The sequence below is a fragment of the Micromonospora lutea genome, assembly GCF_016863535.1.
Lineage (GTDB): Bacteria > Actinomycetota > Actinomycetes > Mycobacteriales > Micromonosporaceae > Micromonospora > Micromonospora lutea.
The window spans coordinates 1-57,084 of sequence record NZ_BOPB01000001.1 but is presented as its reverse complement, the minus strand read 5'-3'; the positions used below and the strand labels follow the sequence as shown (position 1 = coordinate 57,084).

Below are 57,084 nucleotides of genomic sequence, written 5' to 3'. Positions count from 1 at the left end.
GGTGACCCGGGCGCGCTCTCCCAACGCGGTGTACACCGCCGCGAAGAGGCCACCGGCCAGCGCCAGCAGGTCGCCGGTGAAGGCCTGGCCGGAGACCGTGAAGTCGGCCCCGGTCGCCAGCACCGCCCCGGCCACCGCCACCCCGATGCCGATCCAGACACCCGTCGGTAGCCGGCGGCCCTGGCCCCGGGCGATCAGCCCCTGCCAGACCGGCTGGGTGGCCACCAGCGCCGTTGCCGCCGCCACGGAGGTGAGCTTCGCACTCGGCATCCAGGCGGCGAAGTGCGCCGCCAGCGCCACCCCGGAAAGGACGCAGAACATGCCTTCGCGGCGGCCGACGCCGGTGGTCAGGGAACGGAACTCGGACCGTCTGCGGACCAGCGCGAACGGACTCAGCACGGCCACCGCCAGCACGTTGCGCCAGAACGCGATCGCCAGGGCCGGCGCGGCGGCGAAAGCGATCAGTGGCGCGGATGACGAGACGGCGAAGACGGCCACGGCCAGCGCCGCGCCCGTCATCAGGTCAAGCGGCGGACGATGAGGTTCGGGGACCACGAGGTGCAATCTTCACACGTCACACAGACGCCACTTTCCGTCAGCGTTCGGTTACGATCATGCGCGTCCTCATCAGGGCTCCCCTCATCCGCCCGGAGGCAGTTCCCATGCCCAGGTTCCGAGCGGTGCTGTTCGACTTCTTCGGCACGTTGACCTGTCCGGTCCGGCGTGGCAAGGGTCACCTCAGCACCGCCGAGCTGCTCGGTTGTCCACCGGACACCTTCCTGGAGGTGCTCGACAGCAGCTTCTACGAACGTGCCAGCGGACGCTTCGGCAGCGTCGAGGCGACCCTGCGCTGGGTGTGCGAACAGGCTGGCGTACACCCTTCGACGGAGGCGATACGAGCTGCTGCCACCGCCCGACACCAGGCCGTACGCGCCGACACCCGGTTACGGGACGAGGCCGTGCCGACCCTGCGGGCGCTGCGGCGACGAGGCGTACGGACCGGCGTGATCAGTGACTGCACCCACGAGTTGCCCACGTTCCTGCCGGAGTTGGCGATCGCCCCGCTGCTCGACGTCCGGGTGTTCTCCGTCCAGGCGGGGCGGTGCAAGCCGGACGCGGCCCTCTACCTGGCCGCCTGTGCGCGACTGGGCCTGTCGCCACAGGACTGCCTCTACGTGGGTGACGGCGGCAGCCAGGAGCTGACCGGCGCGCAGCGCGCCGGCATGAGCGCCGCCCGGTTGGCCTCGCCCGACCTCGTCGACCACCTGGTGTTCAACCCCGACGCCGACTGGGCCGGCCGGACGCTGGAGTCCCTCTGCGAGGTGGTCGACCTGGTCGACTCGGCAGCCAGCCCGGTCGGCGCGCCGGTGTAACCACGCGCTGGTCCAGGTGAGGGCGGTCAGCGGCGTCGGACGCGGTGCAGCCGGAACGGCCGGCGGGTGGCGCGGACGGCCGGCGTCGGTCGGGGCGTCTCGGCCAGCGAACCGGCCGGCAGTTCGGCGCCGTGCACCGGCTCGCCGGCCGGAGCGAGCCGTAGCAGGGCACAACCGTCGGTGGCCCAGCGGGCGACGAGTTCCGTGGTCGGTCCGGGTGCGTTCAGCCGTTTGGCCCCCACCAACGGGGCGAGTGTGTCCCACTGCTCCGTGCCGGGTGACACCCGGCTGACCCGCGCCGGCCAGGTGATGATCCGACCACCGTGGTCGCCGCGCAGTGTCACCTGGGCCTCGTCGGCCTCGGCCAGGCCGGGCGCGGACTGCTCGCCGGGGCCGCTGACCACGAACAGCGCCGCTTCCAGAGGCACGCACCACAGCGCCAGCGGCGGTCCGCCGGCCACCGCTACCCAGGCCACCGAGGCCTTCTTCATCGCCTCGTCGACCAGAGGGTGGTTCTCGCGCTCGTCGGTCACCGCGGCATCCTCTCGCATCCGGGGCCAGTCCGCGCCGTCGGTCAGCCGACGAATGGCGGGACGAGGATCTCCCCCCGTGCCACCGGCATCACCTGGCCTGCGACGCTCGTGCCCACCGCCACGCCACCGGCGGCGGTCACGGTGCAGGCCAGCGAGGACGGTCGGCCCATCTCGACGCCCTGCCGGACGAGGTACGACGATCGTCCCTCGTTCGGCAGCAGACCGCTGGCGACCAGCCACACCCCGAGGCCGAGCGCGGCCGAGCCGGTCGCCGGGTCCTCGGGTACGCCGAGACCGGGGACGAAGACCCGGGCGTGCGCGGTTTGGGTTTCGGCGTTCCAGGAGAAGACGCTGACATGCTCAATGCCGTACCGCCCGGCCGCCACCGGGTTCACCTGGGCCCGGGCGAGGGCGTCGGGGCGTACCGGCAGGAACGGGAACTCCAGCCCGCAGCCGGCGACCCGGGGTGCTGGGCCGAGGTGGTCCTCAGCGCCGAGCCCCACCATTTCCAGCAGCGGTTCCGGCTCCAGTTCGGGCCCGAGGGTGGGGCTGCCGCCGGTGAGGGTGGCGGCACCGTCGCTGACCTCGATCGGCAGCACCCCGGCACCGCACTCCTGAGTGACCTGCCCCATCGGGAACAGGCCCCGACGAGCGGCGGTGACCGCAGCGCCGACGCTGGGGTGACCGGCGAACGGCAATTCGTCGACCGGCGTGAAGATCCGGGCCCGGTAGGTGGCGCCGGCCTGGGTGGCGGGCAGCACGAAGATCGTCTCCGAGAGGTTGAACTCGCTCGCCAGCGCCTGCATCTGGTCGGTCGCCAGCCCTTCGGCGCCGAAGACCACCGCGAGCGGGTTCCCGGCGTACGGACGGTCGGTGAAGACGTCCACGATCTCGTAAGCCAAGGTCGACATGTTGATAGACACTAGGCCCTCAGGGCGGGTGCCGGGGTCACTGCCCGACAGTGCCGCACCTGGACCATGGCGGGTCGGGTTGCCGGTCGACGCGGACGAGGTGACGACGGTCCCCGCTTCACCCAGCCGTCCCCGGGGCCTCGCCACGACTCGGGCCGGCGCGTCGACCTACCCCCTAGGCTGGTGCCCGTGAGCACGCCGACCCGGGTCTACATCGCCCGCCTCGCCGGAGTCGCCGTCTTCGACCCGAACGGCGACCAGGTCGGCCGGGTACGCGACGCGGTGGCCCGGCTGCGCGCGAGCCAACGGCCGCCCGAGGTCGTGGGGCTGGTGGCCGAGATGCCGATGCGCCGACGGATCTTTCTCTCCATCAACCGGGTCACCTCGATCGACGCCGACGCCATCGTGCTGGGCAGCGGAACGTTGAACCTGCGCCGGTTCGAGAAGCGCCCGAACGAGTTGCTCGTCCTCCAAGAACTGCTGGACCGTCGGGTGCAGGTCGCCCCGGAGGGCCGGGCCGCGTCGGTGGTCGACGTGGCGATGGAGTGCAGTCGAGGTGGCGAGTGGTCGTTGACCCGGGTGGCGGTTCGTGAACAGACCAGCCGGTTGGCGCGCCGGGGCCATCTGCACCAGGTCGAGTGGAACCAGGTACGCGGGCTCAGTGGCGTGGCGGAGACCCGGGGCACCGCCAACCTGCTGGCCGTCCTCGAGGAGATGCGCCCCGCCGACCTGGCCAACGCGCTCCAGGACCTGCCCGACGCCCGGCGCAACGAGGTCGCGGCGGCCCTCGACGACGAGCGGCTGGCCGACGTGCTCAGCGAGCTGCCCGAGCACGACCAGGTGGAGATCCTCGCTGCGCTGGGCCGCGAGCGGGCCGCCGACGTCCTGGAGGAGATGGAGCCGGACGACGCCGCCGACCTGCTCGGCGAGCTGCCGCCGCCGGAACAGGACGTGCTGCTCGACCTGATGGAGCCGGACGAGGCCGATTCGGTGCGGCAACTGCTGAAGTACACCCCGGGCACCGCGGGCAGCGTGATGACCTCCGAACCGGTCATCCTGCCCCCGGACGCGACCGTGGCGGAGGCGCTGGCCCGGATCCGGGAGCCCCAGCTCTCCCCGGCGGTGGCCGCGCAGGTGTTCGTGGCCCGGGCACCGATGGCCACGCCCACCGGCCGCTACCTGGGCATGGTGCACTTCCAGCGGCTGCTCCGCGAGCCTCCGGCCGATCTGCTGGGCGGGGTGGTGGTGAACGACATCGATCCGCTGCGCCCGACCACCCGGCTGCCGGAGATCACCCGGCGCATGGCCACCTACGATCTGGTGGCCATGCCGGTGATCGACCGGAACAACCGGCTGGTGGGCGCGGTCACCGTCGACGACGTGCTGGATCACCTGCTGCCACGGGACTGGCGGGACCGGAACGCGATGACGAGTGGCCAGCAGAACGGGGCGACGACATCGGCCGTTCCGGACTCGGCGATGGACGGTGACCATGACTGAGCAACGACGCGCGGAGCGGCTGGACCTGCCGCGGGAGCCCCGAGGGCTGAAGCTGCCCCGGGTGGATCAGGAAACGTTCGGCCGCTGGGCCGAGGGCATCGCGCGTGGGATGGGTACGGCGAACTTCATCGTCTACATGACGTTGGTGATCACCGCCTGGTTCCTCTGGAACACCCTCGCTCCGGCCGGGATGCGCTTCGACCCGTACACCTTCACGTTCCTCACCCTGGTGCTCTCCATCCAGGCGTCCTACGCCGCGCCACTGATCCTGCTGGCGCAGAACCGCCAGGCCGACCGCGACCGGGTGGCGTTCGACGAGGACCGACGGCGGGCGACCATGCAGAAGGCCGACACGGAGTACCTGGCCCGGGAGATCGCGGCGTTGCGGATCGCGTTGGGCGAGGTGGCCACCCGCGACTTCGTCCGCTCGGAGCTGTCCCGGCTGGCCGAGGAGCTGGACGAGTCGGCGCAGCGGCGACAGCGGCTGGAACGCCGGCACCGGGACGACCCGGCCGTCCGGACCGGCGGTGACGGGTTGGACGAGCCCCGCGACGAGCTGGACGGCGACCCGCCGGGTGACGGTCGTCACGACACCATGCCCGCCCGCCGCCCGGAGAGCTGATCGACTGGCTCACACCGCCGCGACCGACACCGGTTGCGGCACCCTGCCGACGTAGCATTGCGGGCATGTCAGCTCCCGTCAGCACCGTCAACGACGCCGTCATGGCCGCCCTGGCCACCGTCAACGACCCGGAGATCCGCCGGCCGATCACCGAACTCGGCATGGTGCGCTCCGCCGAGATCGGCGAGGACGGTGTGGTCCGGGTCGAGTTGCTGCTGACCGTCGCCGGGTGCCCGCTGAAGGACAAGCTGCGTTCGGACATCACCGCGGCCGTGGCCGCGGTGAGCGGGGTGAGTGGCGTCGAGATCGAGTTCGGTGTGATGAGCACCGAGCAGCGCCAGCAGCTCCAGGCGAAGCTGCGCGGTGGCGGTGCGACGGCAGAGCCGGTGATCCCGTTCGCCCAGCCCGGCTCCCGCACCCGGGTGTACGCGGTGGCCAGCGGCAAGGGCGGCGTCGGCAAGTCCAGCGTGACGGTCAACCTGGCTGCCGCACTGGCCGCCCGGGGCCTGTCCGTCGGCGTGGTGGACGCGGACATCTACGGACACTCCGTGCCTCGGATGCTCGGTGCGGACGGCCTGCCGACCCGGGTCGAAGACATGATCATGCCGCCACAGGCGCACGGAGTGAAGGTCATCTCGATCGGGATGTTCACCGCCGGCAACGCCGCCGTGGTGTGGCGCGGTCCGATGCTGCACCGCGCGTTGCAGCAGTTCCTCGCCGACGTCTACTGGGGCGACCTCGACGTCCTCCTGCTCGACCTGCCCCCGGGCACCGGCGACGTGGCGATCTCCCTGGCCCAGCTGCTGCCGAACGCCGAGATCCTGGTGGTCACCACCCCTCAGGCCGCCGCCGCCGAGGTGGCCGAGCGGGCCGGCGCGATCGCCCTGCAGACCCACCAGCGGGTGGTTGGCGTGATCGAGAACATGTCGTGGCTGGAGCTGCCCGACGGCTCCCGGATGGAGATCTTCGGGGCCGGTGGTGGTCAGACGGTGGCGGATTCGCTGACGCAGACCATCGGCGCGCAGGTGCCGCTGCTGGGTCAGGTGCCGCTGGACACCCGGGTCCGGGAGTCGGGCGACGAGGGCAACCCGATCGTGCTCGCCGCGCCGGACTCCCCGGCGGCCAAGGCGCTGGGCCAGGTGGCCGATCGGCTCGCGCTGCGCCGTGAGTCACTGCTCGGTAAGCCGCTGGGCCTCAAGCCGTCCGGGCGCTGACGTCCGGCGGACGGCGTCAGGTGACGTCGTCGTAGCTGACCGCGCGGGGAGCCGGTGCTGAGGTGCTCGCCGGGGCCGGATCTGGCCGGCGGGGGTCCGCCGCGTTCGCGACGTCCTTGAGTTCGTCGTGCACGCCGCTGATGTCGGCTCGAAGGCCGTCGTAGACGCCCTGCAGCGGTTTCCGGATCGCCTGCTCGTCCTCCTCGCTGAGCAGGTGCTTGCGGATGAACGCCTTGGGGTGCAGGTCCTCCAACTGGATGTCGGTGCCCAGTTCCTTGCTCAGGTCGCTGGTGGCGCTACGCGCCATGGTGCGCAGGTTGCGCACCATGCGCAGCCCGTCACTGATCACCACCGGCAGCCGGTCGCCGAAGATCAGCAGCGCCAGCAGCAGCAGCGCGCCGACCTCCCACACGTTCAGGTTCTCGAACACCTCGGCCCCCTTCCCCCGGCTACCGCAGCCAGCGTACGCAGGTCGGTGCCGTCGCCAGAAGAGGGTGCGACGTCACTTCGCGTCCGCCGCGAGGGTGACCGAGGCGTTCTGCCGGCTCGAACCCCGGCGGTACTCGACGGTGACCACCGATCCGGGCGCGTACTTGCGGACCAGAGCGATCAGATCCGTCGGCTCGGTCATCGGACGGCCGTTGAGCTTCAGGATCACGTCACCGGCGCGCAGTCCCGCACCGGCGGCCGGACCGGACGGCTCGACCGTCGCGAGGCGGACCCCGTTGCCGTTGGTGCCCGAGCCGGGCCCACCGACCTGGGCACCGATGACCGTACGGCGGGCCTTTCCGGTGCCGATGATGTCCTGGGTGATCCGTTTCGCCTGGTTGATCGGAATGGCGAAGGCGAGGCCGATGTTGCCGGCCTCCTGGCCATCCGCGACCAGGGACTTGATCGTGGAGTTGACGCCGATGACCCGTCCGGCCGCGTCCACCAGCGGTCCACCGGAGTTGCCGTGGTTCACCGCGGCGTCGGTCTGGATCGCGGCGTAGTAGCGGGTCGGCCCGCCGGGCTCGCCGGCGTGCATCGTCCGGTCCAGGGCACTGACAATGCCCGCGGTCACCGTGTTCGCCAGCGACAGCGGGGAGCCCATCGCCAGCACCGGGTCACCCACCGCCAGGGAGTCGGAGTCGCCGAACTCGACCGGACGCAGCCCGGTGCGAGAGACCTTGATCACGGCGATGTCGGACTCCGCGTCCTGCCCCACCACCGTCGCGGAGGCCGAGCTGCCGTCGTTGAAGATGACCGACGCCTTTCCGGTGCCGCCGGCCACCACGTGATCGTTCGTGATCACATGCCCGTCGGCACTGGCGATGAAACCCGAGCCCTCGCTGGTGCCGCCCAGGCCGGCGACCCGGACGGTGACCACGCTCGGCAGCACGCGTTCGGCGACGCCAGCCAGCGACTCCGGCGGACGTTGGGCGAGTGTGGGCGCCGCACCGGGGACCGCCCCGAGCACCGCCGCACCGGCACCGCCACGGAGCGCGAACGCGTAGCCGAGTGCACCGCCGAGCGTGCCGGCGAGCAGGGCGGTCACCAGCGGAATGAGCAGGAGTTGCTTAAGCCTCGGTCGGCCGGGCGCATCGGGATCGGTGACCGGCTCCGGCTCGCTGCCGGCCACCGGAGCCGCGGGCAGCACCACCGCCGCCGGTGCGTACGGATCCCGCCACGGATCGGCGAGCGCGTCGGACCACCACGGCGACGTCGGATGACCGCCGCCCTGTGGTGTCGCCGGCACACCGGCTGGCGGAGGTCCGGCCGCCGGCTGCCCGGCCGGTGCTCCGCTCACGCCGGGCTGGCGCCAGTCCCAGCCGTCGGTCACTCGGTGCCTCCCACTCCCGTCCCCCGGTATCCACGCATCCGCGTCCGACGCGCCGGGTGCGTGCGACGGATACCGCTTCCAGGATTGCACGGATGCGCGGTACGGGGTCAGCGGTTGTCACTGCGGGTGGATGCCCCGCTGCGCTCGGAGCGGGTCGGCTCTAGAGTCACAGTGCCCATCCGCCCTGCGCATCATGCTCGTCGCCCGGAGGTGCCCCATCGCCACGGTCGCCGGTTCCGGCAGTTCGACGAACCCGGCCCTGCAGTTCGCCGAGTCGTACGTCACCGAGGACCTCGTCCTGCGGACCGCCCGCAGCCTCGCCCATGAGGTTGGCCTAGCCGCGGTCACACCCGGCGCGGGTGCCGCGTTGCGCCTGCTCGCCGCCGCCGGCAACGCCCGCGCGGTCGTCGAGATCGGCACCGGCACCGGCGTCAGCGGGGTGTGGCTGCTGCGCGGCATGCGGGCCGACGGGGTACTCACCACCATCGACGTCGAGGTGGAGCATCAGCGGATCGCCCGACGCATCTTCGCCGAGGCCGGCTTCGTGTCCGGCCGCACCCGGATCATCACCGGTCGGGCGCTCGACGTGCTGCCCCGGCTCGCCGACGGCGCGTACGACCTGGTCTTCGTCGACGCCGAGGTGACCGGCTTCACCGCCTACGTGGACGCCGCGCTGCGGCTGCTGCGCCCGGGCGGAGTGCTGGTGCTCAACGGTGCGCTGGCCGGCGGCCGGATCGGCGACCCGGCCGCCCGCGACCCGGAGACGGTGACGGTACGCGAGACGGTGAAGGCCATCCGCGAGTCGGAGCACTGGATCCCGGCACTGCTGCCGGTCGGCCACGGGCTGCTGGCCGCGGTGCGCTGCTGAACCGGCCCCGCCATGCGCACCGTCAGTTCAGCGTCGCCAACCAGCGCAGCAGCCCGCGTACGCCCCAACCGGTCGCGCCCCGGGTCAGCTCCGCGTCGGCGCGTTCGCACCAGGACGGCGCGGACATGTCGATGTGCAGCCAACGGTCGCGCAGCTCGCCGGTGAACTCCCGCAGGTAGAGAGCGGCCAGCACCGAACCGCCGCCCTGTGTCGGCGCGCTGTGCAGGTCGGCCAGGTCGCTGCCGAGGTGCTCGACGTAGTCGCTGGGCAGCGGCATCCGCCAGGCTGACTCACCGGCCGCCCTGATCGCCGCGAGCAGATCCTCGGCGAGCTGATCGTTGTCGCTGTAGAGGGCACCCGTGCGGGTGCCGAGCGCCACCGCGTTGGCACCGGTCAGGGTGGCCAGGTCGACCAGCAGGTCCGGCTTGAGCTCCTGCACGGCGTACGCCAGCGCGTCGGCGAGGACCAGCCGTCCCTCGGCGTCGGAGTTCGTCGTCTCGCTGGTCATCCCGCCGTAGTGTCGGACGATGTCGCCGGGCCGGAACGCGGCTCCGCTGACCATGTTCTCGGCGAGCGGCGCAAGCGTGGTCACCCGGACCGGCAGCCGCAGGGCCGCGGCCCCGAGGGTGGCTGCCACAACGGCGGCGGCACCGGCCATGTCCTTGCGCATCAGCTTCATCGCCGGCACGGGCTTGATCGAGATGCCCCCGGTGTCGAAGGTGATGCCCTTGCCCACCAGGACCACGTGGGTGCGGGCCTCCGAGGGATGCCAGTCCAGCTCGACCAGCCGTGGACCGCTTGCCGATCCCCCACCCACCGCGAGGATGCCGCCGAAGCCCTCGGCGGTCAGTTGCTCCGGCTCGCGGACCCGCAACGTGAGGCCGGGCAGATCGGCCACGGCCTCGGCGACCTGCTCGGCGAACCACTGCGGGTTCTTCACGGAGGAGGGCATGTTGGTGAGGTCGCGCGCCAGTCGGGTCATCCGGGCGGTGGTCCGCGCCACCGAGACAGCCTGCTCGTACGCCTCGGGGTCGGTGACCGCCAGGTCGACGTCGGTCAGCGCGGGGGCGTCGGCGTCCGCGCCCAGCCGGAACCGGTACGACCCCAGCAGCAACCCTTCGACCAGACCTCGCACCGCCTCCGCCGAGACGCCCTCGGGAAGGGCTAGTGTGACATGAGTCTCATTTTTGACGGCGCGGGTCAGCGCCGCGCCAGCCGTCCGCCAGGCCGCCTCGTCCGCCTCACCGATGCCCAGCAGCACCAGGCGTTGGGGGGTGCCTCCGGGGCGCAGTTGCGTGTGCACGTCGCCGGCTCGACCCGTGAACCGCGCCACCGGAATCAGTGCGGTCGCCTCGTCGGCGACCCCGTCGGGTGCGGTCACTCCGGTCGGCACCGGCTCGGCCGGCGCGTCGTCGGCGGCGGGCCGCACGGGCAGGACCAGGGTGTCGAGCCGTTCCGGCTCGGCGGTCAGACGGATGGCGAGCACGCGGAGCCATACCTCCAGGAGACGGACGCGCGGTGGATCGGTCGCGCGAGGGTGTGACGGCTCTGAGCCACCGGTGTCACCGGTGGCTCAGAGCCAGGGACCAGACGAACCGTCCGCGGCGGCGAGCGTCGCCGACGAACCGTCGCTCCTAGCCGACGGCCGCCTTCAACGCGTCACCGAGAGCAGTTGCCTCGTCGGGAGTCATCTCGACGACGAGCCGGCCACCGCCCTCCAGCGGGACCCGCATGACGATGCCCCGGCCCTCCTTGGTGACTTCCAGCGGACCGTCGCCCGTCCGCGGCTTCATCGCCGCCATGTTGTCTCCCCTCAGACCTACACCAGGGTCGGTGGGTTGCCCCACAGCCACTTCGCCATGACCACCCGCAACGTGCACGTGGGTGTCGACCGACGATTTTCCCTGATGAACACCGCCGGACCCAAACCGAAGCAGCATTGATGTAACAGCATCTAGCTTATCGTTAGATGGCCTGTCACAATGTGCGGTCATGCAGGCACGGTCGGCACTATTCGACCTGTACGGCGACCACCTCCGGCCGCGGGGTGGGCGCGCACCCGTTGCCGCGCTGGTCAAGCTGCTGGCACCGCTCGGGATAGCGCCACCCGCCGTGCGTACGGCGGTATCCCGGATGGTCCGCCAGGGCTGGCTCGAACCGGTCAGACTGACGTCCGGTCCGGGATATTCGATCACACCGAAGGCGGCCCGCCGACTGGACGAGGCCGCTTCCCGGATCTACCGCACCAGCCGGGTCACCTGGGACGGACGCTTCGATCTGCTGGTGCTGGACGCGCCGAACGCCCGGCGGGACCGCCAGCGACTCGCCGCCAATCTGCGCTACCTCGGCTACGGCACGTTGGACGAGCAGACCTGGGTGGCCACCCGCCCGGCCGAGGACGTCGACCTGCTGCTCAGCGAGGCAGGCGTACGCTTCGAACGGTTCAGCGCCGCGCACACCGCGGGCACGCCGGGCTCGATGGGTCTGGTCCGCCGGGCCTGGGACCTGGCCGAGATCGGTCGGGCGTACGAGCAGTTCGTGGCCGAGCAGCGAACGCTGCTGACCGGCGTCACGGCCCGCAGCGGCGACGAGGAGGCGTACGCGGCCAGGTTCCGGCTGGTGCACGCGTGGCGTACGTTCCTCTTCCGGGACCCGCAGCTGCCACCGGCGCTGCTGCCCGAACGCTGGCCCGGCATCTCCGCGGCCAGTTTCTTCGACCGCCACGCGGCCCGGCTCCGGCCGGCCGCCGACCGGTACGTCGAGCAGTGCCTCGACGGTGGACACCGGATAGTCCGACAGAAGGGCCGCCAGACGTGACCGAGCCGCTGCTCGTCGACCGCACCGACGGGGTCGTCACCCTCACCCTGAACCGCCCGAAGGCGATGAACTCGCTCGACGTGGCGCTCAAGGAGGCACTGCGGGACACCCTCGCCGAGTTGGAGTCCGACCGTGGCTGCCGGGCGGTGGTGCTGGCCGGGGCCGGCGGGTCGTTCTGCGCCGGCCAGGACCTACGCGAGCACGTCAGCACCCTCCAGGCGGGCGACGGCAACCCACTGGACACCGTCCAGGCGCACTACAACCCGATCGCCGCCCGGCTGGCCAGCCTGCCGAAGCCGGTGGTGGCCGCGGTCCGGGGCATGGCCGCCGGGGCGGGCGCCTCCCTGGCCTTCCTCGCCGACATCCGCATCGGTGGCCCGTCCACCAGCTTCCTGATGGCGTTCGCCAAGGTCGGGTTGGCCGCCGACACCGGCGCCTCGTGGACGCTGCCCCGGCTCGTCGGCCACGCCAAGGCCGTCGAGCTGCTGATGCTGGCCGAACCGGTACGCGCCGAGGAAGCCTGCCGGCTGGGGCTGCTCAACCGGATGACGGACGACGACGAGCAGGTGCTGCCCGCCGCGCGGGAACTGGCCGCCCGGCTCGCCGCCGGACCGACCGTGGCCTACGGGGCGATCAAGCGTCAGCTCTCCGTCGCCGACGCCGGCACCCTGGCCGACGCGCTGGCCGCCGAGGCGCAGGCGCAGGCGATCTGTGGCGCGACGACGGACCACCGCGCGGCCACCATGGCTTTCGTCAACAAGCAGCAGCCGGTCTTCGAGGGCCGGTGAGCCGCCCCCGGTCCGCCTGCGGCTGAGCAGGGCCGGTCAGTCGTCCTCTTCCGGGTCCTGGTTCGCCTCCGCGCCGAGCACGAACGCCTGCATGGCCAGCTCGTCGCCGGAGGGTGAGACGAAGGCGGGCAGCTCCCGAGGACCGAGTTCCTGCACGTACGCCCAGAACAGCCGGACCGCCTCAGCCGGCGAGTCGGCCTCGATGGGCAGGTCCAGGCTGACCAGCCAGGTGCGGCGCTGCGGCGCCGGGCCGAGCCGGTCGACCAGTTCGCGGAACGTGGCCGGAGCGAGCGCGGTGACCGGTCCGCTGAGGGTGAGCGCGTCGGCCGGTACCGGCTCGTCGAAGGCTCGCCGGGTGTACGCGACGACCAGCGCGTTCGGCGCGTGGTCGGACTGCGGGTCGTCCGGGTCCTCCGGACGTCGGGCGGCCGGGCCGGCGACCCGGCCCACCGCGACCAGCCGCGGCGGCTCGTCGGTCAGCACCGCGACCTGGTCACCGAGGCGTGGCCGGGTGGTCTCGTCCAGCCCCGTCAATTCGAGTGTGTCGTGGTGGACGAGCCGTTCGGCGTCGTACCGTCCGGCGGGCAGAAGCACGGCCCAGGTGCCCGTGCCGTCCGCCTGGCTCGTCCCGTTCACCCGGTGTGCGGTGTCGGTCGTCATGCCCTCATCCCATCACGCCGGTCCGGGATGTCACGACATGGCAGCCCGCTACGTGGTCGTCCACCATCCCGGTCGCCTGCATCAGCGCGTACGCCGTGGTCGGGCCGACGAACCGGAAGCCACGTTTCTTGAGCGTCTTGGCCATGGCGGTGGAGGCGTCGGTCAGCGCGGGCACGTCGGCAGCGGAGCCCGGTCGGGCCCGGCCGGGCGGCGGGGCGAAGGACCACAGCAGCTCCGACAGGCCCTCGGGAAGCTCCTGCGCGGCGCGGGCGTTCGCGATCGCAGCTTCGATCTTGGCCCGGTTTCGGACGATGCCGGCGTCGGCGAGCAGCCTGGCCACGTCGGCCTCGCCGTAGCCGGCCACCGTGTCGATCCGGAAACCGTCGAAGGCCGCCCGGAAGGCCGGCCGTTTGCGCAGGATGGTCAGCCAGGACAAGCCGGACTGGAACGCCTCCAGCGTCATCCGCTCGTAGAGGGCGTCGTCACCGCGCAACGGACGCCCCCACTCGGTGTCGTGGTAGTCCGCGTAGTCGGGGGTGCTGGCTCCCCACCCGCACCGGGCCAACCCGTCGGCACCGATCACCAGTTCCGTCACGGCGTCAAGGTTAGTGCGGCGTTCAGGAACGTCAGGGCAGGCGTCCCTGCTCGACCTGGCGGGCGAAGCGGCGCAGCGCCTGGGTGAGGCTGAACTTGGAACCGGGCCAGAGCACCGGCCAGGCCACCCGCCCGGCCGGACCACCCGGCAGGTGGAACCACTCGTGCCAGACCACCTGGGTGCGCCCGCTCTCCAGTGGGGTGCAACGCAGCGCCCCGGGGCCACGCAGCAGGGTGCCGCAGTGCACCACGCCGATCTCGTACGGCGCGTCCACCCGGACCACCCGCATCCTGTCCCGGAGCACCGCCGGGCCGAGCGAGGTGACCGCCTCGACCAGGCTCCCCTCACCGCCGTCGCCCTCCACCACCCGGACGGTGGTGAAGGGAATCCACTCGGACTGTCGTTCCCAGGCCAGCAGGGCGGCGAAGACCTTCTCGGCGGGAGCGTTGACGATCACGGTGGCAGTGACCTCACCGGCACCGGGTTGAGCCACCTCACGAAGATCGTCAGCGCCGTCCGCCTCGGTCACGTCGACTCCGACCGGACCACCGAATCGCGCACCTCGGATGCCGGCGCCTTACCGTCGACCGGCTCCTCGCCGATGGCCGGGTCGGCGGCAGCGACCGGCTCCCCGCCTTTGGCCGGGTCGGCGGCAGCGGGGGACGCGGTCTCCGGCTCGGTGGCCGCGGTGGCCTCCGTCGCCGGGGCGGGTGCGTCGTCGGCCTCGACCGTCACCGGAGTCACCGAAAGATCGATCACCGATCCGTCGACCACCGGGGCGTCCGACGGCGAAGCAGCCGCCTCGGGTCGGTTGGCCGCCTGCTCGCGGGCCCGGCGGAGCGCGTCCGCGTCGGCGGTTCGTCCGTCCCGCAACGCCGCCACCTCCGCCTCCAGAACGCCGATCAGCTCGGCCTTGTAGCCGATGTCGTAGGCCGCCCGGCGCATCGCCTGATCCACCTGGGTCATCCGATACCCACGCAGGGCGGTGTCGAAGCGCACCTCACCCACGTCCGACTCGCGCAGCGGACGGTCACCGGGCAGCGGCACCGCCCGCCCGTCCGCCTCGACCGGGGTCAGGCCGGGATCCCGACCGTTCACCAGCGCCGTCACGCCGAACACGACCGCCGCGACGGTGACCGCCACGACCAGCAGGAGCAGAAGCTGATCCATGCACTGATCGTGGCACGCCGAAGGGAACGGGGCGACCCCACCCGGCGCGGCGTACCGGACAAGGCACCGCAGCAGCGACCGGATAGCGTCACCGTGACGCCGGCGTGATCACCCGGCGGCGTACGGCGATGTGGGAGGTGGCGTGACCGGGGTGCTGCGGCTCGGGGCTCGACGGTTCGGCCCCGACGAGCTGGTGGTGATGGCGATCGTCAACCGCACCCCGGACTCGTTCTTCGACCGGGGCGCGACCTTCCAGGCCGACAGCGCGCTGCGGGCGGTGGAACGGGCGGTGGACGAGGGCGCGGACATCGTCGACATCGGCGGGGTGAAGGCCGGACCGGGCACCGAGGTCGACGTGGCCGAGGAGATCCGTCGCACGGTGGGCACCATCGCCGCCGTACGGGCCGCCTTCCCGGAGGTCGTCATCTCGATCGACACCTGGCGCGCCGAGGTCGCCGTGGAGGCGGTGGCGGCCGGCGCGGACCTGCTCAACGACACCTGGTCGGGAGCGGATCCGGCACTGGCCCAGGTGGCGGCGCGGGCCGGGGTCGGGCTGGTCTGCTCGCACGCGGGAGGGCTCAGCCCGCGCACCAGGCCGCACCGTGCGGCCTTCGACGACGTGGTGGCGGACGTGGTCACGACGGTGACCGGGCTCGCCGAGCGCGCGGTGGCCCTGGGCGTACGCCCCGACGGGATCCTCATCGACCCGGCACACGACTTCGGCAAGAACACCCGCCATTCGTTGGAGATCACCAGGCGGTTGGGCGAGTTGGTCGCGACCGGTTGGCCGGTGCTGGTCGCCCTGTCGAACAAGGACTTCGTCGGCGAGACGCTGGATCTGCCGGTCACCGAACGGCTGGAGGGAACGCTCGCCGCGACAGCGGTCTCCGCGTGGTTGGGTGCCCGGGTCTTCCGGGCCCACCAGGTCCGTCCGACCCGCCGGCTGCTGGACATGGTCGCGGCCGTCCGGGGCGACCGCTCACCGGCGGTCAGCCGCCGCGGCCTGGCCTGAGCGGTGGTCGGCCCCGCCGGGGTCAGGTCCAGCGGAGGATGTTGCGCCGCCAGGCGTAGAAGAGGCCGAGCGCGAGGACACCCACGAAGATCGCCATCTCCACCACGGTGACCAGCCCGAACCCGGGCCGGTCGAAGACCACCGCCCAGGGGAAGAGGAACACCGCCTCGACCGCGAACAGCACGTAGAGATAGGCGTAGACGAAGTAGCGGATCTGCATCTGCGCCCAGTCGCCGCCCACCGGGTCGAGGCCGCATTCGTAGCTTGCGCGCTTGCCGGGCGGATCGGCCGGGCGGGCGGGCCGCAGCACCCGGTTGGCGGTGAACGCGACGACGAGGAAGAGCACGCCAGCGAGCAGCAGCAGCCCGAGCGTCGCGTACGAGCCCAGGTAACCGGTCACGGTCGGTCAGCCTACCGCCCCGCGACGGACCACGCCGCGTCGCGAACTTCTTTCATCTGGGACTAGTGTCCCAGGACAACTTCTGACTCGCCGTGGGGACACCACCAGCACCGGAGGACCAATGGGCCACCTGCCCGGACGACGCGCCTGGCGTCGTACCTTCGCGTTCGCCTGCGTCCTCGGTCTGCTGGTGGCCGCCGGAGCCGCCGTGACACCCGGGGTGGTGACGGCCGCGCCAGCGGCGAACCGGGCCGCCGAGCCGGGGTCCCACAGTCCGTCAGCCGAGCCGACCGATGAGCCCGAGCCCACCTCTCCCCCGCCCACGATGGAGCCGCCGGTCGAGACGACCGCCCCCACGTCACCGTCGACGACGCCCACACCGGCTGTCACCACCGACGCACCGGTGCCGAGCAGCGGTCCGCCGGCCGCGACCGGCGCACCGCCCCGGCCCACGTACTCGCCACCGCCCCGGCCCACCGCTCCCACCATCGCACCGCCCGTCTCGGCCGGAGTGACGGTCACCACCGGCGACATCACCCTGCCGGCCGGCTACTGGAACACCGCCAGCACGGTGACCACGCTGAGCGTGACCGTCACCAACACCGGCACCGCGAGCGCCGGTGTCCGCCTCGCCTACACCCTGCCGGCCGGGCTCACCGACGCCGGCACGGACGGCTGCGTCACCGCCGGGAGCCGGGAGTACCGCTGCGGAGAGTGGACCACGGCACCCGGAGCGCGGTTCAGCACCCGACTGCGGATCCGGGTCGACGGCGACGCCTGGCGCCGGATGCCGCTGGCCGGCTCGGTACGGGTGACGGCCACCGGCGCGGCCGGTACCGCACGCGACGACGAGGGCTTCGCCGTGCTCTTCCCACCCGGCCCGCCGGCCCCCGGGATCACCATGTCTGCCGGTGAGGTCACCTTCGACGCCGACGGCGCCAGCGAGAGCCTCCTCGTCCGGCTCGGCAACACCGGTCGGGCCGACGCAACCGGCCGGATCGACGTGCTGCTGCCGGAAGGAGTGACGGTGGCGGCACCACCGGCCGGCTGCATAGCCGTGGCGGCGACGCGGGCCCGCTGCGACCTTGGGACGGTCCGGTCGGGGCGTACCGAGGAAGTGCGCTTGCCGGTGACAGCGACCCCGCAGGCGCTGCGTGCCGCGCCGCTCTCCGGGGCGGTGGTCGGCCGGCTCGACCCGCGCCACGGCGCCGACCGGCGGATGCAGGTCAGCTTCCGGATCACCGCGACGGCACCGGAGGTGCCCGCCGTGGCACCGGTGCCGTCGTCGAGCCTGCTCCCGGCCGGGGCGGCGACCGGCGGCACCGAGGGGTCGACGTCGGGACAATCCACGGCGCTGCTGCCGATCACGCTTTCGGTGCTGGTGTTGCTGCTCATCGTGGGACTGGTCACGGTGTCGCTGCGGCGTCGGGCCGCCTCGTCGAGGACCGGGGGCGAGGAGACGGCCGAGGCGACGAACCGGATCGGGGCGGAGGACCGGCTCGGCGGTTCGCCGGAACCGGATGGCGGGATCTGGTTCCGCGCCCGGCGGCCGGCCCGGAACCATGACCGGCCGGGCTGGGACGTACGGTGATTTGGATTACGGCGGCCCCGACGAAACGCCGCAAGTGACCACATAATCCCCCACGTTTCGATCCCAGTCGGCGGACCTCCGGGCCGGGCGGGCCCCCAATCCGACGTAGGCTCACGGTGAGGGAAGACAGGCGGGCCGGACGTTCACGGACGGCCGGTGCAGCGGCGCGTCAAGGAGGTCTCGTGGCCGGGCAAGGCGAGGTCACCATCCAATTCAGCCGGCCGCGCCACGGCGCGCAACGAAGCGAGGTGCGGCCGTGAGCAAGCAGATCCGCCAGTTGGAACGGGTGGTCATCCGGTTCGCCGGCGACTCCGGTGACGGCATGCAGCTGACCGGAGACCGATTCACCTCCGAGACCGCGCAGCTGGGCAACGACATCTCCACCCTGCCCAACTTCCCCGCCGAGATCCGGGCGCCCGCCGGCACCCTGCCGGGCGTGTCGAGCTTCCAGGTGCACTTCGCCGACTACGACATCCTCACCCCCGGCGACGCGCCGAACGTGCTGGTCGCGATGAACCCGGCGGCGCTCAAGGCGAATCTTGTCGACCTGCCCCGGGGCGCCGACATCATCGTCAACACCGACGAGTTCACCAAGCGCAACCTGGCGAAGGTCGGCTACGCGAGCAGCCCGCTCGACGACGACACGCTCGCCGGGTACGCGGTGCACCCCGTCGCGCTGACCTCGATGACGATCGGCGCGCTGGCCGAGCTGGACGTGTCCAAGAAAGACGCCGAACGGGCCAAGAACATGTTCGCCCTCGGCCTGCTGAGCTGGATGTACTCTCGGCCGTACGAGTCGACCCTGCGGTTTCTGGAGCGCAAGTTCGCCAAGCGGCCCGAGCTGGTCGCGGCGAACATCGCGGCGTTCAAGGCCGGTTGGAACTTCGGCGAGACCACCGAGGACTTCGCCGTCCGCTACGAGGTGAAGCCGGCCAAGATGCCGCCGGGCACCTACCGCAACATCACCGGCAACGCCGCGCTGTCACTCGGCATCGTCGCCGCGGGTGTCCGCTCCGGTCTCCCGGTCTTCCTCGGCGCCTACCCGATCACGCCAGCGTCGGACATCCTGCACGAGTTGAGCAAGCACAAGCGGCTCGGTGTCACCACCATGCAGGCCGAGGACGAGATCGCCGCGGTCGGTGCGGCACTGGGCGCCTCGTACGGCGGCGCGCTCGGCGTGACCACCACCAGTGGCCCGGGTGTGGCCCTCAAGAGCGAGACCATCTCCCTCGCGGTGGCGCTGGAACTGCCGCTGGTGATCGTGGACGTGCAGCGGGCCGGGCCGTCCACCGGCATGCCGACCAAGACCGAGCAGGCCGACCTGAACATCGCGCTGTTCGGCCGGCACGGCGAAGCGCCGGTGGCGGTGATCGCGCCGAAGTCCCCGTCCGACTGCTTCCACGCGGCACTGGAGGCGGCCCGGATCGCGCTCACCTACCGCACCCCGGTCATCCTGCTGTCCGACAACTACGTCGCCAACGGCTCCGAGCCGTGGCTGCTGCCGGACGTGGCGTCTCTGCCGGACCTGCGGGTCGAGTTCGCCACCGCACCCAACAGCGAGGACGGCAGCACCTTCCTGCCGTACCTGCGCGATCCGCAGACCCTGGCCCGGCCGTGGGCGGTGCCGGGCACCCCCGGTCTCGAACACCGCATCGGCGGTCTGGAGAAGGCCGACAAGACCGGTGACATCTCGTACGACCCGGCGAACCACGACTACATGGTCCGTACCCGGGCGGCCCGGATCGAGACCATCCCGGTGCCGGATGTCGAGGTGGAGGATCCGGACGGCGACGCCCGGGTGCTGGTGCTCGGCTGGGGCTCGACGTACGGCCCGATCGGTGCCGCCTGCCGCGCCCTACGCCAGCGCGGCCTACCGGTCGCGCAGGCACACCTGCGGCACCTGGCCCCGATGCCGGCCAACCTCGGTGCGGTGCTGCGCTCCTACGACCGGGTGATCATCCCCGAGATGAACCTCGGCCAGCTCGCGCACGTGATCCGGGCCCGTTATCTGGTCGACGCCATCGGCTACAACCAGGTCCGCGGCCTGCCGTTCACCGCCACCGAGCTGGAGACGATGCTGGAAGAGGTCCTGAAGAATGTCTGAGCCCGTCGCCCTCAAGCTCACCGCCAAGGACTTCAAGTCCGACCAGGAGGTGCGCTGGTGCCCCGGCTGCGGCGACTACGCGATCCTCGCCGCCGTCCAACAGTTCATGCCGGAGCTGAACATTCCCCGGGAGAACATCGTCTTCGTCTCCGGGATCGGCTGCTCGTCACGCTTCCCGTACTACATGAACACCTACGGGATGCACTCGATCCACGGGCGGGCCCCAGCGATCGCCACCGGCCTGTCGGTCTCCCGGCCGGACCTGTCGGTCTGGGTGGTCACCGGTGACGGCGACGCCCTCTCCATCGGCGGCAACCACCTGATCCACGCTCTGCGCCGCAACGTCAACCTCAAGATCCTGCTGTTCAACAACCGGATCTACGGGCTGACCAAGGGGCAGTACTCGCCCACCTCAGAGGTCGGCAAGATCACCAAGTCGACGCCGGTCGGTTCGGCCGACGCGCCGTTCAACCCGCTCTCGTTGGCGCTCGGCGCGGAGGCGACCTTCGTCGGCCGGACCATCGACTCCGACCGCAAGCACCTGCAGTCGGTGCTGCGCGCCGCCGCCGAGCACTCCGGCTCCGCCTTCGTGGAGATCTACCAGAACTGCAACATCTTCAACGACGGGGCGTTCGAGCAGCTCAAGGAGCCGGGCATCCGCGACGACCACCTGATCCGGCTGGAACACGGCCAGCCGATCACGTTCGGCAAGGACGGGCAGTTCTGCGTCGTTCACCCACCCGCCGGCTTCGGCCTGGAGGTACGCGAGACCGCGTCGACCCCGGCGGATGAGATCGTCGTGCACGACGCCACGGTCGCCGACCCGGCGTACGCGTTCGCGTTGTCCCGGCTGCCCGGCTTCGACCTGCGGAACACCCCGATCGGCGTGTTCCGCTCAGTGCACCGGCCGTCGTACGACAGCGTGGTGCAGGGGCAGTTGGCCGAGGCCAAGGCCGCCGTCAGCGAGACCCCGGAGCAGCAGTTGGCCGGGCTGTTGGGCAGCGGCGACACCTGGACCATCGCTGGCTGACCCGTGCCGTGACGTCGCGACGGCGGGGCCGTCCCCTCGGGGGCGGCCCCGCCGATCTTTCGGACTCGGCGGTTGCCGGCAGCCCTCAGGGCAGCGTGTTCGCGGTGGGCCGGTCGTCGCGGACGTGCACCAGCATGTCCCCGGTCTCGATCACCGCACCGGCCCGGTCCGCCAGGGTGACCACCTTGCCCCGCCGGACCAACGCGATCACCAACGTGTCCAACTCGCGGGGTGACCTGCCGACCTCGCTGCGTTCCGCGGAGCGCATCGCCAGCGCCATGCCCTGACCCGGGGTGAGCAGGTCCTCCACCACGTCGATCAGCGGTGGCGCCGACGTCGACAGGCCCAGCAGCCGGCCCGCGGTCGCCGAGGAGACGATCACGTGGTGCGCGCCGCTCTGCTTGAGCAGCGGCGCGTTCTCCGCCTCCCGCGCCGCGGCGATGATCCTGACCTGGCCGGCGGTGAGCTGGCGTACGGTCAACGCCACCAGCACCGACGCGTCGTCGCTGTCGGTCGCGATGATCACCGCCTTGGCGGTCCGTACGTGGGCCTGATTGAGCACCGAGGATCGGGTCGCCGAACCCTCGATGGCGACCAACCCGTTCGACGTGGCCTGACGCAGCGCCGGGCCGGCCCGCTCCACCACCACGATCCGGGACTTGTCCAGCCCGTTCTCCAGCAACGCCGAGATCGCGCTACGCCCCTTGGTGCCGTAGCCGCAGATGATGACGTGGTCCTTCACTTTTCTCTCCCACCGGTGCAGGCGACGGCCGGTCCGGTACTGCTCGGTCAGGACCTCAAGGGTGGTGCCGACCAGGATGATCAGGAACAGCACCCGGGCCGGGGTGATGAACAGGACGTTGACCAGCCGGGCTTCCTGGGTCACCGGCACGATGTCGCCGTAGCCGGTGGTCGAGAGGGAAACCACCGCGTAGTAGAAACAGTCCAGCAGCGTCAGACCGTCACCGTTGTTGTCGCGGTACTGCTCCCGTTCGAGGTAGACCACCGCCACCACGGCGAGCACCAGCCCGACGGCGGCGGCCAACCGGATGCTCAGCGCGCTGAGCGGGCCTCGCCGCTGCGCGGGAAAGTGGATCACCGGGGGACCCGCCCCACCTCGGTCGCCTGCACGTCCACAACATAGCCGCTGATCCGGGAACCGCACGGCGGGGTCGCGTTCCATGGATACGGTACGGCGAACGAGGCGACGGACGGGCATGATGGGACGGTCAGCGCAGAAGCGGTGAAAGTGAGGCCCGTATGTCGTTGCTGAGACGGGTGATCGGCGCGGTGCTGCGCCGCAAGCGCCAGCACCAGGGCCGCACGCTGCGGGAGGTCGCCCTGGCCGCCGGGGTCTCCGTGCCGTACCTGTCCGAGGTGGAGCGTGGCCGCAAGGAGGCCTCCTCCGAGGTGCTCGCGGCGATCTGCCGGGCGCTCGGCCTGCACCTCTCGGATCTGCTGGAGGAGGTCCGCGACGAGCTTCGACGGGTCGAACGTCGGCTGCCCGCCACCGGCCCGGCCGGCCGGGTTCCCACCACCCGACCCGGCGACCCCACGACCGCCGTCGTCGGCCGCGGCACGGACGGATCCACCCAGCCCGTCGCCCGCCTCAACACCCTCGGCTTCGGCTCCGACCTGACCGCAGTGCTCGGCGGCAACGGCGTGGTCGACGGTGCATTCCACGGCGGCTGGGCCCGCCCGGTCGGGCGGCTCGACACCATCGGGACGCAGAGCACCGTGACCGGCGGAATCAGAATCATCGCCTTCGCCGATCCGACCGGTCCGGTCCACGTCGTCGCTCGGCGGCCGATCCTGCGCCGCACGATGCCCGGCCGATCGCCCGCCGCCGCGCCGCTCCGGACCAGCGCACGGAGAAGACCAACCCGGCGGACCTCCACCATGCACGCCGCCGTCGGCAGTCGCCCGGACTAGTGCGGTGTCGCCGCCGTTCTGCCGTGGGCGGATCTGCCCGGGGCAGAACGGATAGCCACAGACCGCTCACGTCCCGCAGGCTCAAGGAGCCGGTTTCCGAGCGCTCGACGTCGCCGCCGGCAGGTGGAGGTCAACCATGATCACGATGCTCGACGACGGCCAGCGGACCTTTGGCGACCAGGTGTTCGAGCGGCTGCTGCGGGAACGGATCGTCTTCCTCGGCAGCGAGGTGGACGACGAGATCGCCAACCGGATCTGCGCCCAGATTCTGCTGCTCGCCGCCGAGGACCCGGAGCGGGAGATCACCCTCTACATCAACTCACCCGGCGGCTCGGTGAGCGCGGGCATGGCGGTCTACGACACGATGCGCTTCGTACGCAACGACGTGGCGACCCTGGCCATGGGGCTCGCCGGCTCGATGGGTCAGTTCCTCCTCTGCGCCGGCACGGCTGGCAAGCGGTACGCCCTGCCACACACCCGCATCCTGATGCACCAGCCCTCCGGCGGCATGGGCGGCACCGCGTCCGACATCACCATCCAGGCCGAGAACATGCTGCACGTGAAGCGGACGATGCAGGAGTTGATCGCCGAGCACAGCGGGCGGACCCTGGGCGAGATCCAGCGTGACTGGGACCGGGACCGCTGGTTCACCGCCGAGGAAGCCCGTGACTACGGCCTGATCGACCAGGTCGTCACCGCCGCCACCCAACTGCCCGCCCGCTGATCCCGCTGCCGGCGTCACCCGGTAGTGAATGATCACCGGATCTACTCGGACGCCTCGCTGCGCGCCGGACCGGCGATCGAGTAGCCGATCAACCCGACGAGGGCGAAGGCCGCCGCCATCAGCATGGCGGCATCGCTCTCGGCTGGCTGACCCTGCCACGTCGCCACCGCGCCCCAGACACCCTCCTGGGGATACATCGCCGCGACGGTGGTCCAGCCCAGCGGGAGAAACCATGATCTGGCGGCACCCACCACTGTCGCGCACAGGGCGGTGAGCCCCAGCAGACCGGCGGCGTCGCGGACCACCAGCGCGACCGGCCCGAACCGGGCATCGGTGTGCCGGGTGGCGAGCAGCACCGCGAGAACCACCACCAGTGCGACGAGCAGGTGCACCGCCCGCCGCCAGGGCCAGCGCATCGACGCCGTCCGTTCCAGGTTCTCGTCGGGGCCGGCGAGGGTGAGTGACAGCACCGCGACCATCAACAGGACGGTCATGACGACCACCATCGCCGTGACGTCGCGTTCCTCGGCGAAGGCCAGGCACAGCGCCCACACCACACCCGCGCCGCCGCCGGCTGCGGCCAGGGCCAGCGGTACGCGCCGCGAACGCAGATACAGCAGCGCCCAGGTCACCGGGCACTCTCCGACAGGATGCCGGTGACGTCCGCGCAGGTCAGCAGGGCATCTCGGACCGCCGTGACCCGGGCCAGCGCCTCGTCGTCGGACAGTTCGCGCAGTCCCTGCCACAGAGTGACCGCCTCAGCGTTGATCACCGGCTCCTCGTAGAAGACCTCGGGCACCACGGCGACATCTGACTGCGGCTCACGGTTCAGGAGCCAGTAGGCCGCCGCACGTTCGACCACCTCGTTGCGGTGCTGGCACCGCTCGTCGTACGGGACACCCAGCCCTCGGACCACCTCGGGAACGACGGTGGCCGGGTGGGCGAGCCCGCCCCGTTTGTCGATCCGAACCGGGATCCTGACGATGCCGTCCCCAGGCGAGCTGTCCTCGTCGAGCATGAACCCACGGGTGTCCTCGTGCACGGCGGTCGGCGCGTCCGGCAGTTTCGCCAACGCCGTCAGGCCCTCCCGAGCCAGCGGCGTCAGCGCCTCAAGCACGTTGGCGTGCAGCCGGCTGACGCACACCGTCGGCGTGTCGTCGGTGCACACCAGTTCCCGCGCGACCGGATCGACCGGCCAGTTGAGCACGTCCTCGTCCCGGGGAACGACCGCAACAGCCACGGTGAACCCGAGCAGCACCGGCACCAGCGCGGCCGTACGGGCGCGCCAGCCGCCGGCCACGAACAGCAGCAGACCGGTGGCAGCGAGCGCGACCATCGAGATCGCGAGCGCACCGCTGACCCGGTTGTCGATGGTCTGGAAGTCGTGGAAGGGAGCCGTGCCGTGGACCGGTGAGATCGCCGCCGCCAGCCAGTCCGGGGTACGCACGATGCTGAGGAAGACCAGCAGGACGCCGGCCACCGCCAGCACCGGGGCGGTCACCAGCGCGGGGAGCATGCGGCCGATGCCCAGTCCGAGCCACACCGCGCCGATCAGGGACAACGCACCGACAATGGTGACGACGGTGAAGTTCAGCGCCGGCACGTGCTGCGCGGTGGTGACGATCCAGCCGAGGCCCGCCACGGTCACCAGCAGATAGGCGACCGCGAGCGTGACGGCCATCGCGCCGAGCACCGGCAGCATCCGCTGCGCGCGCGGCCGGGCGGTGGTGGCGAACAACTCACCCACCTTCGCCCGGTGTTCCCGGCGGCCCTGCCAGGCACCGGCGGCCAGGGCCAACGGCCACAACAGGAGCAGGTACTCCCGGATGGTCATCGCCAACGGCATCCAGCCACTCGCCCACCGACCGGTCGCCACATAGAGCGCTCCGGCCCCGACCGCCACGGTGATCAGGCCGGCACCGAGCGCGGCGGAGCGGCGCAGTTCGATCCCCAGGATGTTCATCGGGCAACCCCCGCCCGGTGCCGACGGAGGACGGCGGAATAACCGCGCTCGGCCGGGCTGTCACCGGCGTCGCCCTGGTCACCCTGCGTGGTCAGGCCCTCGGGCGTGCCCTGCCACACCAGTCGCCCCTCATCCAGCACGATCACGTCGGTGCAGGCCGCCACCACGTCCTCCACCAGGTGGGTGGAGACCAGCACACAACTGTCGGTGCCCAGGTCACGCAGCAGCTCGCGGAAGTCGAGTCGCTGTTCCGGGTCCAGGCCCACGGTCGGCTCGTCGAGCAGCAGGAGCTGCGGATCGTTGACGATGGCCTGCGCGATGCCGGCCCGGCGCAGCATGCCGCCGGAGAGGGTCTTCAGCCGGGCGTCGGCCTTGGCGGTCAGCCCGACCCGGTCGATGGACCGTTGCACCGCCGCCGGGATACCGGCCTTCGGCATCTCCTTGAGCCAGGCCATGTATCCGACGAACTCGCGGACCGTGAACCGCGGGTAGAAGCCGAACTGCTGCGGCAGGTAACCCAGGGTGCGCCGTACCGGTCGCAGGTCGGATCGGTTGTCGACCGAACGTCCGAGCAACGTCAACCGCCCACCGGCGGGAGTCAGGACGGTCGCCAGCGACCGCATCAGGGTGGTCTTCCCGGCACCGTTCGGGCCGAGCAACCCGTGCACACCGGTGGGCAGGGTCAGATCAAGACCGTTGACGGCCAGGTGACGCCCGGCCCGGACCTGCAAGCCTTCCGCGTGGACCGCCCAGGGATGGGTGGTGGCGGCCGTCTCGGCCGCGCTCACGGCACGCATAGTCATCGTCTCCTTCGACAATTCGGGCGACGCGGCACAGGCGTCGTATCGCGAGTTCAGCGGCGGACGTTGCCCAAGCCCTAGTCGTACTGGGAGATTCGCCGGAATCCGTCGACCCGGAAAACGGCCATGACGGTCAGCAGCACCGTGGCCAGCGCCCAGACGCCAGCAGTTTCCGTTTCCAGGACCACCGGCACCCGGGCTGCTGCGACGCTGGGAGCGATCACGACGAGCGACCAGATCGCGATCAGTCCGATCGCGGCCCGGCGTACGCCGACCAGAGTCCCCAGCAACAGCGTGGCGGCGGTGAAGGCCAGGCACGGCAGCAGCATCAGGGCCAACGACGCCCCGCTGCGGGCCCCCGTCAGGGCGAGCGCGGGAATGACGAAGGCCAGCACCGCCGCGGTACGCCGCAGCAGCGTCGTCAGGCCGGCGGCGGGAGTGGCGGCGATCAGTTCCCAGGCCGGATCGGCACGGCGGTGCCAGGAAACCGCCACGCCCGGCAGCGGTGCCAACGGTGCGACCAGCAGCACCAGCCACTGCTGCCCATCCCACAGTTCACCCAGCAGCGCCGCGGAAGCGAGCACTGCGGCGGTCATGGCCAGCCACGGCAACAGCGTGCCGACGAACCAGCGATGCCGCAGCAGAGACCAGGACCGGCTGTGGCCGGCGGAAACCGGCACAGCGGCGATTTCCCGGTCCAGATTCATCGCGACCCGTTCGATCAGGGCCCGAGTTTCGACAGTGGTGCCACCGGCCAGCCGGGCACGACAGTCGTTGCAGTCCTCCAGGTGCACCTCGATCGCCCAGACGCTGGGCTCGTCGAGGCCGGGGTCCCCTGCGGCATACCGTTCAATCTGCGCCATGGTCGGATGGGTGGTCGTCATGACAGTGCCTCCCGCAGGGCGATCCGGGCGCGGCGGACACGGGACTTGACGGTGTTCTCCGGTACGCCCAGCAACACCGACGCCTCCCGCATGCTGAGCCCGTCGAGGACCGTGGCCCGCAGCGCGGCACGGACCTCGGGCGGTAGGACCAGCAGCGCCTGCTCCAACTCCTGGCCGACCCGCGCGGCCATCACCTCGTCCTCGGCCGCCGGGGCCATGCTCGGCATGAGCTGCACCTGCGGCACCCGGTCCCGGCGCGCCCGGCGACGGAAGGCGTCCACCAGACGGTGTGCGGCGATGGTCCACAACCAGCCGACCGCGCTCCCCTGCGCCCCACCCCTGCTCGCCGCCGGGACACCGGCGAAACTGCCCGCAGCCCGCCACACCGTCAGGTACGTGTCCTGCAACACTTCGGCGACCATGTCCGGATCGGCGCACCGCCGACGCAGCCGCACCTCCAGCCACGGCGCCGTACGCCGGTAAAGCTCGTCGAACGCCGGCCGATCTCCACGGGCGACTCGACGTACGAGTTCTCCCTCGTCGGCGGTGTCCATGCCTGTCCTCACACCCGGTAAGACGACCGGCCCCGCCCGATCGGGTCCAGACACACTGTGATTGCCGTCACCTCTGACCCTCGCTCACCTCAGCGCTGCCCGACCGCCGACAACGACCGGGGCTAGCATCCCAGGTCATGCGTAGGTTCTTCGCGGTCGAGGGTCGACAGCTTTCCTACCTGGACTTCGGTGGATCGGGCGCGCCGCTCCTGGCTCTTCACGGGCACTACAACGAAGCGTCGGCATTCGCACCGCTGGCCGAGGCGTTGGCACCCCACTGGCGGGTGATCGCACTCGATCAGCGCGGGCACGGAGCGTCGGACCGCGCCGAGAGCTACGAGCGTGACGACTACGTATCCGACGTCGCCGCGTTCCACCAGCGACTGGAAGTCGGCCCTGCGGCGGTGCTGGGCCACTCGCTCGGCGGAGTGAACGCCTACCAGTACGCCGGGCGGCACCCCGACCGGGTCACCGCGCTCATCGTCGAGGATGCCGGCGCGGTCGTAGACGTTGACTGGTCGTTCACGACCAGCCTCCCCCGCCACGCGCCAACCCGCGATGCGCTGGCCGCCGCCCTGGGCGCGGCGGCACCCTACCTGGAATGTTCCTTTCGCCAGTCCAACGACGGCTGGGGCTTCTCATTCGACATCGACGACACGGTGGCCTCCCAGAAGGCACTCAGCGGTGACCACTGGAAAGACTGGGTTTCGGTGAGCTGCCCGACCCTCCTGATCCGTGGAACGCGTAGCGATGAACTGGCGGCCGCCGATCCGGATAGACACACGGACAGTTGCCGGCATCTAGCAGGGCCAATCCACATAGATGGACATTTTGCACCGTGGCCAGCTTGTTACTGGTCGGGGCCTCGCGCTGGCGCCCCCGGCAGGATTCGAACCTGCGACACACGGTTTAGGAAGGCGACTGAGGCAAGCCACCCACTGCGGCCGCCACCTGCACGTCCGGGATTCTTGTCGGGCTGCGACCCAAGCATTCTGCACGGCGCTGCGGACGCCCGAGGACGGCCGGAGGCCGCCCGCAGGGCGGGCCGCAAGCGCGCTACCCCTGCCTTGCAGAGATCAAGACTTCTGTCGGTCGACGTCGGTGACTGCCGCTGACCTGCTCGCCGGGTCGACTACCGTCGACGCCGGACCGTGTCCGTCGGCGGGCTTGGCTGTACGGATGGCTGTACAGCCGGAGGGCCTATACACCTAGGAGATCACGGAGGTCGGCCGCCAGTCTGGTCATCTCCTCGCCGGCCTCCACCACGAAGACCGTCCGGGCCGACCAAGCATCGTCGGCATACGCCTGCCGGGCACGCTTCAACGTCACGCCGATGGCTACGTGGCCTCGCCCGTCGTGGCGCGCATCGATCTCCATCTCACCTTCAAGCGAGCTCCACTCTCGTCCGCCTTCCCATCCCTGCCAGTCGTTTGCCAGAGACTGAAAGAACCACCCAAGAGTCTCGTTCTCGGGTGCCCAGCGACCCGCCAGCGTGGCGCTGGTCTCCGCCGTCATGCCCTCGTCAGAGATCTTTGACCGCACAGCCCAGATGTAGCCGTCGCCGTACGGGTCGGTTGGAGGGTGCAGTACCCAACTGCAGCTCGTTCCGAGCGATCGCAGCTCGAAGGGCTCTTCCATGGTCAACATGATGGTCGAAAGCTGGTAGGTGTCGACCGCAATACTGCACCGTCAGTTCGGAAGATCGTTCCCGGCTGGCATGATCCGTCCGGATTGCATGGTCGGCGAGGTTGTGGTGGGTGCCCGATCATGGCCGCTGTTAGCCGCTTGGGACACCGGCTACTGGCACGTGGCCGGCACAACGGCGCGGCTGTCCGGTGGCGTGCGGCTCACCGCCCCCGGCCTTCGGGCCCGGTGGCGGCTTGCCGTGCCGCCGGCTTTCCGCGCAGCCGAGTGACGGTGGTGCCGGTGCTGATCGTGCGACAATGAGTGGCGGTGTGTGATGGAGGAGGTGGGTCGTGATGTCGAGCAGCGCTGAGCGGATGCCCGAGTGGCCGACCGCTGAGCATGTGCCGGCGGAGGAGTTGGCCCGTCGTCAGGGTGTACGGCCGGTCGCCTCCGTCGATGATCTGGCCCGGCCGGGCCTGTTCGAGTCCGACGACGAGTTGGACGACTTCCTCGCCGACCTGTACGCCTCTCGGCGGGCCAGCGCCGCGTGAGTCTGGTCGTCCTGGACACCGACGTCGCGTCGGCGATCCTGAGGGGCCGCCTACACAACAGGCTTCGTGCCCGACTGGCCGGTAAGACCCTGTGCATCACGTTCGTCACGCTCGGAGAGTTGGCCAAGTGGACTGCACTGCGGAGCTGGGGGCCACGCAAGCTGGCTGACCTCGCGCAGTGGCGATCGGGCGTGGTCCTGCTGCCATTCGACGAGGCGGTGGCGACGACCTGGGGTCAACTCCAGGCGCGGGCGCAGCATCGGGGGCGTCCCCGTCCGACGAACGACTCCTGGATTGCGGCCTGCTGCCTGGTCGACCGGCTCCCGCTGGCGACCTTCAACGGCAAGGACTACGCCGACTTCGCCGAATACGACGGCCTACGTCTGTTCGACGTCTCGTAGCTTCACCGCCTCGGCGCCCGCCGTGACCGAACGGCGGTGACTGGTCCTGGTGGCCAGCAGCCAGCCGAACCCACTACCCGGTGGCAAGCCGCGCAGCGGCGCGGCAGCCGATCGCCCCGACCTCGGCGGTGGACGACCATCGCGCGTTCGTCCCTGGCCAAGACATCGACAGCCTGGAGGGCGAAGCGATGCAAGTGGGCCGGGGTCAGGGACGGCTTGGGGACAGTGGGGACGGCCGCTCCGAACTATCGTGCCGCCCATGCATTTGGATGTTTTCCCATTCCCACAGATGTTCTTCGCGCTGGCCTTGTGGCTGGCTGGGCAGGCCGTCCTGTACTTCGTGATCCGGATGGCTGTGCGCCACGCCATCGAGGACGCGGATCGTCGGCGAGCATCACAGCAACGCGGGTAAGCCGAAGAGCCCTCCCCCGGCGGCCGATGCCGGCCACAGGCTGTCAGCAGGCCGGGTGGGGCGGCGTTGCACCGCGCTTGCGCGGTGCCTTGATCCTATCGAGAACGTTTCGGCAGTGGCATCGGTCTGGACGGCCTCGACTTGGCCTGCGTCAATCCGTTCGGAGCCGGGAAAGTCCGGCCCGATGACTACTCGCCTGTAAGTCCTGGCGCTTCTTCGGACGCGTCTGCTCACGTCTCTGACGTCGGGCGCTGATCCATAGCCCTTCGTGCTCGGCTGTTTGGGGCCGGCCGGACCTGGCCCGCTGGAACACCGGCGAACTCGCCGCGGTGGCGGCAACATTGAACAGCCGGCCACGCAAAGCACTCGGGTGGAGAACGCCGGGCGAACCCTCAACGACCTGTCATCGTCCACAGTCCACGCAGGACAGTGGTATTGCAAGGACTGGTTGAAACCGGTATGAGATCAAGATGCCTGCCCCGCCGACCTGGATTGATGGGCGTCTAGCAGCGGAAACACCTCTCGGCGTCTCTCACAACTCCCCCACCGTCCGCCGACCTCTTGCGGACTGGATGCGGACTGCTCGCTGGCACGGGATGGTCAGATGGCCGGCCACTGCCTTGCAGGTCGCTGGTCAGCGCCAGTGGCAGCACCCCTGGCAGTCTGGGGGCATGGTGTTCTCCGACGATCAAGAACTGGGCAAAGCGATCAGGAATGCCGACTCGCCTACCTGGTCAGTTCGCGCTGAAGCCGGGCGGCATCTTGCGAGATCTCGCGAAATCGACGAGGTAGCCGGCACTCTCTTGCCGTCTTCTCTTGGATCCCCAAGACACTGCGGTGACTTGGGAAACGGCCAAGGCGATGCTGGAACGCCAAGACGCCATGGGTCTACGCCTTGTGTTGTTAGCCGGTAGCTATGCCGCCGACGAAGCCACCGCCGACGAGATCCAGGCTGCTCTGGACTGCAACCCTGACTGGTGACGCCCGCGGGCGCAGACCGCCTGACCAAGCACCTTCGGGGGGACCTAGTAATGGATGAAGACGCCGGGGTGCGCGACGAGGCCCGAAGAATTCTCGGGTGCCTACGACCTGAATAGAAGGGCTACGGCGTGCTCGGTCAGGCACATGAGCCAGTTTCTGCTGCCATCCCGTCTGGGTCCTGGTGGCGCCTCGCCGGCTCGGAATTCCAACGCAGTGTCACGACTCGTCACTACGTCCGTGCGGTGGACTGGCGAGACGTTGAGGTCGCTGAGGACGCGAGCCGGTTGAAGATCGCAAGGCGATCGGGCACGCAGCGGGCACGTAAGCCCCGAAAGGCGGATCAGTGATTGGTGATCAAGGCTGTGACCTGGTGCCCCCGGCAGGATTCGAACCTGCGACACACGGTTTAGGAAACCGATGCTCTATCCCCTGAGCTACGAGGGCGCGAGTGGCCAGTGTAACGACCTGCGGGTCGACCCGCGTTGGCAGGGAGTGACCCACGTTGACCTGCGTTGACCCAGCCAGCCGCCCCGACCGACGACCACACGCCGACCACACCAGGCAGGCCTAGCCACCATGATCGTTAACCCCGATTGACCTGAAGTAGCACGGATTGGCACGCGGCGACCTCGGCTGGAGAGCACACGGCGTACACATCAGCAAGATCGGTAAGGACTTGTCGCCGGACCCTCACCTCGCACCCCACGCCTGATCGGGATCCTCGTTGAAACCTCGCCACCCGCGACGCGGTCGCGAGCAGGGCGGGTTGAAGCGCTACGCCGGGACCACCGGAGCGACGCGAGCGAAGCACCCGGATCGACCTTGTGAAGCATCTGATCCGTAGTGCAAAGCCATGAGCGCATATCCTCTACGACCAACACTCGACCCAACTCGTACGACCGCAAGCCCGACCGTCCGCCCCGATCCGGTTGCGTTCATACAGGTCTACGTGGTGGCGACGCCAGCAATTCGCACTCGTCGATGACAAGGTGGGTGCCGCGTCTCTGGTCTGGTCCGCGCGGGTAGCGGCTCGTCCGCGTCAGTCCCCTGACGCCCGAGCAGCCACCGAGCAACCACGATCGCCACAGCTCGCGATTTGGGCATCAGATCGATCGGGCACCTACTTTCGACTACGGCAAGCTAAATGTAGTCAAGCGTCCATAAAGCGGCAGGTCAGATTTTTGACAACCTTCTGGCTGGCATCGGGCTCACGAGATAGACAGGGTGATGCGTATTGCTGTAAGACGGTGGGCGATCAGGGAAAACCTAAGACAAGATTCATCCATCATGGACGCACCGCTCCGTGTCAGCCTGTGCCGAGTTCGGGTGCACCTGATCACGACACACGGACGCACCACGTCGGCGGCTACTCGCATAACGGGGTCTGCTAGCGTTCCTACGCCCCGTCATCAATCGCTCACACTTTGCGATCACGCCTAAGGGTGCCGAGCCGCGCAGACACCACCGCCATGGGAGCGCGATGTCAGACAGGAAGCCGTTACCCCTGGAACAACGCGGCGCCCTACCCCTCGTTCCCGATCAGAGAACACGCGAGGACACACCGCCTACAAGGTCCTGGACCGCGCCGCCTGAACTCGCTGGCAGCACATCGCCCATGCGGGTGGCCTTGAGCGTCTTGACTGGGGGAGAACAGAGGTGCGCGATGCACCTTGCGGTTAAGTCGAGACCGGGGCTTAAGCCTGCCGCTTGGCCGAGTCGTGACAAGCCGCCGGTGCCGGTGCGGCTGGTCATGGACGTATGCGACGCTGTCGAGTTCGACCGCCGACCGGTTGATGAGGCACTGAGGTCTGTACTGGCAAAGCAGCCGCTTCACGACGGTCTCGCAACCTTCATTAAGCATGCCGCACGCAGCTACCTGTCGATCCGTGAGCCAGAGCCATCAATGCTGCCAGTCGCCCACTGGTGGGTGGTCCAGCATGTCGATCAAGGTGTTCGCGAGCTGTGGGCTTGGGGCCGACGCTACCGTTCGGCCGACGGTGCGGTGCGTGAACTGCGGCTGATTCGCCTCGCGAACATGCTAGAGCGCCAGCGCAGCGAGGCCGAGGTGGCGGTCGCGGCCTACACGGCCGCGTACGGCCGTCCCGCGCCGTGGCCGGATGAGTGGGAGAAGAAGTTCTTTGTCCGGGCACGCGAAGAGGTCTCTCGCGTCGTGGTCGCCGACATCGACCTCACCGAAGGCTTGAGAAGGGTCCTGTTCGACGGAACCATCGAGGATGCCGCCGCTCTTTACGAGAGGCATGGACGCCGCGCTGCCGGTCAGGTCCTTCATGGCCAGAAGCGCCGCCCAGGCGGCGATTGTCTCAAATGCCGTCTCGTGCTGGCCTGTGACGAGGTGATGCGAGCTCCGGGACTGCTGGGGCTGCGGTCGGACCGGCGAACGAAGCTGCGTCAGGTGTCGATCACCGACTTACGTTATTACGCCAGTTGCCCGGCCCAGCATTACCTGCAGACGTTGCGCCTGCCGAAGGTCAACGAGTACGCCACTCCGGCCCGGATCGGTCAGGCAGTTCACTGCTATTTGGAGATGCTGCACGCGAAAGCAAGGGGACCGTGCCAGCACGCGGACATGCCAGGTGACATCAGATGGGCCGACCCGCGCTGGGAGCTCGACGCTGATGCAGCCGAGGCGGGCATGCGGATGCTCGCGCATCATCCGTCCGTGTGCCCTCTTGAAGAGAGCACCTCAGACCTCAGGATCGAAGAGACTTTCGCCTTTCATGACACAGCTGCGCAGACTCTGGTGATCGCCAAGCCCGACCTCGTCTACCGCGACGACGGCGCCTGGGTGTGGCGCGAGATCAAGACCACCCGGCGCCGCCAGCGTGGTGGCGAGGATGTCGTCACAGAGTTCCCGCAGGTTGCACTCGCGACGGCCATCCTCGGGCGAGGCCTGCTCGGCGGACCCGTCGACGGTTCCCGAGTGGAGCTGGAAATTCTCCGGCCGGCCGGAGCGGATCTCATCATGGTCGACCCGTCAGATCCGCAGGAGCTCGATAAGGCGTACGCAGTCCTGCGGAGGAGGGCGCAGCCGTGGCGCGAGGACAACACCTTCGCCGCAGCACCTGGCGAGAACTGTCGTACCTGTCCGGTAAGTAGGTGGTGTCCCAGCGCGGCGGAAACAGACCCGCCGCCGTTCTCTCAGGAGACCGCTCGTGGTGCTGACCGTGAACAGCCCGCCTGATCTGTCCACCTTCGCCGGGGTGACGCTGCTGCGCATGGTCGCGACGGCTCTGGTCGACCTGTCGCGTCACGACAGGTCTCCGGATCCGATCTACTCGGACAAGGTGCAGAAGGCCTACAACCACCTGGTCCTGCAATGCCTGCTGCGCGAGATGGAGCCGCCGGCGAGCGTCGCAGGCATGGCGCGCTGGGCGGCTACCAGGCCGATCGGACAATGGCCGTTTGACCTGCCGGCGGAAGCCGAGAGCTTGGACGAGTTCCTGGTCGACGCGCAAACCGGGGTCCCCACCCAGCGATGCTATGAGTGGGAGGTCTCAGGACCCGATGCCGCCGCCGAGCTCTTCGAAAACGAGATCATCCGTACGGTCTTCGCGCAGTGCGAGGCGGCACGATCGCCGCAGTCCTACACCGCGTTCCGGCGTCTTTTGATTGACAAGCCGGTGCTGACCGGTATCGACAAGGCGACGCTGATCGGTGAGCATCCCGAGCTGGGCACCGTTTTGGAGACGGTGAACCGGTGCTACGAGCCGGCCCCGGCCGCCTACCGAGGCACCGACGGACGCTTCGCTACGTGCGCACGTTGCCACTGTCTGCTCAAACCCGATGGTCGGTCCTGGCGGTGCGAGCTGGACCGCTGCCGCCGCGAAGCTCACGCCACCCCGAAAGACTTCATCGACGATCGCTCGACCGGCGGGCTGCATTTGCTGCGAGCGCCGCTGCGCATGTTCATCACCGGCCCGGGGTTGGCCGAGGTCGAGCTGGAACGGAAGCTCATCGGCAAGGGCCTCGTCCCGGAGATGTGGCCGGGCTGCGACGCCTACGACCTGAGAATCACTCTACCGAACCAGCAGGTGTGGGCCATCGACGTGAAAGACCGCGCGAACCCTGCCCTGCTCGGACACAGCGCCACCCGGTTCCGGCCGGAACCGCCGTACAACCGGGCCTTCCTGGTGGTGCCGCAGTACCGGTTCGACGACCGCGAGGACTACAAGATCGTCTTTGAGCATTTCTGCCCGCCGGAGGTCAAGGAGCAGGTGACCCTGCTCAGCGACAAGGCGTTTCTCCGCATGTTGACAACTACCTTGACCCGGCTGCGTAGGAACGGCTTTGCGGGAGGCGACGATGCGTGATCGCAGTAGCTGGCACGGCGACCTCGCCGGCGAATTCCGTGGCGCGTGGAAGGCACCTGCCGGGTTCGGCATCGGTGACCTGCTCGACGTTGAGCTGGCGATCTACCTCGGCACGCAGGTCATGCCGACCCGGCCGGTGCGCGACATCTGGACCCTGCTCAGCGGCTATCCGTATGAAAAAGCGTTCGGCGACGTACGTACCAACGAAGCACGGCTGATGATCCGGCGCGCTCGGCATTTCCTGTGGGACCGCAGCCGCCGCTACACCTGGCACAACTCGCTACACATGTATCTCGACGTCGACATCACGCTGCGCGGCTACACGTTCGAGACCATCGACGATCTGGCCAAGGCGCTCGAGCCCACCCGCGCGCACGACCGCAGGGAGGTCTATGAGCGGTTGCTGACCCAGCCGCCTCCTCTGGAGCGGCGCGAGCTGCCCATCGCCGGCGCCGGAGACCAGCTGTTCTACGTCCGCGATCAGCGCCACTCCGTGAACATCCCCGTCGAGCTGATCGGCCTCAAGCCCTGGATCGGGCATGACATCAGGGCGGCGCCGCCAGGCAACGGCCAGCCGATCACCGTCACCATGACCGAACTGGAAGCCGCAGCTGATGCTATGGACGCCCTGGAGGTCGCCGCCAACGCCGCGGATCTGGCGGAGAACCGCACGCCTCGCAAGCTCAACGATTGGAAGAAGCGTCTACGGCGGGTCGAGTTGCTGCTGCGCGACGAAGCCGCCGGGGCGTTCCAGACCCATCCCCGGCTGCGCATCGACAGGCTGATGAACCTGGTTGGCATGGTCGGCGCCGGCAAGTCCACGATTCGCGACATTCTGGCCTTCCAGCTCGCCACCCGCGAGCGCCCGGCTGACCGACGCCGGACCACGATCGTCGTGGGTGACGTCGCCGAAGTGCTGACCATCGCCGAGCAGTTTCGTCGCCTCGGTGTGCACGCCGCGCCGATCCTGGGAAAGTCCACCCTCGAACGCAATATTCAGCGGTTGCATCGGCGCAGCGAGTCTGCCACACAGAGCATGCTGAATCATGACAACCCGGGTTTCGCGCACCTGTCGAGCGCCTGCCCGCTCGACGCCTTACGGGGGTTCGAGGCACGTCGGGCGCTGGCGATCGCCGCCGCACCATGCACCGGTTTGTACAACGCTGACGATGTCGAGAAGGCCGAGCTCGAGCACGACGATCCCGACTCCGCCAGCACGGGGTTCCTGCGTCGCCGCCGTAGGCCAGCCAGGCCGAAACGTCACGGATGCCCGGTGTGGACTGCGTGCCCGCGGCATAGTGCAGCTCGTGACCTGGTCGACGCGGAGATCTGGGTCGCTACGCCGGCATCGCTGGTGCACAGTCGTGTGCCCGACCATCTGAACGACGAGAATATGCGCTACCTGGAGCTGGCCTGCCGCCGCAGCGACCTGATCATCGTCGACGAGGCCGATCGGGTACAGATGCAGCTCGACACCGCGTTCGCGCCAGCGGCGACGCTGGTGGCCCGTGGTGCGGAGTCGTGGCTCGACGAGGTCGGCAAGCACAAGCTCACCGAGCTGGCCGCGCAGGGCCGGCTGCAGTTGTCGAGTGACGAGATCGACGATTGGAACAACGCGCTCAACACGGTCATCACGGCCACCGACCGGATCTACTCGATGCTGATCAATGACGAGCCGCTGCGGCGATGGATCACGCAGGACTACTTCAGCGCGATGACCTTGCACCAGTGGCTGATCAATGAGTGGTTTCCCAAGCTGCGTAGGCGCAACCGCGCCGATAACGAGAATGCCGTGGCTCCCGACGGGGACAAACTTGCCTCTCAGCGTGCCGAGCTCCAGCGTGTCGACACCGTTCTCGGCAGTTTCCGCGACTCGCCGCTGACCCCGTTGCGCGGGCGTGGTCCCGAGGACACCACCACGGACCTGGTCAACGCGCTCGTGGCGATGGCGACGGAGTTGCTGCACGCCCCCCGCGGGGTATTCGTTCGCGAGTTCAGCCGTGAGCGGCTGAAGAAGTTGCTGCGCCAGCTGGTCCCGAACAATGCCTCCGTCGCCGGTGACCTTGACGCCAACCTGCACCGCTTCGAATTTACCCTCGTGCTGGCGGTCCTGCACGATCGTCTTGACCGCATGACCATTCTGTGGCCGCGCGTCGAAGCTGCGCTCAACCTGGACTCGACCTCCAATGTGCTGTCGCGCCGGCCGCCCAAGGACTACATGCCGGTGGTTCCCGAATCCCCCATGGGTAACGTGCTGGGCTTTCAGTTCCAGGCCGACGACCGCAACGAGGACGGCGATCAGAGCGGTGAGCTGCGGTTCTTTCGCTGCAACGGTGTCGGCCGCGAGCTGCTGCTGGAGCTAACCGACATCCCTGCCGTGGACAACCGACCCGGTCCGCATGTGCTGTTGATGTCGGCCACCAGCTGGGCCGGCACCTCCAGCCGCTACCACCTGCACGCCCAGGTCGACGCCGTGCTGCGGCCCCACGAACACGAGGTCGCCGCCATCAAGAAGAGCACCTTCCGCAAGCTCTTCCTCTACCCGCCCGGCGTCACCACCGCCCTGCGGCTGTCGGGCACCGACCCTCGGCAGCGTCCCGCTCAGCTCGAGCAGATGCTGCACCAACTGGCCGTACCTGACCGCAGCCTGACCGGCGCGACCTCGCTGCTGCAGCAGGAACTGGACGATATCGACGACCCACAACGCCGCCGGATTCTGTTGCTGGTCGGCAGCTACGCCGAGGCGCACCGTGCCGGGCACTACCTCAACACCCTGCCGGAATGGACTGGCAACGTCACGGTCCTGGTATCCGACGACACCGACCTCGACCATTCCTGGAGCAACCTGCCCGCCGACACCCGCCAGCTTCACCTTCGCCGCGGCGAGCTGGCCAAGTTCCCCGACGTCGGCGGGCAGTTGCTGATCGCGCCGCTGCTGGCCGTCGAGCGCGGGCACAACATCGTGGTTCCCGGCGGTAAAGCCGCCATCGGCAGCGTGTACTTCCTCGCCCGCCCGCATCATCGTCCTGACGACATCTCCCTGGCCACTCAGGCGATCAACGACTGGGCGGTCCGCCAAGTCCGCGGCCCAGGCCGTCGCTTCACTCAGACCGCTCTGGCCGCCGGAAGCCCGGACGACGCCGGACTGCGCTTTCGGGCCGAGGCCGCCCGCAAATGGCACCGCTTCCTCACCCGCCGCCTGTCCTGGACCAGCCTGCCCCCCGATGAGAAGTCGGCCTTTACCTGGGATCAGCTCGTGGTCATCTGGCAGGTCATTGGACGACTGGTGCGCGGAGGTGTCGCCGCCCGCGTCTACTTCGTCGACGGAGCCTTCTCACCCCGCGAGGCCGGCTTCACCGGAGACGACACCCCAGCGACCAGCCTGCTCGCCAGCATGCTGCACGAACTCGCGCCCTATTTCGATCCCGAGTCGGCGCAGACGGCGATCGACCGATCGCTGGTGCAAGCCCTCTACGACCCGCTCTACCGCGCCCTGCGCGACATGAACTGACCGCCCACGCTCGGACCGGTTCAGAAAGGCCCTCGATGCGCTACGACCGCACCCAGACCGCAGCCTTCGTGGCAGCAGGCGATCTCAAAATCCCGCTGCACACGCTTACCTTCCCCGTCTCCTGGCGCCGCCCCATCCTCGATCTGTACACCGCCGGTTGGCGCGCGGAATCACGCGCGCGTGCCCAGCAGGTGCCGATCGGGCGCCTCAACGCGCTGATGCGCACCGTCGCCCCCGATCTGGTATCCACCGCGACCCGGGCCAACCTCGACGAGGGGAACCCCTGGTTGTTCGCGGCGAAGCCGTTCCCGCCGGCGATCATGCGGACTTTCATCAACGCCTGGCTTTACGACCTGCCCACCACCGACGACGGCAAAGCGCTCGTCCTTCCGACAATCACCAAACTCGGCTCCGGCCCCTTGCAATGGACGCAGAAGATCGTCGACCTGCTCGCCCACGAGCTATCCGATGGCAACACCGCCGTGCCGGAGCCTCATCTATTCAGCCTGCTGCCTGACTACGCCGCAGCTAAAATCGCCGGCCAGCCCTACCAGCACGGCAGCAGATCCATACGGTTCAGGCAGGTCGCGGCCAATCCTGCCAACGGCTACGCCGAACTCGTCTCCTGGCCGCCGCTGGAACACCACACCGGCAAAGGCAGCAACACCCGGACCTGGTACTACAGCGCCACGATCAAGATCGCACTGCGTACAAAGGCGTTCGACCCCACCCTGCGGCTACACGTCGACACCGGCATCCGCCGCTGGACCAGCGGCGAGCTGCACACCAAGGGCCGCTGGGGAGCTTCTACCCTCCTACAGTCGACCAGCCCCTTCGTAGCCGACGCACCGACATCGCAGAGATTCGCGGTCGCTCACCTGATCTGGGACCGAGACACCCGAGAAATGGGTTGGCGCAACGGCGGCACCGAACAGATCCTCAACCGGATCGGCGCCGTGGAAAATCTTCCAGCTGCCGAGCAGCTCGCCGGTAAGTCAGACGCCTGGATCTTCGGCCGAGATGGCGTCACTGCCGCCGTCACCTACCACACCACCATGCGCGGCGCCGACCACCAGGTCGGCATGGGCATCATGCCAGCCGAACGCAGCCGCCTCATCCGCTGGATCGGCCAGTGCCTGCAGCCCGACTTCGACCTCGACCAGCCCCTGACCCGCGTGCTCATCGGTGGCAAGGCGAGCCGAAGCCTCAGCAAGCTCGAAAGCGTCCCCAAGGACAAGAAGGACCAGACCGACGAGGAACGCATCCAGCTCGTTGAAAGGCAGGAAGCCGCCCACGCCGCCAACGCGGAAATCTCGAAGGCGAACGCGCTCATCCGACGCCAGCAACTGGCCGCCGCGGTCGACGGCCGGCTCTCCGTTGTGTTGCTTTATCAGGGCGATGGCAAGGGAATGCGGGACCGCCTGCTCGCTACCGTCGAACGACTACTCGACATGCCCCATCAGCAACCCACCAGCAACGACACCTGGAAATGGAAGGTCGGAGACCTCAACCTCACGATCTACGCCCGCCCCCTCGGCAGGCTCGGCGCAGCGCTCGGCGAGGGCTCCGTTCCCAGGCGCGGCCGGAAGCACGACGAAGCCGTCGACACGCACCGGAAACTCGTCGCCTCCGCGATGAAAGATTTGGCCGAGGAATTCGGTGACACCCTGCAACTAGCCCTCATCGAGCTCGACGGCGCGAAATCCTTCAACGCACGCACCACCGACCCGAAATTCGCTATCCGCATGGGCTGCGCCGACGCCGGCATGGTCAGCCAGTTCATCCGCCCCGACGAGTTTCCTGGCAAAGATCTCGACAAAGAAGAAGCAAGCAACCAACACAGGGCCGAAGCCGCCTGGGACGACTGCCTACGTCAACTCGGCATCCGATTCGTCCCGCAACATCGCCTCAAGAGCGCCATCCCCGACGACCTCGAGCAGCTCGCCTTTTGGGTCGTCAAAAGGCGCAACGACGACACCAATACTCACCAGATCTTCGTCCCGATCGCCGTCCTGATTCGGCCCGGTCAGAAGCACATCATGGGCAAAGCCGAAGGTATGGCCGACTGGGTGCCCTACCCGACCCTGCTCAAGACCCTGGCAGGCACGAACTACCGCGCTAGCCCTACTAAGGAAGACGAACAGAAGGAGCGGCTCGCTGCCTTCATCCGGGGTACCCTAACCCGGTTCCGAAACACGCAGACCCTCATCGTGACCGAAGCCCACAACATCCGGTATCGACTCACTACGGTACAGAACGCTCACATGCTGCCCGACCACCTCCAGCTCGGCGAATTGCGACCTCAGAAAATCAGCCTCTTCGGTAAGAAAATGAGGCTGGTACGGATCTGCGGCAACGATCGCCTCGAAACCCCTGACTCATGGGCTTTCGAGGGCGACAGCGTCGGCATCTCTGACGGGCTGTGGCGACACGACGACGGAACCGGAAACACCGAGCAGACGCGCGCCTACTACAGCACGGTCGACAAGCCGGCTACCCACAGCTCCATCGTCATCGACTTGGCCAAACTTACGCCTCATTACAAGGAGAACCCAGCAAAGGCCGATGCTCCCGATCCCTCAGGCGGCCGTTCTCCCGATGGAAAGTTAGAGGGTGCGAGGAACTATCTCGACCCTTCTAAAAACGCCTGGAACGCGGAACTGCTCGAGTTCGTCGTCGCCGCTCACCCCGAGGGTGAAGACCCCGCAGACTGGGCCGGGTTTCTGCACCAGCAACGCCACTGCTTTGACGACTACCGGGCCGCCCTCAGCAGGCCCTTGATCATGCACATCGCACGACTCACCAACCAATACGCCCTACCCGCCGACGACACGCTCGAAGACGACGGCGACAACATTGATGATCAACCCGAACCCGAAGGCGATGTACAGCTCACCTTCGACTTCGAGCTCTGAAGACCCCCTCAGAACGCAGGCGGACGGGCTGGACACCTCCTCACTCCGCAGGAGGTGCTCAGCCTGCCAAGCACCGACGGCCAGTGCCCTGGAGCCAGATCAGACCACCCCATCATATTTTGTCGAGCGGATCCCCGACCCCAAGCCCGGATGGAAGGACGTCCTCGATGCCACCCGGCGTGAATACCGCATCCGTCAGATCGCCGCAGTGGTCCGATCCAACCCGGCCACCGCGGTCGCGACGCTCAAGCGACTCGGCTACGAAGTCCGCAACCCAGACGGCCGCCTGCTCTCCAGCCTGCGGAAGCTCACGCACCAGCTGAGCGTGAGGTCAGGAAGTGAGGCCCTGCTCCATCGCGCCCAGGTTCGCTGCCCCCGTTTGGGCCCACCGCGTGCTTTCATAAGCCATGCAGTCGGTGCCACCTGACGTCCTCTCCCGACTCGATCTGCAAGGAGCCACACGCCGAGAGGCCAGTGCCGATGAACCGTTGATACCGTCGTCACCGGGCGCTGCCGAACTGAACGAGCGCGCTCCAGCGTTCGCGTCGTGGCTCGCCGGCCAACTCCAAGCCGGACTGACGCCTTGCCGCGGTCTGGTCGTCGCGGTCGCCAAACCCGAGACCGGCAGCAGGCCGGTCGCGCTCTGGGGTTTCGCCGAGCGAGTGACCTACCGGGCGTTAACCGATCTGCTCATGGCCGAGGCCAAACACGAGGTGGACCGCTCCAACGAGGGATACCGGACGTTCGCCTACGCGCCGTTGACGTACGCCGAAACTCGGGGCAACCGTGTAGACGCCAACAGCCATAGCGAGTTGTCCTGGCCGGATAACGCGGTCGTCCAGTACGTAGTGAAAGCCGACCTCGCGTCGTTCTACGACTACGTCGACCATGACATCCTCGCCCGCGAACTACTCCTCCGTACCGGGGACCACGCCACGATCGAGTGTCTGCTCGAACTCCTGCTCGAAGTCCAGCGTAGGCGCTACGGACTTCCTCAGCTGCTCGAGCCCTCGGATCGGCTCTCCGACCTGTACGCGAGCCGGGTGCTGCGCGCGCTGCGTCGTAAGCAGTGGGCTGCGTGGCGGTTCAACGACGACTTCCGAATCGCAACCGACACGTTCGAGGACGCCAAACGAGCGCTTGACGATCTGGCAGCAGCGGCCCGCGACAACGGGCTGACGCTCAACGAATCCAAGACCCGCACACCGTCGTTCCGCGCCTACTGGGAGGAGAATGAGGTACCCGAGTACGCCGATGATGACGACGACAGCGACCCGCAGTGGGCGCTCGACACGCTCAACTCGACCGTGACCCCTCGCGACCTGCCAACGAGCACGATTGCTGACCACCAGATCAACCTGCACGAGGCCGACCGTGCCGCGATCCGCGCCATCCGGGGTGCCCTGATCAGGCTGTCGGATCCCGCAGAACGACGGGCCGTCGACGTGATGCCGAAAGTGATGAATGTCGTCGCCTTCGCCGCGTCCACGACGCCGTATGTACTCCGCTATCTGAAGGCCATGGCTAACCTCGACCGTCCTGCAGTGACCCGCACAGTTACGGCGATCGCTACGGAGGTCAGCCTCAGCGACTGGCAGCGGCTCTACCTGCTCCGCGCTATCCGCGAACTCGGCCTGATGGACGTCGAACCTTTCACCGCTTGGATAATGGCCAACCGTGCGCAACGGTACGAGCCTGTCGTACGCGCCGAGGCCGCACTTGCCCTCGCAGACGCGAACAAGATCGAGCCGCAGGAGGTCGTCCGCGCCCTCGACGAGGAGCCGTCGTCATTGGCAACTTGGTACCTGGTTGCGCTACGACGCCTGCACCACCACGGGGCTGTATCGCAGGAAACCAACGATGCCGTGCGGGATGAGAGCGGCCTATATGCGACAATCCTGGCGCGGTCATGACACCAGAGCCCGTAACACTCAAGGTCACCGAAGACGCTCTCGAAGAGCTGATCACCACCTACGCACGACACACCGCCACAGCAGCCGGCCGTTCACGTGACCGGCCCCGCCATCGCGTCAACCTCGATAGTGACGCTGCGTCAGCCGACCGTGCTGCCTGCTGGCTCCGGATGGTCAGCATCGTCGAGATCTACACCGAGGCTCTCCTGACACATCTCGCCGGTGAGGCTCCTGGCCGAGCACCCGGCGGCTGGAGCGACGTCATCGGTCTCCTGCGGCGGCGGCACAACATCGACGTGGCTGACCTCTCAGCATGGGAAAGCCTCGAGGCATGCTTTCTCGTCCGCAATGCAGTCGCTCATGGTCTCGGACGCTTCACAGCAAAGCAGCTCGAGAGAGAGACTCCCCGCAAGATGCGCGTCATCGGCGTGCCAGTACGCGACGGCATGGTCGTTATCACCGCGACCTCCCTTGCCCACTGTTTCGAAACCTGTCGCGAATTCATCACCAAGCTGAACACGCACCCTCAGGTCACCGCCGAGGTGATCACCGCGCCCGCCGCCACAGACGCCTGGGCCGAACACTGAACGGACAACGGCACGATGCCGAGTGGCGCCGAGGCCTCGCCGCCGCACAACTCTCCACGTGAGCGGGAGGGCGCGGATCGCGGAATGTCCGCCGCGGACGATGGAACGTCTGCCATCTGGACTCATCTGCCGGCGCCTGCGGTAACTTTAGTCAGGCCCGGTTTCCGCGCCTGCTCGCCACCCCGTAACTGACTCGATCGCCGCACAGCAGAGTGTGGCTCTGCCTGACACCGCCGCTGCGACTCGTTCAGTCGACCGCTCCACTTTTTCCCCGTCCGGGGAAGGCTGGACGGCCTGCGAATGCTCGACAAGGAGATTCGCTGCAAGCTCCGATCACTCCAGCGAGAAGCCCCATTCATCCCACGACCATGGCCACGGTGCATCGGAATCTTCGTTGACTGGCGCCGAGAGGACTACCGCCTCAGTCTCCGGGGTGAGGCCGGTTGGACGTACTGGGGCCTCCCCACCGAACTCGCGGGAGAAGATTTTCGCCAGACGGAAGTAATCAGCGAACGGCCGAACCTGAGGATCCTCCCATCCGAGCCTGATCAGGAGGTAGGCGAGCAGCGATCCAACCGCCGGCCTGCTGGTGTCAGGGAAGAAAGATCCGACGAAACAATGCAATGGTTCAGGCACTTCACTAAGTTCGCCACCCAGCTTCTGCCAAATTGCCGCTGCCATACGTGTAAGGCGCGTCGACTTCAATGCTACGCATGTGTTGGCGACGCAAACTAGGTCGAGGAACTCTCGCGCGTGCAAGGCGTGCTGCCGGGTGCCCGTCACCACATATTCATTGATTTTCTCGACGGCGACGTGGTCACTGGACCATCCGTGAGCGTGCGCCAGTACGCCGTATACGATCGGGCTGACAAGCTCTTTGTAAGGCTTCCTTGACGCGGAGCCGCCATACGTGCGATCTCTGCTGCCGTCTGGGTTGCTTCCTTGATATGTGCAGCCGTCAAGGTGAGCTTGCATTCGAAGGCTGCCGCTACGCCGGAGGTCACGTACAGCTTCTTGTCGAGCAGCTTGCTGGGATAGCCCGGACGGAGTACGACCACGTCCACCTGCCTGCTCGCGGCTCCATCATGAGCGAGTATGCGACCCTTCGTGCGTACCTGGTAGCTGCTCGGCAGCCATTCGCGCAGCAACCGAGCCCAGTTCTCCTCTCCCTCGTCACCGGCCGTCCCTGGATCCTCCGTGGCGCGTTGCCGGATGCGTTCGTACTCGCTCGCCATCTCGCTAGTGGTTTGCTCGATCCAGGTGTCGAGCTCGTGTGGGCGGTGGGGGTTGGTCACGGAGAAAGGGTCTCAGTCTCCGCGTGGGACGGCCAGTTGCTATTGGCCGTCAGGGCGGGTAAGGCCTTCTACTTGGCGATACGGCCGAGCTGATTGACAGCAACACTGACAGCAACGGCCCCGGACCATGAGGCACGGTTACAGATCTTGAAAGGCGCCGGTCGCCGACGGCCGGCCGGGCCGCCAGGTTCGTCCACTGTGGCTCGGCGATTCGGCGTGATCTTCGCCGTTGATCTTTGTAGGCCGGGGTGATGAGGTATTCCGACGGAGGTGGGTTGTCCGCGCGAGGGCGGGCCAAGCGTGAGGCGGTGCGGCGGCAGGCGGCGGGGCGGTTCGCTGCGGGGGTGTCGGTGCCGGAGGTCGCGGCCAGGCTGCGGGTGTCGCAGACTGCGGTGTACGGGTGGCGTATGCGGTGGCGGGCCGGTGGCGAAGACGCCCTCGCGTCGAAAGTGCCTGGTGGATCTCGCTGCCGGCTGGATGAGGCTCGGCTGCGGCGGCTGGCTGACGCGTTGGATGAGGGGGCCGGCGGCGCACGGCTTCGGCGATGATCAGAACCCTGGTTCGGGTGTCGGATCTGATCGTCCGGATGTTCCGTACCCGCTACACGCTGCGCGGCACGTCGTACCTGCTGCACCGCATCGGCTGGTCGGTGCAGGTCCCGTCGCATCGGCCCGTCGAACGCGACGAGGCCGCGGTCGCGACGTGGCGGCGGGAGGTGTGGCCGGCGGGAAAACGGTAGCGGCGCAGCGCGACGCGTGGATCTGCTTCGAGGACGAGGCCGGTCAGACGCTGCGCCCACCGAAGGCCCACACCTGGGGCCGACGCGGCCACACTCCACGGATCCCGGTGGCGGGCAAGGGATCCGGACGAGTCTCGACCGCCGGCTTGGCCTGCTACAAACCCGGCCAGCGTCCCCGGCTGATCTACCGCACCATCACCCACCGCGGCTGCAAGAACGAACGACGCAGCTTCGGCGAACGTGACTACATCAGCCTGCTCGACGCCCACCAGCAGCTGCGCGGGCCGATCGTGCTCGTCTGGGGCAGCCTCAACACCCACATCAGCCCCGCCATACGGCAGATGATCTCCGCCCGAGACTGGCTGACCGTGATCCGCCTGCCCGCCTACGCCCCGACCTCAACCCCACCGAGCAGGTCTGGTCCCACCTCAAACGCAGCATCGGAAACCTCGCCGTCCGCGGCGTCGACCCGGCAAACCGGGGAACCTCAGCTCGTGACCGTGCCGGCCTTCAGGCGGTGCCAGATCGAACGAGGGGCTAAGCGAAACTGCGGGCTGGCCCGAGGGAATCGGTGCCGCTAGCAGTGCATTGTTAAGTCGCCGCGGTGTGTCGCTTGTGTGAGCGTGGTGGCGGTGTCTTGGCTGCGGCTGTGGATGAGCGGGAACTCGCGCGGATGCGGGGGCGGTTAGAGGATTTCGCGGCGGGAGTGTTCGCGGGGTTACGGCGGTCGCATCAGGGGCGACTCGACGTCGATCGCGCCGGGCGGACCGAGGACGAGCAGCATCGGCACGCAGGGCGTTAAGGGCGTGCCCGCAGCGTCGGCGTTTCGCCGCAGCCGGTTTCTGTGGATTGGATGATCAAAGATCTCTGATGCCGTCGACTGCATTCCGCAGATCCTGGGCTGCGAGGAGGTCACGTGTCGCGCGCCAGGCGATGGCCAGTTCTCCGCCGAGTATCTCGGTGAGGCGTTGTAGCGCTGGTTGGTTCGCGAGGAGGAGCCAGCCTTCTGCCACGTCTTGCCGTCCGGTGTAGCCGGTGGAGTCTCGCCAGCCGGATCGCCACCAAACGGTCTTCACAACCGGTTGGCTGCCAGCGTCGTACCAGTCGAGGGGCCATTGGGTGCCGGTGTGCCAGCCGCAGAGTCTGCCTATGTGGGGATGCAGGCCGAGCCATTCGTTGGGTCCACGGTAGCTCCAGTCCTGATGTTGAATCAGAATGACCGGATCTGGCGGCATCGTCGTGTCGGCCAGGGTGCGCAGCTGCCGCCGGTGATACCAGGACGGGAGATCGTCGCGTGAAAGCCGGTCTCGGCGCCCCAGGCCTTGGATGCGCACTTCTCGGGGGTACTTGTCTTCTGTTCGCCGAATCTCGGTGTGTTCGCCAATCACTTTCCACCCGTCCGGGAAGTTGCTCGCGAGCCGATGGCCGACGTCCCGTACGCCGGCGATCCAGTCTTCCGGCTTCGTCCAGGCGTCGGAGTCCTCGGGCACGGGCCGGACCTGCGGGGGTTGCGGTTGGGGATGTGCGGCGATGACCGTGGGGTCGTATCCCGGTCCGGTGGACAGGAACACAGCCAGGTCCGCCGGCAGCAGGCGCGCGTCGGCGAGTTCGGCGGCAACTCGGGCCACTGCCTGTTCCCATAGCCGGATGGAGGGCTTCTGGAAGCTCCACCCGAGGCGTGAATAGGGCGCGGTGTCGCTCTTGTCGCTCACTTGCTGGTTGCCGGCCAGGGAGCGTGCGATCACCGCCACCCGCGCGTTAATGACTGCCAGGTCGACACCGGCGGCCCGGGCGAGGCCAGCCAGTTGGGTTTCGCCTTTGGCGAGCAAAATGTCGAGGTCGTCTCGGCCGACGGGCTGACTGCCTCCGGCATTCGCCAGCGTGGGCGGTGGGGGTAGGGCGAGGCGGTAAACCGCCGGTAGTTCGCGTTCGGTACGCTCCTCCAGCGGCCCTACGTGACGTTGGTAAAGGTCGCGGGCAGCCAGTCGGAGTGCAAGGTTGTCGTGTGCGAGCAGTCCGGTGAGATTTTGCAGAACGGACTGGTCCACGGTGGTGCCTGACGTGGCGGCCGCGTCGATGACGGACAGCGCTCTGAAGGTGAGCTCCTCGTCCGCTGCGTCAAGGATCCCAGCGAGGACTGTAGAGGCGTGGGCATCGCCGGTCCGTAGCGCGGCCAGGAGTGTTTGCTGTGCGGCGTCGACGGCGAGGCGGTGTGGTGAGGCGAGCAGGTCGCCAGCCGCTGCGGCGATTGTGGCGGGCGCATCAAGGCTAGCGTCACGGGGGTTGACGGCGGGCTGCTGTGCGGGTTCGCGGAGCAGGACCTTGAGGTATTGCTCGACGTAGGATCCGAGCTGGTCGCGGTCGTCGATGCCGAACAGGTCGAGGTAGCGGTTCAGGTCGAAGATCATCTGCGGCAGGATGTGCCTGCTTGAGGCGGCGTCGGCAGCGAGTCGCCGGTAGGCCAGCGCGCGGGTCGGCTGGGGATCCATCTCGTACAGCGTCTGGAAGGCGGCCAGTAGTGAGCCGCCGTCCCAGTGGACGGGCCAACTCATTGGCTCGCTCGCCTGGATGATGCTCTCGGCGATCCGGTGCGCAACGTCTGCGGCGCCGAGGTCGGCGGCGCGTCGGGCGAGCCGTCGCCGAACTGACAGGGTAGAGCTTCTCGCGGGGAAGAGTTGGTCGAGCTGGCGGATGTCGTCGATCGACAGCCGCTGCGCAACCAGGTCCACAGCCTCGTCCCACGGGGTATTCCATGCCTCGCCCGCACTGCCCTGGCGGGCGGCCTCAATGATCGATTGTACGGTGCGGTGGCTGGCCAGAAACTGGTCGGCTTCCTCCTCGCCCGTTCCGCGCCGGCGTGACCGGGGTGGGCGGAACTCGGGATGGAGCTGGTCCGGCAGGCCCACGGCGGTCATCGGGATCGCGTTGTGCGCAGCGATGTCGGCGATCATGTGCTGCCATGCCGGACGAAGGGCGGTCGAACACGCTGTCTGGGTTCGCTCGCTCAGGGCGGCCAGGCGGTGGGAAAGCCAGGCTGCGCCGTTGACGGTTACGGCGATATTCGCCGCCGCCGTCACGAGGTTGACGGGAGGCCGGCTGAGGATAGGGATAGCCTGTTCGGCGAGGGTGATCCACCAGATCACGCCGGTGGCCTCTTCGGCGTGTGCTTGGAGCAGGCACTCGACCCGGGTTCCGAAGTCGATCACATCGTGGTGTTCAAGCCAGCGGCCGACTGACCAGGCGTGGCCGGGACGGCGTCGGCCATCTTCGACAAGCAGGTGTGACGCCGCGTCATGAGCACCCTCGGTTCGCTCACGCAGGTCGGGCAAGGTACCGGCAAGCCATCGGCTCAGGTGTTCGCCGTCCGGCCCGTCGAGGCGGGGGCCGAGAAGTTTGATCCAGGCCGACAGCTGGAGGTCCTTGCTGTGGTAGACCGTGAGACCTTCGCCGACGGCTCGGCGGAGCAGTCGGATCGTGTCGTTGTCTCGTCCGAGGTTGTGCATGAGTGCAGCGAGACGCACGAGCATCGTCGCCTGGTCAGCGTCGTCGGGCGAGTCGGCAAGCATCCGGTCGACGCGGTCCAGCAGGTGGCCGATCTCGGCGTCGGTCACGAACCCGGTCTTGGCCAGGGCCGGCACGACCTCGACGAACTCGTATCGCAGCAGGTCCCTATGGTCCTGCCAACGCTGCGTGTACAGATCCCAGAGGGCACGGACGTGGTCTCTGCCGTAGGCGCTGGCTGCCCCGACCAGCTGGACCAGCAGGTGGCTGCGCACCTGACCGATCTTGTATCGGGTGTGGTGGTCAGTGCGGCTGAGGGTCTGGATACGTTGCAGGATCGGTCGCACTCTGGCGATGAACTGGTGCCCGGCGAGCCTCCCGCCCGCCCATGCCGCCCCTTCGAGTTGGGCAACAGCGACCACCAGCCTGGCGACGTGGACGTAGCCCCACTCGTGGGCGATGGTAGTGATGATCAGGTCTTCAGGATCTGGTGTCTGTCCGCGCGCGGCCAAAAGCCGGTTGAAGCGGTAGAGCTGTTCCTGGTCACGCCACAGTTCTCGTGGGTCCGTGGGTAGGGGCGGCTGGCCGAGGCCGGCGATCCAGTTCCGTGCGAGATCGCGCAGACCGGCCTTCCACAGGCCTTCGCCGACGAGGACTCGGTGTTCGTCATCAAGATCGGTGGGCTGGAACCGCTCGGTAATCCGGGTGACCGTCGCGGCCGCGCGGTCGCGCTGGTGTGCCCACCGCCATGAGAGGGCCCTGATCCACATGGCCCGGTCGTCGGGATCTGACACGTCGAAATGCCCAAGCAGGTCGTCGGCCTCTGCCTCGCGGCCTGCCCGGTCGAGTTCATCGATGGCGCAGCCGAGCATCCCGCGTCGCGCCGCTGCTGTCGGGTCTGTCTCGTCGGCCGACGAGGACTGCGACAGTCGTAGCGCGCCGACCGCGTTGACGACACTGTACGGGCCGCGGATCAGCACCGCCGCGCGCGTCCACGCATACAGCAACTGGTAAGGGTTGCGTGCCGTCGCCAGCTCGGCGGGGCGGTGGAGCAGCTCGAGCGGCTCGTTGGCCTCGAACACCCTCGCCGCGTCGGTGAAGTGCCCACGGCGGTACAGCAGCCGGGCGATCCGTAGTCGCGTGGTGCGGTCGTCATCGATGCCGTACTGCGGTGCTGCGGTTTCCATGTACTCGATGGCGGTCTGCACCTGGTTGGTCAGGACCAGCAGCCTGAGAAACGGCTCCCGCTCGGGCATCAGGATGTCACGCTGGTTCTGCTCCGCCGCCGCGATCACCAGCCGCACCAACGCCATTGAATCGTTGTGCTCGGCGAGGGATCTCGCGGCGAGGCGAATGTCCTCGCCGACCGCCTCCACCGGCCGTAGGTGCTGGTACTGCACCCTGAAGAACTCCGGCGTCCCGGCCTCTAGGACGCCCTGATGGTCCTGGGCCGCGGCCAGGTGATACAGCAGTTCCCACGCCTGGGGCCTCGGCCCATCTGTGGTCCGACACATTGCCGCGAGTTCACGGTGAAAGCGGCGATCCTCGTCCGGCTCGAACTGTCCGGCGATGCGCGCGGTTCGGTCGGCGAGAAACAGCCGGAAGGACTCGTGGAAGAAGTACCAGCGCTCACCCTCCCGACGGAACAGGTGTGCGGCGCGTTCTCGCAGCCTGCGTATCACATCCGGCCGCTGACCGTGCTGTTGCAGCCATCGGAAGTCGATGGCCGTACGCACGCGGCAGGCCAAGGCCGCGAGTCCGACAACGTCATGATCGTTCTCCAGGGCCGCCCACAGCCGGCCGTACAGCACCGCCACATCGCCGCCAACCTCGTGCGCGGCTGCCAACCAGACGGCCCGCTGATCATCGGGTAGATCGCGCAGTTCCTGGAGCAGATAGGTGAGGATCAACGGATGCCCATGGGTGACCCGCCAGAGCCGATCCGCATCGACTTGGAGCTCCCACGCCTCTGCGAGCCGGCCCACCGACACGCGGCTAAGACCGGCCATGCTGATCACCCGGCCTACGTCGGCAAGCTGTGTGCGTATGTCCGCGTGCAGCATCGACACGGACTGACCACCCACCACGATCGTCACACCGTCGGGCAGCGCCTCCGGACGGGGCAGATACCGCAGCAGCGACCCGTCGACGCCACGCTCACGCTCGACGTGGTCGAGGCCGTCAATGACGATCACTGCATGGTCGCCGGACTCCTGGAAACGCTCGCCCAACTGTAGGAGCTTGGCCTCCAGCCGTGCGGTCAATGACGGCACGTCGAAGTCGACCGGCACCGGTCCACGGGGCAGACCCGCACGTTCCAGATTCAGCACCAGATCGTGGAGAAATGTGCTCGCTTCAAGGCTTGTCCCGCCGATGTCTAACCGGCCGGGTACGTAGGCGTAGTAGCGGGCCACCACGTCCTCACGCCCGGCGAGCGTCCGTGACAGCAGCGTCGATTTCCCGGATCCAGCGCTTCCCACCACCGCGATATAACCAGTGGTGAACTCATCGAGCGCGGCCCCGAGGGCGGCCACCGTCGTCTCGACTGGCTCATAGTGTTGGGGCAGCGGAAACTCCTGCATCGAGCGCAGATCGAGGCGCTGCCGCCACGCGCCACCGAGGTGATCGACAAGGACCTCCTTGTCGATCTTCGTCAGGCGGCGGGGGTCGGTCGCGAGACGCAGCAGACACCCCATGACATCACGAAGATCACGTCTGTACGCGGCGCCGTCACGGCCGGGAATATCGGTCTCGCTTGGTATACGCTCGCCAAGCTCAACGCGAACCAGACGAAACTCCGCCAGTAGAGTGACCTCGTCAACGCCGCACGCCTCGGACAGCTCGGTCCACAGCCAACGCCATCGCGACGGAATGTCGTCAGGTGTCCCGAAGGCCCCGTCGGTGGCCGGCGTCAGCAGCTCACCAACGGCCGCCGCAGGGCTCACACTCTCCGGTCCGCCCTGCATCGCCGCACGCGATCCCACAAGGTTGCTGTACAGGTGGGCGAACACCGACCGATCAGGATGCGACGCTGCCATCGTCCGACGATCACTGACTAGATCGACGAGGTAATCTCTCAGCTCGCCCACGCGATCTGGCCACCAGCCTGCGACCACTTGAACTGATAGGCGTCGAGCCGCCGCAAGCTAGCCAGTTGAAAGTCGTCCAGCCGCCCGGCAGTAGGATCAAGAATCGCCAGCCACTCGAGCGTCTCATCGGACAGCGCCTTGACCACCAGACCAGCCGCGATCTCGTACTGAGGCACATAACCGGCCAGCGCACTCCGCTCGCCAAGGGCAGCGGGACGGTCGAAGGACACATCCTCGACATCGGTCACCTCTGTCCCTCCGTCCGGCCTACAGCGGCGCCTGGATCCGCTTGAATCGAGATGTTAGAGGCTTTCTCCGTCGTCGCGTCGACCTCGACGAGGAGTTCGCCAAGTCAGCCGATCTTCTGGTCGGCGCCGACAGTCGTCCTCACCGCCTCGGCGAGATTGAGGCTCGGGCGGCGCCGACCAGGAGAGCGCGGCCAAGGATGTGGAGATCCTCGTCTTATGACAGAACGGGATCTTGCTCCGGCAGAATTCGAAGCCACGACTGGACTGGACAGACCGAGCGCTGCTCGCCGCCCTGATCAGACTTCTACCCCGTCCCGGAACGTCCTCCGGGTGAGGCCCAGAACAGCCTTCGTCGCGGCTGCAGTTCCCACCTTCTGCGCGAGGAGCAGATCCAGACCAGGCACGACGAGATCATGCCAGATCTAGGTCTCGTTGGGCCGCCTCTGTGTCCTCGGCCGACCCAACAACCCGATCTTCCAGCCTGCCGCCCTGTGCTGGATCACCGGTTCTGTGCCATACCAGAACTCGCTCAGCGGTGTTGAACTGGTGTATCGACGATCAGTTCAGGTTGCCCGGCTGTACTCGTTGATCACCCCGTTGAGGCGGCGTCGGCGGCGTATGGGCTGGCCTATGGGGCGGTGGCGGGAAGCCTGTAGCCGACCGAAAGGACGACAGGCGGCACGGGTGCCTCGCCGAGGTGCAAGGCATCCCTGCCTCCCGTTCGGGTGCTTCCGGCGATGGTCAGTCGAAGATCTGAGTCACCTTGACGGTGATACGCCGGGGGTAGCTGTCGACGACGAGGTACCAGTAGTCGTCGTAGGGCACCTCCAGGTCGACGGGGCTAATGTCGTAGAAGCCACCGACGTACTCGTACTCGTCGCCGTCGAGATACGCCTGAAACGAGTCGGCGTCCATGAGGCAGACCCGGGCGGTCGAGCCGCGAATCTCCACCTCGAACATGCCTCCGCCCGCGCAAGCGCCGAGGTTCCAGTACAGGTGCTCCACACGCTATGTGTAGCGGACGGTGCCACTGAGTGGAAGTCGCTGAAACTCGACTCGCCGGGGTCGGCCCGGTCAGTGGTCCGGTGGCAGGACTAGGTCCAGGAACTCGGCGTAGGCGTTCTCGTCGGCCAGCTTGCCGTCGAGGGCGAGTGCTTGGCGCAGGGAGAAGCCGGTGACCGCCGGCGGTATGTTCAGGGCACGGTCGGCCTCGCCGACGATCTCTGCGACGACGGCTCGGGCCTGCTCCGGCTTGTGCTGGATGAGCCAGTCGAGCGTCCGGGTGATCGCGTGATTGATCGGGTAGCTGACCTCCTCGTTGCCCTCTGTGCGTTGCCAGTCGGCGAGCTCGAACAGCACAGCGGCGCGGATCGTCGCGCCAAGGTCGTTCAGGGGGACGATCCGGTCGAGGCTGGCGGCTGCCGTCCAGGCGACGTCGTGGGCGACCTCGCGCACAGCGGCCTTGGTGCGCCAGCGCAGCGCGAACCGCTTGCGGTTGCTGTCGCGGTCCCACAGGTCGATGGAGAAGGCGTTGGTGAAGTAGTCCCACAGCCGGGCCACGCCGACCGACAGGTTGTCATGGTCACGGTCGGCCATGGTGCGGGCGACGCCGTCGCGGGAGCGGCGGCGGGTTTCGGCCCAGTCCTCGGCGACCGGGCGCGACCACATGCTCCGCCCGCCGACGATGGCCTGCGGTAGTGGTACCTCGCTCTCGCCGCGGGCCTGATAGGCGCGCAGGGTGCTGGCGCCGATTCCAGCGACCTCGGCCAGCTCGGCCACGCCGAGCAGTTGGTCCGCGGCGAGTTCCGGGGCGGTCAGGTGCACCACGCAGCCGGCCAGGTGCCGGCCGTCGCTGTGCCGGGCCGCCCAGAGTGCGAAGTCATCACGCCAGTGGCGCGACCCGGCCGGCCGCAAAGTGTCCAGGTCGAGATCGGCGATCGCCCACAGGACGCCCTTTCCCGGGTCGCCCTGCGGTTGGTCGGCGGCGCTGATGGTCAACGCAGCCGGGACCGGCCGGTTGACGTAGACCTCCCGAGCTTGGTCAAACACCTGCGATGGCCGGTACCACGTCGCACCGTCCCACCAATAGCCGCCGGCACGAAACAGCAGCGCCTGGCCCTCGTACGACATGTACGCGCTGGCGACATCCTCGTCGCGGTACAACACCACCGACCTGCCGTGCTCGGGGTGCCACCGCACCACCCAGCCCAGGTCCGGCCGCAACGCGTCGGTGGTGAACGCGACCCAACCACCGTCCTTACACGGATCCGTGCGACCCCACGTCCCACCGCCGGGCTTACGGCCGCTCGCCTCGATCGCGCCCGGGTCGTGTATCGGCAGGTGGGAGTCATCGACGAACGGCAGGTCAGGAATCGGGTGATCCGTTCGCAACCCGTTCCCCACCGCCACGTACTGGTACGACAGCGCCAAACCTCAACCCTCCGAGCATTAGTGCTGTAACTATCTACAGCATAGCCGATGAAGGGTGGCAACGCTCCAAGCCTTCACAATCGACAAATCGGCATGCGGCTGATCAAGCGGCTGGCGCGCCGGGCCGGGTTCGCCCCGGCGAACGCGCTGAGCCCGCACTCGCTGCGGCGCACCGCGATCACCGAGTTCCTCGCTATCAGCGGTGGTGACCTGTGCCGGGCCGAGGACTTCGCCGGTCACGCCGACACGCGGACCACGCGCGTTACGACCGGCATCGCGATCAGCTGGACAACTCGCGGGCCGGTTCGGTGCTTCCGGCGCCAAGCGGTAGCACGGTCTGATGCTCGTTCAGCTGGGTGCGACTCAGGCTGCTGCCGTCTCGATGGCGGGTAAAGCATCCTCCATCCGTCGAAACAGTCGGGCACCGTCCGGCACTTTTGCCTGCGCTCTCATCAGGTAGCTGGTCATCTTCTTCTCGCCGACGACGATGTCGGCGTAGGCGCTGGCCGTGGATAGGAAGAGGGTGTCGTTGAGATCGTTGCGGTGCCATTTGTCATCGGCGTTGGAGACTCGTAGGTGCACCAGTTCCCGGAATCGTCCGAGCATGGGAATGGCCGCGATCTCGGTCTCGGCGCGGAGGGTCCACCACTGAGCGTTTTTCATCCTCGGTAGGTCGGGTTCTCGACC

Annotated in this window: 52 protein-coding genes, 1 tRNA gene and 1 pseudogene (1 of these 54 only partly in view); 27 read left to right on the top strand and 27 right to left on the bottom strand. The window is 68.5% G+C overall.

Annotated features, from left to right (window positions below):
- Positions 1 to 519, bottom strand: the 5' portion of a protein-coding gene (locus Vlu01_RS00260; protein WP_203990659.1) for a DMT family transporter. It extends 408 nt beyond the left edge of the window; 519 of the gene's 927 nt are visible here — the first part of the coding sequence; it begins with the start codon at positions 517 to 519; its stop codon lies beyond the left edge, outside the window.
- Between the two features lie 143 nt (positions 520 to 662).
- Between Vlu01_RS00260 and Vlu01_RS00255 the strand changes: the two genes are divergently transcribed.
- Positions 663 to 1,373, top strand: a complete 711-nt coding sequence (locus Vlu01_RS00255; RefSeq protein ID WP_203990656.1) for an HAD family hydrolase — start codon at positions 663 to 665, stop codon at positions 1,371 to 1,373.
- Positions 1,374 to 1,399: 26 nt separating this feature from the next.
- On the opposite strand, the gene Vlu01_RS00250 is transcribed toward Vlu01_RS00255, so the two are convergent.
- Positions 1,400 to 1,924 (bottom strand): hypothetical protein, encoded by a 525-nt coding sequence (locus Vlu01_RS00250; RefSeq protein ID WP_203990653.1) that lies wholly within the window; start codon positions 1,922 to 1,924, stop codon positions 1,400 to 1,402.
- Positions 1,925 to 1,947: 23 nt separating this feature from the next.
- Positions 1,948 to 2,817, bottom strand: coding sequence for a PhzF family phenazine biosynthesis protein (locus Vlu01_RS00245; RefSeq protein WP_203990650.1), 870 nt, complete (start codon positions 2,815 to 2,817; stop codon positions 1,948 to 1,950).
- 189 nt (positions 2,818 to 3,006) lie between these two features.
- On the opposite strand from Vlu01_RS00245, the gene Vlu01_RS00240 reads away from it, so the two are divergent.
- The 3 genes from Vlu01_RS00240 to Vlu01_RS00230 all read left to right on the top strand — a co-directional run bounded on the left by Vlu01_RS00240 (position 3,007) and on the right by Vlu01_RS00230 (position 6,153).
- Positions 3,007 to 4,317 carry a magnesium transporter MgtE N-terminal domain-containing protein gene (locus tag Vlu01_RS00240; protein WP_203990647.1) on the top strand — a complete coding sequence of 437 codons (1,311 nt, stop codon included), beginning with the start codon at positions 3,007 to 3,009 and terminating at the stop codon, positions 4,315 to 4,317.
- Entirely contained in the window at positions 4,310 to 4,939 is a 630-nt protein-coding gene (locus Vlu01_RS00235) for a DUF1003 domain-containing protein (RefSeq protein WP_203990644.1), read from the top strand. Before Vlu01_RS00240 ends, Vlu01_RS00235 begins: the two co-directional genes overlap by 8 nt.
- Positions 4,940 to 5,004: 65 nt before the next feature.
- Positions 5,005 to 6,153 (top strand): Mrp/NBP35 family ATP-binding protein, encoded by a 1,149-nt coding sequence (locus Vlu01_RS00230; RefSeq protein ID WP_203990642.1) that lies wholly within the window; start codon positions 5,005 to 5,007, stop codon positions 6,151 to 6,153.
- A gap of 16 nt (positions 6,154 to 6,169) precedes the next feature.
- On the opposite strand, the gene Vlu01_RS00225 is transcribed toward Vlu01_RS00230, so the two are convergent.
- Positions 6,170 to 6,583: a twin-arginine translocase TatA/TatE family subunit gene (locus Vlu01_RS00225; RefSeq protein ID WP_203990640.1), complete on the bottom strand. Its 414-nt coding sequence runs from the start codon at positions 6,581 to 6,583 to the stop codon at positions 6,170 to 6,172.
- A 72-nt stretch (positions 6,584 to 6,655) separates the two neighbouring features.
- Positions 6,656 to 7,975 carry a S1C family serine protease gene (locus tag Vlu01_RS00220; protein WP_203990638.1) on the bottom strand — a complete coding sequence of 440 codons (1,320 nt, stop codon included), beginning with the start codon at positions 7,973 to 7,975 and terminating at the stop codon, positions 6,656 to 6,658.
- 193 nt (positions 7,976 to 8,168) lie between these two features.
- On the opposite strand from Vlu01_RS00220, the gene Vlu01_RS00215 reads away from it, so the two are divergent.
- A complete protein-coding gene (locus tag Vlu01_RS00215; RefSeq protein ID WP_239095602.1) occupies positions 8,169 to 8,843 on the top strand; it encodes an O-methyltransferase in 675 nt (224 codons plus the stop codon).
- Positions 8,844 to 8,865: 22 nt separating this feature from the next.
- On the opposite strand, the gene Vlu01_RS00210 is transcribed toward Vlu01_RS00215, so the two are convergent.
- Both Vlu01_RS00210 and Vlu01_RS00205 read right to left on the bottom strand, forming a co-directional pair.
- Positions 8,866 to 10,329: a leucyl aminopeptidase family protein gene (locus Vlu01_RS00210; protein ID WP_203990636.1), complete on the bottom strand. Its 1,464-nt coding sequence runs from the start codon at positions 10,327 to 10,329 to the stop codon at positions 8,866 to 8,868.
- Positions 10,330 to 10,477: 148 nt separating this feature from the next.
- Positions 10,478 to 10,645: a DUF3117 domain-containing protein gene (locus Vlu01_RS00205; protein ID WP_203990634.1), complete on the bottom strand. Its 168-nt coding sequence runs from the start codon at positions 10,643 to 10,645 to the stop codon at positions 10,478 to 10,480.
- Positions 10,646 to 10,835: 190 nt separating this feature from the next.
- Here Vlu01_RS00205 and Vlu01_RS00200 point away from each other — a divergent pair, with 190 nt between their 5' ends.
- Positions 10,836 to 11,660, top strand: a complete 825-nt coding sequence (locus Vlu01_RS00200) for a PaaX family transcriptional regulator (RefSeq protein ID WP_203990632.1) — start codon at positions 10,836 to 10,838, stop codon at positions 11,658 to 11,660.
- Positions 11,657 to 12,448, top strand: a complete 792-nt coding sequence (locus Vlu01_RS00195) for an enoyl-CoA hydratase-related protein (RefSeq protein WP_203990630.1) — start codon at positions 11,657 to 11,659, stop codon at positions 12,446 to 12,448. Before Vlu01_RS00200 ends, Vlu01_RS00195 begins: the two co-directional genes overlap by 4 nt.
- 36 nt (positions 12,449 to 12,484) lie before the next feature.
- Here the strand turns inward: Vlu01_RS00195 and Vlu01_RS00190 are convergent, their stop codons facing one another.
- Genes Vlu01_RS00190 through Vlu01_RS00175 form a run of 4 tightly spaced genes read right to left on the bottom strand, consistent with a single transcriptional unit; the run spans position 12,485 to position 14,873 of the window.
- Positions 12,485 to 13,108, bottom strand: coding sequence for a hypothetical protein (locus tag Vlu01_RS00190; protein ID WP_203990628.1), 624 nt, complete (start codon positions 13,106 to 13,108; stop codon positions 12,485 to 12,487).
- 4 nt (positions 13,109 to 13,112) lie between these two features.
- On the bottom strand, positions 13,113 to 13,703 hold the full coding sequence (locus Vlu01_RS00185) for a DNA-3-methyladenine glycosylase I (protein ID WP_203990626.1): 591 nt from the start codon (positions 13,701 to 13,703) through the stop codon (positions 13,113 to 13,115).
- A gap of 31 nt (positions 13,704 to 13,734) precedes the next feature.
- Entirely contained in the window at positions 13,735 to 14,232 is a 498-nt protein-coding gene (locus Vlu01_RS00180; RefSeq protein WP_203990624.1) for an SRPBCC family protein, read from the bottom strand.
- The gene (locus Vlu01_RS00175) at positions 14,229 to 14,873 is read right to left on the bottom strand and encodes a DivIVA domain-containing protein (RefSeq protein ID WP_203990621.1); all 645 of its coding nucleotides are present in this window, start codon (positions 14,871 to 14,873) and stop codon (positions 14,229 to 14,231) included. The genes Vlu01_RS00180 and Vlu01_RS00175 overlap by 4 nt, the downstream gene beginning before the upstream one ends.
- A 142-nt stretch (positions 14,874 to 15,015) precedes the next feature.
- Here Vlu01_RS00175 and folP point away from each other — a divergent pair, with 142 nt between their 5' ends.
- Entirely contained in the window at positions 15,016 to 15,885 is an 870-nt protein-coding gene (gene folP, locus Vlu01_RS00170; RefSeq protein WP_203990619.1) for a dihydropteroate synthase, read from the top strand.
- A 22-nt stretch (positions 15,886 to 15,907) separates the two neighbouring features.
- Here the strand turns inward: folP and Vlu01_RS00165 are convergent, their stop codons facing one another.
- The gene (locus tag Vlu01_RS00165) at positions 15,908 to 16,285 is read right to left on the bottom strand and encodes an NADH-quinone oxidoreductase subunit A (protein ID WP_203990616.1); all 378 of its coding nucleotides are present in this window, start codon (positions 16,283 to 16,285) and stop codon (positions 15,908 to 15,910) included.
- A gap of 121 nt (positions 16,286 to 16,406) precedes the next feature.
- On the opposite strand from Vlu01_RS00165, the gene Vlu01_RS00160 reads away from it, so the two are divergent.
- The 3 genes from Vlu01_RS00160 (at position 16,407) to Vlu01_RS00150 (ending at position 21,010) form a co-directional block, all read left to right on the top strand.
- Positions 16,407 to 17,876: a hypothetical protein gene (locus Vlu01_RS00160; protein ID WP_203990613.1), complete on the top strand. Its 1,470-nt coding sequence runs from the start codon at positions 16,407 to 16,409 to the stop codon at positions 17,874 to 17,876.
- 256 nt (positions 17,877 to 18,132) lie between these two features.
- Complete coding sequence (locus tag Vlu01_RS00155; protein WP_203990610.1) at positions 18,133 to 19,980, top strand: 2-oxoacid:acceptor oxidoreductase subunit alpha; 1,848 nt, start codon at positions 18,133 to 18,135, stop codon at positions 19,978 to 19,980.
- Positions 19,973 to 21,010, top strand: a complete 1,038-nt coding sequence (locus Vlu01_RS00150; protein ID WP_203990607.1) for a 2-oxoacid:ferredoxin oxidoreductase subunit beta — start codon at positions 19,973 to 19,975, stop codon at positions 21,008 to 21,010. The genes Vlu01_RS00155 and Vlu01_RS00150 overlap by 8 nt, the downstream gene beginning before the upstream one ends.
- 85 nt (positions 21,011 to 21,095) lie before the next feature.
- On the opposite strand, the gene Vlu01_RS00145 is transcribed toward Vlu01_RS00150, so the two are convergent.
- Positions 21,096 to 22,109 (bottom strand): potassium channel family protein, encoded by a 1,014-nt coding sequence (locus Vlu01_RS00145; RefSeq protein ID WP_203990605.1) that lies wholly within the window; start codon positions 22,107 to 22,109, stop codon positions 21,096 to 21,098.
- A gap of 161 nt (positions 22,110 to 22,270) precedes the next feature.
- Between Vlu01_RS00145 and Vlu01_RS27375 the strand changes: the two genes are divergently transcribed.
- Positions 22,271 to 22,942: a helix-turn-helix domain-containing protein gene (locus Vlu01_RS27375; protein ID WP_239095601.1), complete on the top strand. Its 672-nt coding sequence runs from the start codon at positions 22,271 to 22,273 to the stop codon at positions 22,940 to 22,942.
- A gap of 136 nt (positions 22,943 to 23,078) precedes the next feature.
- Complete coding sequence (locus Vlu01_RS00135) at positions 23,079 to 23,666, top strand: ClpP family protease (protein WP_203990603.1); 588 nt, start codon at positions 23,079 to 23,081, stop codon at positions 23,664 to 23,666.
- A gap of 41 nt (positions 23,667 to 23,707) precedes the next feature.
- Here Vlu01_RS00135 and Vlu01_RS00130 read toward each other — a convergent pair whose 3' ends face one another.
- From Vlu01_RS00130 to Vlu01_RS00110, 5 genes are all read right to left on the bottom strand, one after another.
- Positions 23,708 to 24,298 carry a hypothetical protein gene (locus Vlu01_RS00130; RefSeq protein ID WP_203990601.1) on the bottom strand — a complete coding sequence of 197 codons (591 nt, stop codon included), beginning with the start codon at positions 24,296 to 24,298 and terminating at the stop codon, positions 23,708 to 23,710.
- A complete protein-coding gene (locus Vlu01_RS00125; RefSeq protein ID WP_203990599.1) occupies positions 24,295 to 25,629 on the bottom strand; it encodes a hypothetical protein in 1,335 nt (444 codons plus the stop codon). Before Vlu01_RS00125 ends, Vlu01_RS00130 begins: the two co-directional genes overlap by 4 nt.
- Positions 25,626 to 26,426 carry an ABC transporter ATP-binding protein gene (locus tag Vlu01_RS00120; RefSeq protein ID WP_203991576.1) on the bottom strand — a complete coding sequence of 267 codons (801 nt, stop codon included), beginning with the start codon at positions 26,424 to 26,426 and terminating at the stop codon, positions 25,626 to 25,628. Before Vlu01_RS00120 ends, Vlu01_RS00125 begins: the two co-directional genes overlap by 4 nt.
- A gap of 80 nt (positions 26,427 to 26,506) precedes the next feature.
- The gene (locus tag Vlu01_RS00115; protein ID WP_203990597.1) at positions 26,507 to 27,313 is read right to left on the bottom strand and encodes a cupin domain-containing protein; all 807 of its coding nucleotides are present in this window, start codon (positions 27,311 to 27,313) and stop codon (positions 26,507 to 26,509) included.
- Complete coding sequence (locus tag Vlu01_RS00110; protein WP_203990595.1) at positions 27,310 to 27,867, bottom strand: RNA polymerase sigma factor; 558 nt, start codon at positions 27,865 to 27,867, stop codon at positions 27,310 to 27,312. Before Vlu01_RS00110 ends, Vlu01_RS00115 begins: the two co-directional genes overlap by 4 nt.
- A 137-nt stretch (positions 27,868 to 28,004) precedes the next feature.
- On the opposite strand from Vlu01_RS00110, the gene Vlu01_RS00105 reads away from it, so the two are divergent.
- On the top strand, positions 28,005 to 28,982 hold the full coding sequence (locus Vlu01_RS00105; protein WP_203990592.1) for an alpha/beta fold hydrolase: 978 nt from the start codon (positions 28,005 to 28,007) through the stop codon (positions 28,980 to 28,982).
- A gap of 85 nt (positions 28,983 to 29,067) precedes the next feature.
- Here Vlu01_RS00105 and Vlu01_RS00100 read toward each other — a convergent pair whose 3' ends face one another.
- Positions 29,068 to 29,505, bottom strand: coding sequence for a DUF6228 family protein (locus tag Vlu01_RS00100; protein WP_203990589.1), 438 nt, complete (start codon positions 29,503 to 29,505; stop codon positions 29,068 to 29,070).
- A gap of 341 nt (positions 29,506 to 29,846) precedes the next feature.
- Between Vlu01_RS00100 and Vlu01_RS00095 the strand changes: the two genes are divergently transcribed.
- The 4 genes and pseudogenes from Vlu01_RS00095 to Vlu01_RS27365 all read left to right on the top strand — a co-directional run bounded on the left by Vlu01_RS00095 (position 29,847) and on the right by Vlu01_RS27365 (position 31,838).
- Complete coding sequence (locus Vlu01_RS00095; protein ID WP_203990586.1) at positions 29,847 to 30,044, top strand: hypothetical protein; 198 nt, start codon at positions 29,847 to 29,849, stop codon at positions 30,042 to 30,044.
- The gene (locus Vlu01_RS00090; protein WP_203990583.1) at positions 30,041 to 30,445 is read left to right on the top strand and encodes a type II toxin-antitoxin system VapC family toxin; all 405 of its coding nucleotides are present in this window, start codon (positions 30,041 to 30,043) and stop codon (positions 30,443 to 30,445) included. Before Vlu01_RS00095 ends, Vlu01_RS00090 begins: the two co-directional genes overlap by 4 nt.
- Positions 30,446 to 31,150: 705 nt before the next feature.
- Positions 31,151 to 31,309: pseudogene (locus Vlu01_RS27370) on the top strand (IS30 family transposase); the annotation flags it as partial.
- A gap of 385 nt (positions 31,310 to 31,694) precedes the next feature.
- Positions 31,695 to 31,838 (top strand): hypothetical protein, encoded by a 144-nt coding sequence (locus Vlu01_RS27365; RefSeq protein ID WP_239095600.1) that lies wholly within the window; start codon positions 31,695 to 31,697, stop codon positions 31,836 to 31,838.
- A 368-nt stretch (positions 31,839 to 32,206) separates the two neighbouring features.
- Here the strand turns inward: Vlu01_RS27365 and Vlu01_RS00080 are convergent.
- Positions 32,207 to 32,282: transfer RNA gene (locus Vlu01_RS00080), tRNA-Arg, on the bottom strand.
- A gap of 1,288 nt (positions 32,283 to 33,570) precedes the next feature.
- Here Vlu01_RS00080 and Vlu01_RS00075 point away from each other — a divergent pair.
- Genes Vlu01_RS00075 through Vlu01_RS00060 form a run of 4 tightly spaced genes read left to right on the top strand, consistent with a single transcriptional unit; the run spans position 33,571 to position 42,595 of the window.
- Complete coding sequence (locus tag Vlu01_RS00075) at positions 33,571 to 35,040, top strand: PD-(D/E)XK nuclease family protein (protein WP_239095599.1); 1,470 nt, start codon at positions 33,571 to 33,573, stop codon at positions 35,038 to 35,040.
- Positions 35,012 to 36,169 (top strand): pPIWI_RE_Y domain-containing protein, encoded by a 1,158-nt coding sequence (locus Vlu01_RS00070; RefSeq protein WP_203990580.1) that lies wholly within the window; start codon positions 35,012 to 35,014, stop codon positions 36,167 to 36,169. The genes Vlu01_RS00075 and Vlu01_RS00070 overlap by 29 nt, the downstream gene beginning before the upstream one ends.
- Positions 36,162 to 39,680, top strand: coding sequence for a pPIWI_RE_Z domain-containing protein (locus tag Vlu01_RS00065; RefSeq protein ID WP_203990578.1), 3,519 nt, complete (start codon positions 36,162 to 36,164; stop codon positions 39,678 to 39,680). The genes Vlu01_RS00070 and Vlu01_RS00065 overlap by 8 nt, the downstream gene beginning before the upstream one ends.
- 35 nt (positions 39,681 to 39,715) lie before the next feature.
- Positions 39,716 to 42,595 (top strand): pPIWI_RE module domain-containing protein, encoded by a 2,880-nt coding sequence (locus Vlu01_RS00060; RefSeq protein ID WP_203990575.1) that lies wholly within the window; start codon positions 39,716 to 39,718, stop codon positions 42,593 to 42,595.
- A 112-nt stretch (positions 42,596 to 42,707) separates the two neighbouring features.
- On the opposite strand, the gene Vlu01_RS00055 is transcribed toward Vlu01_RS00060, so the two are convergent.
- The gene (locus tag Vlu01_RS00055; RefSeq protein ID WP_203990571.1) at positions 42,708 to 42,911 is read right to left on the bottom strand and encodes a hypothetical protein; all 204 of its coding nucleotides are present in this window, start codon (positions 42,909 to 42,911) and stop codon (positions 42,708 to 42,710) included.
- 100 nt (positions 42,912 to 43,011) lie between these two features.
- On the opposite strand from Vlu01_RS00055, the gene Vlu01_RS00050 reads away from it, so the two are divergent.
- Both Vlu01_RS00050 and Vlu01_RS00045 read left to right on the top strand, forming a co-directional pair.
- A complete protein-coding gene (locus Vlu01_RS00050) occupies positions 43,012 to 44,508 on the top strand; it encodes a reverse transcriptase domain-containing protein (RefSeq protein WP_203990568.1) in 1,497 nt (498 codons plus the stop codon).
- The gene (locus tag Vlu01_RS00045; RefSeq protein WP_203990566.1) at positions 44,505 to 45,095 is read left to right on the top strand and encodes a hypothetical protein; all 591 of its coding nucleotides are present in this window, start codon (positions 44,505 to 44,507) and stop codon (positions 45,093 to 45,095) included. Before Vlu01_RS00050 ends, Vlu01_RS00045 begins: the two co-directional genes overlap by 4 nt.
- A gap of 779 nt (positions 45,096 to 45,874) precedes the next feature.
- Here the strand turns inward: Vlu01_RS00045 and Vlu01_RS00040 are convergent.
- On the bottom strand, positions 45,875 to 46,390 hold the full coding sequence (locus tag Vlu01_RS00040) for a DUF6602 domain-containing protein (protein WP_203990564.1): 516 nt from the start codon (positions 46,388 to 46,390) through the stop codon (positions 45,875 to 45,877).
- A gap of 251 nt (positions 46,391 to 46,641) precedes the next feature.
- On the opposite strand from Vlu01_RS00040, the gene Vlu01_RS27360 reads away from it, so the two are divergent.
- The 3 genes from Vlu01_RS27360 to Vlu01_RS00030 are packed head-to-tail and all read left to right on the top strand — an operon-like array spanning position 46,642 to position 47,710.
- On the top strand, positions 46,642 to 46,938 hold the full coding sequence (locus Vlu01_RS27360; RefSeq protein WP_239095598.1) for a helix-turn-helix domain-containing protein: 297 nt from the start codon (positions 46,642 to 46,644) through the stop codon (positions 46,936 to 46,938).
- On the top strand, positions 46,935 to 47,129 hold the full coding sequence (locus Vlu01_RS27355) for a helix-turn-helix domain-containing protein (protein WP_239095597.1): 195 nt from the start codon (positions 46,935 to 46,937) through the stop codon (positions 47,127 to 47,129). Before Vlu01_RS27360 ends, Vlu01_RS27355 begins: the two co-directional genes overlap by 4 nt.
- Positions 47,108 to 47,710 carry a transposase gene (locus tag Vlu01_RS00030; RefSeq protein WP_239095596.1) on the top strand — a complete coding sequence of 201 codons (603 nt, stop codon included), beginning with the start codon at positions 47,108 to 47,110 and terminating at the stop codon, positions 47,708 to 47,710. Before Vlu01_RS27355 ends, Vlu01_RS00030 begins: the two co-directional genes overlap by 22 nt.
- Before the next feature lie 276 nt (positions 47,711 to 47,986).
- On the opposite strand, the gene Vlu01_RS00025 is transcribed toward Vlu01_RS00030, so the two are convergent.
- The 5 genes from Vlu01_RS00025 to Vlu01_RS00005 form a co-directional block, all read right to left on the bottom strand.
- Positions 47,987 to 53,668, bottom strand: coding sequence for an ATP-binding protein (locus Vlu01_RS00025; RefSeq protein WP_203990562.1), 5,682 nt, complete (start codon positions 53,666 to 53,668; stop codon positions 47,987 to 47,989).
- Positions 53,669 to 53,706: 38 nt separating this feature from the next.
- The gene (locus Vlu01_RS00020) at positions 53,707 to 53,967 is read right to left on the bottom strand and encodes a hypothetical protein (protein ID WP_203990560.1); all 261 of its coding nucleotides are present in this window, start codon (positions 53,965 to 53,967) and stop codon (positions 53,707 to 53,709) included.
- 741 nt (positions 53,968 to 54,708) lie between these two features.
- Positions 54,709 to 54,972, bottom strand: a complete 264-nt coding sequence (locus tag Vlu01_RS00015) for a DUF1883 domain-containing protein (RefSeq protein ID WP_203990557.1) — start codon at positions 54,970 to 54,972, stop codon at positions 54,709 to 54,711.
- Between the two features lie 69 nt (positions 54,973 to 55,041).
- Positions 55,042 to 56,397, bottom strand: coding sequence for a helix-turn-helix transcriptional regulator (locus tag Vlu01_RS00010; RefSeq protein ID WP_239095595.1), 1,356 nt, complete (start codon positions 56,395 to 56,397; stop codon positions 55,042 to 55,044).
- A gap of 363 nt (positions 56,398 to 56,760) precedes the next feature.
- The coding region (locus Vlu01_RS00005) for a hypothetical protein (RefSeq protein ID WP_203990554.1) at positions 56,761 to 57,084 on the bottom strand (324 nt) is incomplete at its 5' end.

Bases quoted from the DNA above. Each gene is read 5' to 3' on its own strand.
- Vlu01_RS00060 (WP_203990575.1), top strand. From the start codon at position 39,716: ATGCGCTACGACCGCACCCAGACCGCAGCCTTCGTGGCAGCAGGCGAT.
- Vlu01_RS00150 (WP_203990607.1), top strand. From the start codon at position 19,973: ATGTCTGAGCCCGTCGCCCTCAAGCTCACCGCCAAGGACTTCAAGTCC.
- Vlu01_RS27355 (WP_239095597.1), top strand. From the start codon at position 46,935: ATGATCAGAACCCTGGTTCGGGTGTCGGATCTGATCGTCCGGATGTTC.
- Vlu01_RS27360 (WP_239095598.1), top strand. From the start codon at position 46,642: ATGAGGTATTCCGACGGAGGTGGGTTGTCCGCGCGAGGGCGGGCCAAG.
- Vlu01_RS00120 (WP_203991576.1), bottom strand. From the start codon at position 26,426: ATGCGTGCCGTGAGCGCGGCCGAGACGGCCGCCACCACCCATCCCTGG.
- Vlu01_RS00135 (WP_203990603.1), top strand. From the start codon at position 23,079: ATGATCACGATGCTCGACGACGGCCAGCGGACCTTTGGCGACCAGGTG.
- Vlu01_RS00025 (WP_203990562.1), bottom strand. From the start codon at position 53,668: ATGGCAGCGTCGCATCCTGATCGGTCGGTGTTCGCCCACCTGTACAGC.
- Vlu01_RS00125 (WP_203990599.1), bottom strand. From the start codon at position 25,629: ATGAACATCCTGGGGATCGAACTGCGCCGCTCCGCCGCGCTCGGTGCC.
- Vlu01_RS00250 (WP_203990653.1), bottom strand. From the start codon at position 1,924: ATGCGAGAGGATGCCGCGGTGACCGACGAGCGCGAGAACCACCCTCTG.
- Vlu01_RS00255 (WP_203990656.1), top strand. From the start codon at position 663: ATGCCCAGGTTCCGAGCGGTGCTGTTCGACTTCTTCGGCACGTTGACC.
- Vlu01_RS00160 (WP_203990613.1), top strand. From the start codon at position 16,407: ATGGGCCACCTGCCCGGACGACGCGCCTGGCGTCGTACCTTCGCGTTC.
- Vlu01_RS00200 (WP_203990632.1), top strand. From the start codon at position 10,836: ATGCAGGCACGGTCGGCACTATTCGACCTGTACGGCGACCACCTCCGG.
- Vlu01_RS00065 (WP_203990578.1), top strand. From the start codon at position 36,162: ATGCGTGATCGCAGTAGCTGGCACGGCGACCTCGCCGGCGAATTCCGT.
- Vlu01_RS00045 (WP_203990566.1), top strand. From the start codon at position 44,505: ATGACACCAGAGCCCGTAACACTCAAGGTCACCGAAGACGCTCTCGAA.
- Vlu01_RS00235 (WP_203990644.1), top strand. From the start codon at position 4,310: ATGACTGAGCAACGACGCGCGGAGCGGCTGGACCTGCCGCGGGAGCCC.
- Vlu01_RS00095 (WP_203990586.1), top strand. From the start codon at position 29,847: ATGTCGAGCAGCGCTGAGCGGATGCCCGAGTGGCCGACCGCTGAGCAT.
- Vlu01_RS00245 (WP_203990650.1), bottom strand. From the start codon at position 2,817: ATGTCGACCTTGGCTTACGAGATCGTGGACGTCTTCACCGACCGTCCG.
- Vlu01_RS27375 (WP_239095601.1), top strand. From the start codon at position 22,271: ATGTCGTTGCTGAGACGGGTGATCGGCGCGGTGCTGCGCCGCAAGCGC.
- Vlu01_RS00110 (WP_203990595.1), bottom strand. From the start codon at position 27,867: ATGGACACCGCCGACGAGGGAGAACTCGTACGTCGAGTCGCCCGTGGA.
- Vlu01_RS00175 (WP_203990621.1), bottom strand. From the start codon at position 14,873: ATGGATCAGCTTCTGCTCCTGCTGGTCGTGGCGGTCACCGTCGCGGCG.
- Vlu01_RS00105 (WP_203990592.1), top strand. From the start codon at position 28,005: ATGCGTAGGTTCTTCGCGGTCGAGGGTCGACAGCTTTCCTACCTGGAC.
- Vlu01_RS00190 (WP_203990628.1), bottom strand. From the start codon at position 13,108: ATGACGACCGACACCGCACACCGGGTGAACGGGACGAGCCAGGCGGAC.
- Vlu01_RS00115 (WP_203990597.1), bottom strand. From the start codon at position 27,313: ATGACGACCACCCATCCGACCATGGCGCAGATTGAACGGTATGCCGCA.
- Vlu01_RS00100 (WP_203990589.1), bottom strand. From the start codon at position 29,505: ATGGAAGAGCCCTTCGAGCTGCGATCGCTCGGAACGAGCTGCAGTTGG.
- Vlu01_RS00205 (WP_203990634.1), bottom strand. From the start codon at position 10,645: ATGGCGGCGATGAAGCCGCGGACGGGCGACGGTCCGCTGGAAGTCACC.
- Vlu01_RS00230 (WP_203990642.1), top strand. From the start codon at position 5,005: ATGTCAGCTCCCGTCAGCACCGTCAACGACGCCGTCATGGCCGCCCTG.
- Vlu01_RS00215 (WP_239095602.1), top strand. From the start codon at position 8,169: ATGCTCGTCGCCCGGAGGTGCCCCATCGCCACGGTCGCCGGTTCCGGC.